The sequence below is a fragment of the Sporosarcina sp. FSL K6-2383 genome, assembly GCF_038618305.1.
Classification (GTDB): domain Bacteria; phylum Bacillota; class Bacilli; order Bacillales_A; family Planococcaceae; genus Sporosarcina.
The window spans coordinates 3,422,501-3,478,996 of record NZ_CP152017.1 but is presented as its reverse complement, the minus strand read 5'-3'; the positions used below and the strand labels follow the sequence as shown (position 1 = coordinate 3,478,996).

Here is a 56,496-nt window from a genome sequence, read left to right as displayed (position 1 = left end):
CCTTCTCAACTGCAGTTGTCTGTTCTTTCAACTCGACTGTTATCTCTAATAAGTAGCGATTGAGCAAGGATAGACTTTTCAATTCTTCATCGGAAGCAAACATATTGCCAATAATCAAATCATCAATGAGATCTGTTTGGAAAAGGTCTTTCGCTTGAACTTCAATGGCTAGACCACGATGTTCCTCAAGAGTAGGGAGACCTTCTTGTACAGGCCATGGTCCAAATGCCGCATCTTTTGAAGAAATCATGGCTGCTGTGCGTATACCATTTTCTTTATATTGTGCAGAGCATTTGAGGAAATGTTCTCTTGATAGTCCCGTATAACATCGTGGATAAAAATTATGGCAGCCGATGATCTGCTGTTTGTTAGGTTGATAGGAAAGAATTTGTTCCAGATATTTTGTTCCTTGGCTCATGTTTAATTCGATGGACAAGCCGTGTTCATTGAAGGACATGACACTTTCTTCTAATCCCGAAAAGCCTAAGTCAAGTCGTAACCCTGATAAGCCAAGTTCTTTAAAATAAGACAAATCTTTATAAGAAAGATTTTTATCTTCAAAAACGGTTGGGCTGACGTCAGCAATTACTTCAAAGCCAAGGTCATTTGCTTTTTTTAATAGCTGCTGTAGCTGTTGGACATCCTTATCATCACTAGCAGACATGAGACATGTAAAGACGCGTGAAAAGCCATAAGCACTAGCCTTTTCCATATAGTCAACGAACTCTTTTTCTGTAGCATGTTGTGGATAAATTGAAATGCCAAGATTTCTCATGTACACCACTCCTATTTAGTAAATTGCGGTAGGTATTTTTGGTTGGTTTCAAGTAAATCAAGTAGCAATAGCTTGGCCACTTTACTGGAAGGAACAAACGGATTAGTCGTTAAGGCAAGCATAGCTTTTACTGTATTGCCCGTAACGGCAGCTTCAATTGTTGATTGTTCAAAAGCTTTTACTTGTTGGATCAAGCCATTCATTTCTGCTGCTTCTTTATCTTCAATTAGCATTTCATCCATCATGTAATAATAGCAATGATGAGGACATGGTAATGCTTGTAGTGACTGTAAAAACTCTTTTTCCCAAGATGCATTATTTTAGAGAAAAGTGGAAAGGGAGAAATTATTGAATAAACTAAAATCCCCCAACTGCACTTAAACTAGTTTAGCTTATGGAATAGTGATTCACCTTCTCGTATAATGCTATAAACTCACCGGCAAGATCTTTAAATGTAATGGCATTCATCAGATGATCTTGTGCATGAATGAGTAGTAACGAAGTTTCCACCTTTTCGCCACGAATTTCAGATTGGATTAAAAAGGTTTGCACCTTATGTGCATTGCTAAGTTCATCATTTGCTTGTTCAAGTAGTCTATTTGCTTGCTCAATATCATTTTCTTTTGCAACTTGGATAGCCTCAAAAGCTGTACTTTTTGCATTGCCGCTATGGAGAATAATCTGCATGACTTGTTCTTCCATGTTCATCACTACTTCCTATTCAAGAGTATGGTTCATCATCTAGTTGAAATATATTCATTTACGCGACGTCTCTTTTTTGTGCTGCTAATTCCCCTTCAAGTTTCTTCAATTCTATTCGCTCTGCAATTTTAATAAATGGTAGATATATCAGGACTGAAATTACTAAGTTCACTGCAGCCAAAACAGCTCCCTGCCACGATCCAGTGGCTAAGAATCCGCCAATAACCGGTGGTGTCGTCCAGGGGATAAAGGCTATCGTTTTTGGAACAACCCCCGTTGCAATCATGATATAACTAAAAATTACTAGGATAACAGGCGTTAAAATAAATGGAATAATTAACAAAGGATTTAAAACCAACGGGAAACCAAATATAATAGGTTCATTAATATTGAATAAACTTGGTGCTGATCCCAGTCCGGAGACATTTCGATAATGCTTATGACGCCGCCCTGCTATGAACACCGCAATAATCAAACCAAGTGTAGCTCCCGTACCACCTAGATACATGAAAGCATCAAAGAATGATTTTGTAACAATATAAGGAATTTCTTCGCCTGCTGCAAATGCTGCTACATTCGCTTCAATAGAAGGTAAGTAAATCGCTTGCATAAGCGGTTCTAAAATATTTCCGCCATGAAGTCCGAAAAACCAAAGGATGTGGATGATTAATGCAACAAAAACGGCTGAACCTAGTGTGTTTGCCAATTTTGAAACAGGTGCTTGTAGTGCGTCGAAGAATGCTTGGTGAATATCAGGCATTCCGCCAACGAGCGTGAATACTTTAATGAGCCCGAATATACTTATTGTAATCATTGCAGGGAACAAAGCGGCAAACGATTTTGCAACTGCTGGTGGAACACTGGCAGGCATTTTCACGATCAAGCGTTTGTTACCGAGTAGTCTCGTGAAAATTTCAGTAGAAACAAGTGCAACAATCAGTGCGATAAATAGACCTTGTGCACCGGCCCAACCTAAAGGAATTCCTCCGTCTGTAGGAGACAATTGCGTAATTGTTATTAAAGAAGCGAGTGAGACCACACCGGATGACAGACCGTCTTTGTCATACGAGCGAGCAAGCTGATAGGCAACGGTGAAGGCAATTAGTAACGCTACAATGGCAAATGTACCATTCCAAACTGATCCACCGAATTGTTTCCATTCATCACCGCCAAAAATCATTTCCATGAAGTTTTGGTAAGCGTCAATTGGCAAGTTGTTGAAAAGTATAACCATTGAACCTAAAATCATTAATGGCATGATGGAGACAAAGCCGTCACGAACAGCGACCAGATGCCGTTGTGCCCCTATGCGGCCAGCAATTTCAATAAATTTATTCATACCTAGTTATCCCCCTTGTTTTTTAAAAAATGAATTAGGAAAACGGAATGCTTGATAGAATACTGCGATAATAAATGATAGAGATCAATAAATCGGTTAACTCACCGAATTCCCCCAATCTGATCTCTAAACCCCACTAAGATGAGGCGTTTCCATTACAGTAATGCAAGTGCTTTTGTTAGGACGGAATCACCGTTCAGCGTGCCGTAGTCAATACTATCGATGACTTCAACTGGAATGTTTTTTCCTTCAAGAGCTTTTTCGATTTTCTTTTTTAAGAATCGTACTTGTGGTCCTAACAGTAGAACATCAATTTCTTCGAAGTGTCTTTTGGCTTCCGACTCTGAAACAGCAAAGATTTTAATATCTTGATTTCTTGCATTTGCAGCGGATTCCATCTTTTTGACTAGTAAACTAGTCGACATTCCAGCTGAACAGACAAGCATGATCGTTGTCAATTTGTATTCCTCCTCCCTTTTTTATGTGGTTATTAATTCTATGAAAAAAACATAGAATTATGTTTTTCGTGTACACCTATATTATTTGCAAGAAGCATGCCACCTATTTCTTCGAAAACATTGGAATAGGGCCTCTTTTTCATGACACACTTCATTTTTCAACGATATTCATACTTAAATGCGATTATTTTTGACGAATATTTGATAGATATGCATGAGCTTGCTTTGCACAAAGATAATATCGCATCATACACAGCTTCATTTACATAGGCTATTTGAACGTATGTTTAGTCGAGTGATGCAGAATTCATAAATGATACTAAACAAAAACCTTGTAAAAAATAATCTTGAATTTGTGATATACATCACAGAATAATTGCGTGAATAACTTTATACTTACTCTATAAGCTGAACTAAAGAATACCTTTAATCCCGCTTAGGCTACCCCTTTAAGGCGCCTGCACACGGAACAACATGTATTCAATTGTTCAATTTATATATTACAATAATTAAAATTCTAGGAGGAATAGTTGATGAGTGAATATACAGCAATAGTAAAGGTTCCAGAATATCCGCCGCATCTTAAGCATAAAACCATTTTTGAAACATTTAATAAGTTAAATCCATCTGAGACAATGTTGATTGTCAATGACCATGATCCGATTCCTTTGCGTTTTCAGTTCGATTCGATGCATGAAGGGAAATACACATGGGAATATATTGAACAAGGTCCTGATACATTCCAGGTGAAAATTGAAAAACTATAACATGTCTGGAGTTGATTGGCGATGGCAAAAGTTAACGTTATCGATGACAAGACACTGAAAATTGAACTGTCCTTAGAGGATGCTGTTTCAATGGTGCAGCAAGCTGCTGGTGAAGTAGATAAGTTTGCGAGTGAAATCATTACGATTTTCGAAAAAATGCCGACTTTCAACTTTACGCATTATTGTTTTTATGCGTTCGAGGATACAGCAAAATTATTCGAAAACGTACTAGGCATCGACCCTAAGCAGTACAAAACATTCTCTTTGGATGCGCCCGATGCATTCTTCTACTCACTGTATGGTGGAATGGCAAGTTTATATGATGAAGCAAAAAAATCTGTATCTTAAGTGACTACTATTTGTAGGAGATGATTCATTGTGAATCAGCAAACGACGAAAATTGTAGAATTAGATGTGCGTCCTCACTTGAACAAAAAGCTGGAGCCTTTCCAGCTAATTATGGATACGGTGATGGAGATAGAGGCGGGAGATATTTTCGTACTCCACGCAACGTTCAAACCGACGCCATTATTAGGTGTGTTGAAGATGAAGGGCTTTGTGAATAAGGTTGAACGCAAAGAAAAAGACCATTGGGTTGTTTCTTTTGTCAATAAAAAATACAAACATCTATTGGATATAGAGGACTCTTCAACAGAGGACGAGCTGGTTTCTACAGCTCAGTTCTCTAGTGAGGAGACGGTTGCTCGAGAACCCAAAACGATTACACTCGATAATCGTGGACTAGAGCCTCCACAACCAATGATGCGTACATTAGCTGCTTTGGACCGCAGTCATCCGGGGGATCAAGTGAAGATTCACAATGATCGAGTGCCCGTTTTTTTGATTGAGGAATTGAATCGCCTTGGCTGTCCTTTTAGTGTAGATGAGCAGTCAGATGGTTCGGCAAAAGTAACTATCCATAAGGTGTAAGGGGGAGAGGACTATGTTTCGTCTCCCATTTTTCTTTATCATTACGGGGATAATTGGTTTCTTTTTGTTTCATGGTGTCTCCATCCTAACGCTGTTCGATTGGCTTCAACATGATTTACGAGGGCCAAGTGGTTGGTTTTATACACATTTATTTGTTCTTGGATGGGCTACGATGTTGGCGATGGGAGCCGTATATCAGCTGATTAATGTTATTTTACAGTCTACTATTTACAGTCAAAGGCTTGGCTATGCACACTATGTATTTTTCACAATTGGTCTTTCTGGCTTATTGTATGGTTTTGTATCGTTTAAGACGATATACATTGCTGGATTTGCAACACTCGCTTTTATAGGAATATTTCTTTTTGCAATTAATATCGGAGTTACCTTATGGAGAGCCCGCAAATGGGATGCCATTACGATTAGTGCGGCTTGTGCAGTTTTGTATTTAGTGCTAACAGGGCTTATCGGTATGTGGATGGGCGTTAATTTTTATACTGGAAATCGAACTGCCCTGCATGAGAGCCTATTGAAGGCGCATATTTGGCTTGGGACGCTCGGTTGGTTTGGTATGCTCATTACCGGTTTCAGCTATAAAATGCTACCGATGTTTTATTTGGCTCACCATTATCCGACTCGCTTGCAATGGGCAACTTTGATTACTTGGAACACTGCTATCGTATTTGGGGCGGTGTCTTTCTTGCTAGGCGGAGGTTTTTGGACAACATGGTTCGCGCTTCTTTTTGTGACGCTTGCTCTCGTTTTCTATAATATCCACTTACTTCAAATCAAAAAACATCGAGTGAAGCCAAATCCAGGTCACGGCATTCGATGGTCGGTTTATGCTGCGCAATTTCTTTTACTTTTTATAGGTGCATTGCTTATTTACACAGTTGTATTTCCAAACCAACTTTTGCACCCGAAAATGGTGCTTTTAGTAGGATGGGTTTATCTAGGTGGCTGGGTATCGTTTACAATCCTTTGTTATGTGTCGAAAATTATCCCGTTTTTATGGTGGACACACAAGTTTGGCAAGCTAGCAGGGAGACCGGGAACTCCATTAATGGCTGATTTATTGGATGATAAGAAAGTGCGTATGGGTGTTATTACTATCGCATTCTGTTTGTTCGTGTTATTCGCGGCTATTTTGATAGATAGCACGACGCTTACAGTCGTCGGTGGACTGGCTTTCTCGATTTCTTCCGTACTGTATATGATCTTAATTGGTCGTGTATTTAGTCGGTAAAAAACAAAGAAGGAATGAGCGAAATGGAAATGATTGAACGTATTCGTGAATTACTCAAGCTCGTTTACGACCCAGAGCTTGGGATTAGTATCATTGATTTAGGCCTCGTCTATGATATTCAATACGAGGCTAACAAAGTGTATGTCAAAATGACGTTAACGACACCTGGATGTCCGATGCACGACATGATTACAGGTGGTGTTGACTTTATATTGAAGGATCGTCTTGACATTTCCGATGTAGAGGTCGATGTTGTGTGGGAGCCGAAGTGGTCGCCGGATATGATTTCGGATGAAGGGAAAGAAACATTGAATTACTTTTAGTCCATGAGGAGTTGCGCATATGCAGATAGAACTTGAACAGGGGAATGTCCAACAGTATTTAGTAGAATCTGCTGTGATTGATTTTCGGCATCCGATCGTACAAAAGAAAATTGAGAAAATCAAAGCACAGGGGCACACACAATTTGAGCGGGCAGAAATCGCTTTTTGTTTTGTGAGGGATAGCATTCAACATTCGTTTGATAAAGAAAGTACTATTGTGACGATTACTGCATCAGACGCCTTATTGCATCAAGAAGGAATCTGCTTTGCAAAGGCCCATTTATTAGCGACACTTTTACGTGGGATGGATATTCCGACGGGATTTTGTTATCAGCGTGTGACGAAAAAGGGAACAGTGGAGTCCGGCTATGCGTTACATGGTCTAAATGCACTCTATTTGGAGGAAGTTGGACACTGGTTCCGTGTCGATCCACGTGGGAATAAAGCAGGCATACACTCTGAATTTAGTGTTCGTCCTGAAAAGCTGGCGTATCTGATTCGAACAAAGCTAGACGAAGTGGATTATCCGACTGTTTATAGCGAGCCGTTAGAGGAAGTGCTACTTGCAATGCAAAAGGCTACGAATTGCCAAGAACTATTTCAGAAACGACCTGACCGTATTTTATCGAAATGAATGATGTCAAGAAGGAAGTGTGAGTCAATGATTGAGCTTATTGCAACAGCTGAATCAGTAGAGCAAGGGAAGTCGTTAATCCGCATTGGTGTGGATACGTTGTACGTAGGAGAAGACGAATTCGGTTTACGTTTGCCGGGTTCTTTTTCGCGTGAGGAATTAAAGGAATTGACCTATTTTGCGCATCAACATCATAAGCGCATAGTTGTTGCTGTGAATGCTTTAATGCATAATGATCGGATTGAGAAAATTGTCCCGTATTTAACATTTTTGCAGTCTATTGGTGTGGACGCCATCACAGTTGGTGATCCGGGAGTTATTCATCTCATGAAAAAGCATGCCATAGAGCTTCCTTTCATCTATGATGCCCAAACGATGGTGACAAGTGCAAGGCAAGTGGATTTTTGGGCGAAGCGTGGGGCAATTGGTGCTGTACTGGCAAGGGAGCTACCTTTTGCAGAGCTACAAGCGATTCGGCAGCAAGTAACTGTACCGGTTGAAGTACTCGTTTATGGAGCGACCTGCATTCAACAATCAAAACGACCATTAGTAGAAAACTATTTCAATTTTACGAATCAGGATCATGTAAAGCAGCCTCTTTTTATTTCTGAACCTAAAAAAGAGGAAACGCATTACTCCATTTATGAAGATTGTAACGGCACACATATTTTCGCGACAGATGATGTGAATTTATTGCCACAGTTAGACAAACTGGTTGCTGCAGGTTTAACACAGTGGAAACTGGATGGTATTTTTACAAAAGGGCAATCGTTTGTGGACATTGCCAGTTTGTTTATAGAGGCGAGACAGTCATTTATAGAGCAACGTTGGACGGTGGATATACAGGAGCAGTTAAATAGTCGATTACTTGCATTACATCCAGCGGAAAGATCAGTAGATGAAGGATTCTTTTTGAAGGATCCGAGCGATGTCAAATAAGGAGGCGGAAAATCGTGGGAGTTACGACGAAAAGAGTGATTACTAAAAAGCCAGAAGTGTTAGCACCAGCTGGTACGCTTGAAAAACTAAAAACCGCTATCCGTTATGGGGCAGATGCTGTCTATATTGGTGGTAATGCCTATGGTTTGAGAAGTCGAGCAGGTAATTTTACATACGACGAGATGCGAGAAGGTGTCGCATTTGCGAATGAAGCCAATGCGAAGGTGTATGTAGCCGCTAATATGGTGGCTCATGAAGGCGATGTGGAAGGGGCAGGCGAGTTTTTCCGGATGCTTCGTGATATTGGAATTCGAGCAGTTATTGTGTCCGACCCCGCTTTAATAGAAATCTGTGCGATGGAAGCGCCGGGTTTACCGATTCATTTATCAACTCAAGCTTCGGCGACGAATTATGAAACGTTGAATTTTTGGCAATCAGAAGGCTTGGAACGTGTGGTGTTGGCAAGGGAAGTCGAGATGGATGAAGTTCGAGAAATACGCCAAAAAACGAATGTCGAGATTGAGGCCTTCATCCACGGGGCGATGTGTATTTCCTATTCAGGTCGTTGTACGCTGTCGAATCATATGTCAGAGCGTGATGCCAATCGTGGAGGGTGTACACAATCCTGTCGCTGGAAATATGGCTTATTCGATATGGAACAACCGGGGGAACAGCAATCATTGCTCGGCGGAGAGACACTTGAGGAATTTTCAATGAGTGCGGTAGATATGTCCATGATTCGTCATATTCCTGACCTAGTTGAAAGTGGTATAGACAGTTTTAAAATCGAAGGTCGTATGAAATCGATTCACTACGTATCAACGGTTTCGAATGTTTATCGCCGAGCAATCGATGCCTATTGTGATGATCCGGATAACTATGAATTTAAGCAAGAGTGGGAAGACGAGTTATGGAAAGTCGCACAGCGAGAGTTGGCAACTGGTTTTTATTATGGGACGCCGACAGAGCATGAGCAATTATTCGGTAAGCCACGTAAAATTCAAGCATATAGTTTCATTGGACAGGTATTAGCTTATGATGAAGAGACGCAAATTGCGACGATTCAGCAGCGCAATCATTTTGGACTTGGAGATGCTGTTGAGTTTTACGGTCCCGGATTTACACATGCTTACCAAACGATAGATGTTTTATGGAATGAGCAAGATGAACCGATTGAACGTGCGCCAAGTGCGATGATGATTGTGAAAACAAAAGTAACCGTTCCTGTTAAACCATTTGATATGATTCGTAAGAAAAAGTGAATATAAAAAATCAAATACTAGGGCTCTGTGTACAGTTACTTGGGGAGCTTTGGATTGGATGACTTCTATATGATTACCGTGATGTGTTTTATATGCCTGGATGCGACTTCGCCGCATTCAGGCATATTTTTTCGGTAATCGTATGGTGGTCGTTCATCCGGTACTCTCCCGAAATACTGGTACACGGGGCGCTAATGCTTTTGGGGATGAGGGAACTGAAGCTTTTCTATCTAGATAAAAGCTGCAAAAGATACAATTTTGGCAGCTCTCTTTTCTTTATCAACTAAAGAGGCAGAATACTGATATAGAGGTAATTGGAATACACCGAATCTTTTCGTTTATTTGGTTCGTATAATAAGTATAAGTTAATTGTTCTAAGACTAGGGAGGCGGGAGATTATGAAGCATATTGTAATTCTTGCTAAAGTAATTGTTGGAATTAGACCAAATCCATTTGGGTGGGATGGAGGATGGACTATTTTCAAGAAACCGTTGTCTGAAAAATTGGAAGTCAGTATTAGAAAAAGACTTAGGCAGGAAGGTATGGATTACGATGTATCAGTTGATACAACGTATGATACTTGTGAGACCATAATTAATAATGGGGCTAGTTTGATTTTAATATCCCCCTATATAAAGCATATTGTAGAAGTAAATAATTTGAATCCCAGGAGTTACTATCTATTAAACGAAAATGAATACAACGATGCTTATGTTGAAGAAATTATAGCCAATATAAAAAATCTGTAGGTAATTTTTATGTGTGAATGATTTGACTTAGATGGCTGACGGGACAGGTTAGTTGAAGAAGGAGTTTGTTTTCTAGTGATGAAATAACTTTTACACATAAAAGAGCTTAAAAGGGGAGTGAACCATTTATGTATGGCATGGAACCATTTTTTTGGACGAAGTTATTTCTTGTGCTAGCCATTTTTGTACTGTTGTCATTTTGTTTTAATGTTGTTATGAGAAAATTACTCAAAGTTAAGAAAAGGAAGTTCTTTTCTTATAACCACCTAAATGATAAACATAAAACGATCGATTTGACGGTTAGGGTTGCTGCTGTTGTCATGATGTTGATTGGATTTTCCATTGCCATCAAAATTGACCCTATGGAAAGAATTTGGTTTTTAGAGCCATACTTTTTTGTCTTTATTTTTATTTTTGCATCTGAAACAGTTAGAGCTTTTATGGAATGGAAATATTCATCAAATAAAAATGATTACATTTTCACAATTGCCCAAATGTTGTTCCACGCTATATTCTTACTTTCAATGTTTACAACTAACTTTTGGGGCTTGTTTGGATAGTTATGTCTTTATATCACGTCTGTTGATTAGCCATCTACTAGCTCCATAGTTATTCAACGAATGGGTGCTTTACTTCAATAAGGAGTAAAGCCCTAATTGAAGTAGCAGTTTAGTTCAACAAAATATATTTTATGAGATTATAAAGAATAAGATTTATTGTGTTTTTATGGAGGTTCTAAATGAAAATTCTATTAAGGGTTCTTTTAAGTGTGATGGGTATAATTCTTGGTTATGCAATAATTGATTACTATTTCGATGGAGTATTCAAATATATACTATGGGGTATAACGGGGACAGTATTTTACCTATACAACGATAAGAAAAATCGTGAATATAAGAAAACTAAGGAAAATAATTATTAAAGGGGCAGGTTAGTGCAAACTGATGAATCCTTTGAAACTTTATTGAAATTATTACTAAGCATTTTATCAGGGATGTCCAATATATAAGTTTCAACTCCGATTGGCTCTTTAATTTCCCACCTTTGTTTGATAAATATACCTCGTGTTGTTCAATATGGCTTTCTTGACCACAAGCTGAAACAAATAATATCTCAACAAGTATTAAAAGCATTCTCATATTCATTACAACGCGAGGGTAGGAGGAGAGAGAAATATGAAAACAACCAATTATTCAAGAATAGCAGAAAAATACGATAATAATCAGTATAGAGTTGATGAATTAAGATTTGATTATGATTTAAAAAATCATATTGAGAAAAACGCGAAGACTGAATATAACGTATTAGATTTATCTTGTGGAACTGGTCTATATCTTGAAAAACAAATTAACTATTTTGACGGAATTAATATTAATTGGTATGGACTTGACTTGTCTGACCAAATGTTAAAGAAGGCTAATGAAAAAGTAAAAAATGTAGAGTTTACTAATGCAAATGTAGAGGGAATGTCGTATGATTCAGAGATTTTTGACTTTATTTCTAATAATTACGCGTTTCATCATTACAGCAACAAGCAACAGGCATTAAATGAGATATACCGTGTATTACAAATAGGTGGTGTCTATAAATTACATAATATAGTGATTCACGATATGCCTAAATGGTGGGTTTATCACTACTTTCCAACAGCATACTATGAAGATTTAAAAAGGTTTTGGGATAAAGAGGTTATTTTTAACGAGCTTTCAACAAGGGGGTTAGAAGTAAACTTAAAAGTCGAATATAGAATGGAAAATGTAAGGGTAAGTGACTATATAGATTATGCTGAAAACAGAGATATTTCTGTGCTAACTTTGATTAGCGATAAAGACTATGAAGAAGGGTTAGAAAGAATGAAATATGATGTGAAAAATAATCCTGATAAAACAATTGTAAATGATTTTGCAGAAATGTTTTGTACTGCTAAAAAAAAATAGAGGGTTTTCTAACCAACGAATTCACATCTCGAAGAAAAGGTTCGTTATTTCACTAACCAGGTGCTTTACTTGAAGATCAGAGCTGCTTAGACGGCTCTATTTTCTTGTTCTACAAAAGGGGTAGGAGGGATATAATGAGACGTTTGATAAACTTATCAATTTTACTGTTATTTGTTATTTTTATGTCTGGTTGTACAGATGTTAAAGAAGAAAACAAAGGAATACAGGAAGAGGAACATGAGAAAGTGGATGATGACAATACTCCTATTGAAACACCATACCATTTTTCGTATAAAGGGCAGGAGTTTAAAATTATATCATTTTTCGATGAAGTGTTGGAATACGCAAGAATAATTAGTGAGAATCCTGCACTTGATAGAAAAGCTATCTATACAGAGCATGTTTTAGAACCATTTAAAGATAAATCCTCTCTTCACTATTTACAATTAGGAGTAACGGAGAATGACCCTCTTAGACCAACTTCTCGAGTAGATCAACTGGAAAAAAATACGAATGAACTACTTGAAAACCAGGAACAAATCAATCAATGGATTGAAGAAGCAATATTGGAATCAGCTAAGCTATTATCATCGGGTGCAAATACATCAATTTATCTACTTCCAGTTAATCCTGAAAACTCGTTTACGACGTATATTATGGATGGAGTGGCTGGCTATGCTTATTTTGGTAATAACGTTTTAATTATGATTGATCCAACTGCTTCAAAAGAAGTTATTAAATATGCCGTGGCTCACGAATATCATCATACCGTCAATATGACCTTAAACGGCGAACAAAGTGTATATAGCGTATTAGATACAATAATTACAGAAGGGAAAGCAGATTCTTTTGCTACTATTCTCTATCCTGAAATAAATCCTCCGTGGATAGAACCTCTAACAGAGGATGTGGAAGCCCGGGTTTTAGAGGAATTAAGTATAAATGGTAATTCTATAGATTATAAAATTTACAATCATTTTGTTTATGGTAATCCAGCTAAAGATATTCCGCGATGGTCGAATTACAAAATAGGTTATCAAATCACTGAAAGCTTCATCGAAAACACCCCTGATAGTTCAATATTGGAATGGACAAAAACGGATGCAGAGGAAGTCGTTAAGGGTAGTAAATATAGTAATTTGCTCCCGTAGGAGTTGATATGTTGTTAGGTAACAAATATTATAGTTTAGGTGTAATTATAAAGTTTTAACTATAATTTTTTTCGCTTTAGCATCATGTAATTAACTCTACGAACGCTAATCCCGTATGGGTTTTCGCCTTTTTTGATGGAACTTGTATAATTAAGGAAAATGATCGTTTTATTCCTTTGTCGAACGAGGTGCTTTAGTTTAACAATAACAGGACTTGCGTTTATGATTGATTCTCATATATGCAAGTCCTTTTGTTATGCTTTCACATGTCCATAGACAGTTCAACAGCGATGATAGAGTCGTGTGAGTTACTTGCATATTTTGAAACAAGATACACCGTCGAGATCGTTCTCGACAATATCTTTTTTATTACTTTTAATACTCTTTGGTTATTGCTAGGGGCATTTTGCATTCTGTAGTGAGAGCAAATTGCGCCCACTCTTGTGTAGATTTTGCTCTCACTGATGGTGCATGCTGCACAGCCTGATATTGCATCTTTGGGCAGTAAATGCAGTACCATTTTATCTTGTCCATTTTCGAATAGCTATACGAGACGATTGAAATAAGATAGATACTTTCTTCTGTTTTGTGGGTGGATCTTTTGTAGGTGTCCACTGACCAAAGTGGGAATTCATCGTTTTTCCAAAACCACTTATGCCCATCCCGAACTTTAGTCGAGATGAGCAAGTTCACATGTAGTTGTTGTAGAAAAATGGTCGCATTTAACACAACTTCCATTACAAGCGATGGAAGCAGTAAAATCAGTACTTTTTGATTGATTTATTCACTCCACACAAATTCTCCTCTTCCCATAATGGCTCCTACAGTAGTCGAATGCCCCTTTTCAACTAAAGTAAGACGTTTTTGCCTCGATGAACGATGGCTTCACATTATATATAGAGTTTCTAGTCGAAAAAGGATACAAAGTTATAAAAAGGTGAGTATGACATCGGGGAAGTGGTGTGCTGGCAGCGTGTGTTCTTTTTCTGGGGCTTGCTAAAAATAAGAAAAGAAACACTCTCTAAAAAGTACAACAGTGCCCGAAATTGTATCTTCGGGCACTTATAGTCCCTATAGAAAGTCATCTATTCTCTACTTCCCAAACAATCGCAATTTTCACTTGAATATTGTAGGTACGCGACAGGCAACTATTCGCAACAAGATGACCGAAAAAGGTGTGGCTAGGAATGACGAAGTCATTTCTAGCCATACTTGCTCCCACGGTAATCGTGTCGTGAATATCTAACCGAAAGCGAACCGGAAATAGTCCAGTGAAAATGAAGAATTTTCATGCCTTTATTCATCTATATTTCATATGAATAAATAGTTGTTCAACAAGATATGTCTTGGTGTAGTACAAATCTCCTGTCCTGTTGTGAATAGTGGTTTTTTGGCATGTCGAAATAGAGAGAAATAAGGGTTTTCAGGACTTTATATTTATGTTAAGATATAATCATAGAATGATTAGAATAGTCTGAAATACATAGTGGTTGGGGTGTCGGTGATGAGAAAACTAGGGAAAAAGAAAGTGAGTTTGTTAGCTGGTTTGGTCAGTGCTTGTTTGCTTCTACTTGTTGGATTTAATGAGCATCCGCCTAAGCAGGTAGAAATGACAGGAATGATTAGTGTTGCACATCGAGGGGCTTCTAGTTACGCACCTGAAAATACACAGGCTGCTTTTCAAAAAGGACTGGAGCTTGGGGCTGATTTTCTGGAGAGTGATGTCCATCTTTCCAAAGATGGAGAACTAGTTATTTTACATGATGAAAAAGTAGATCGAACGACGAATGGTACAGGTTTTGTCAAAGATTATACACTCGCTGAATTGAAAGAACTGGATGCGGGAATGTCATTTGATGCCTCTTTTAGCGGAGAAAAGATTATTACGCTTGATGAATTACTTGATGAGTTCTATGGTGAAATAGGGCTGTTAATAGAGATTAAGAAGCCTAAATTATACCCAGGTATTGAGGAAAAAGTAGTCGAATTATTAAAGAAGTATGAAGATGTAAGCGGTGTCATTGTGCAATCCTTTGATATTGAATCGATGAAGAAAATACATAGCTTACTTCCAGAATTACAAATTGCTGTTTTGATGAAGCCTTCTACACTATTGCCTACCTCTAAAAGATTAGAAGATTTAACATCATTTGCAACTTATATTAACTTCGATGTGTCGTATATTAATAAGCGAATGGTAGATCGTATACACGCCTATGGTGGAAAAGTGCTAGTGTGGTCGAAGAGAGATCAGCAGTTGATTTCGAAAGGATTTCAATATGGGGTAGATGGTATTATTACAGACTTTTCACAATGGCCAGTTGAAGAACCTACTTTTTTAGCTAGGCAATAATCAATTACGTCTCGGCGTAATTGCGTCCAGATTTTGAATCGAGCTTGAGGCGTACAGGATGTAGGTCATGCAGTCGTTGTGACAGGAGGTCGCGAACTTAGACTGCCATCCCTTGACTCCCCTCAAAATCTGTGACATCCTCCGGAGGATTATCTTCGTTCAGCTGGAGTTTGAACACTCGTTGAACAGGGGAAAGCAAACTACAATGATCTCGTCCCCTATAGAGGTGGAAGTTTCTTGCTGGATGAAGATTGATAATCAATCGAAAAGAAGTATTCCATGTGATAGGTGGAATACTTCTTTTTGGTGGTTCCTCACCTATGTGAAAAAATCATTGATAGTTAATTGATTGAAATCCGGGGCGTGATTTAATCATGGTATAATTGACAGTCACCCTTCATTCACGTAAATTTAAGGGTGGTAGAGTTGACTTGAACCTTCATTCAAAAGGATTTGAGCTCTGAATATTTTGTTTTTAGCAACGGACATTCACATAAAATAGATATTTCTAGTATGAGGAGGAAAAGATGATGGGAAAAGCAGAATTTTTGCCGGTTATCCTTGGATCTGATGATAATGCATATGGTATGGCGAGGGCCTTTCATGAACAATATGGCATCAAGAGTATTGTTGTTACAAAAGGGCATATTTTACCGACGATGCATAGTAAGATTATAGAAAAGAAAATTTATGAGAACTTAGATGAACCTGAAATATTTGTCCAAAGTATGTTGGACCTTCATAAAGAATTAAAAGATCGTGCGGACAAGCTACTTGTTGTGGCGAGTAATGAGAATTATGCAGAACTTGCGATTCGCAGTCGAGCAGCGCTCGAACCCTTTTATGTTCTACCATTTATAAGTGAAGAGCTGATGGATCAGGTTGTCTATAAAGAGCGCTTCTATGAAATGTGTGAAGAGCATGGACTCGATTACCCAGATACAGTTATTTTTAATAAAGGAATGGACCCTGAGATGGATCTACCATTCGACTTTCCGGTCGTTGTGAAACCATCAGATAGCATGACGTATTTCAATGCGCAGTTCGAAGGGAAAAAGAAGGCGTATGTGCTACATGATAAGGCGGCATTTACGGAAGCCATCCGCAATATTTATTCATCAAGCTATACGGACTCGCTTATTATTCAAGATTATATCCCAGGGAACGATACGGTCATGCGTGTATTGAATGCCTATGTTGACCAACATGGCAAAGTGCGTATGATGTGTCTTGGACGAGTTGTCCTCGAAGACTATACGCCGATTTTGATTGGGAATTATGTCGGTATTATTGGTGAAGAGAATGCAGAAATCTATGCACAATATAAAAAGTTCCTCGAAGCGATCAACTTCCGCGGCTATGCCAACATCGATTTGAAGTATGACAGACGCGATGGTAAATATAAAATTTTTGAATTGAATATTAGACAAGGTAGAAGTAGTTATTTTGTAACGACGAATGGCTATAATATGGCCAAATACCTCGTTGAGGATCGGGTCAATAATAGTGATTTATCGATTGAGTACGGCTCGAATAGCCGGCTATGGCATGGGGTGCCTAAGGATCTTCTTATTAACTATACGATGGATGAAGAACTGAAATCCCAAGTCATTGATCGGTTTGCTAAAGGGGAGGCCGCACGCACGCTGTATTACCCTGCGGATCTCAGTTTCATTCGTAAATTTAAATTGAATTCATTTTACAAAGATTACTACAAACGTTTTGAGAAGTATTTCAAATTAAAGGACTAAACATAGTACGGCATACAGTTAGTGATTGAAAAGGTTTGTAATTGGAGGTAAAGATTATGGCTTTGCTCGATAAATTGAATACGGCAGATGTGAGGAGGTACGATAAGTTTGTCCGCAGTTCTCCATATGGCTCTATGATGCAAGACCGATTATGGGCCGAGGTGAAGGATGATTGGGGAAATGAGCACGTCTACCTTGAACAGGATGGGGAAATTATCGCCGCGATGTCCATTCTTATAAAAAGATTACCAGGCGGCTTTTCTATGTTATATGCGACGAGAGGTCCGGTTTGTGATGTCACAGACTTGGCGCTTGTTCAGCGGCTTTTGAAGGAAGCGAACAGTGTTGCGAAGAAGCATAAAGCAATCATGCTGAAATTTGATCCTGAAATTGCGTATTCGGACGAGCTATATGATTTATATAAAAATGCAGGCTTTCAACTAACGTCAAAAGATGACGATCAAGAAAAACTCATTCAACCTCGTAAAAATATGATTCTCTTTTTGGATGATCATGATGAAGAAACAATCATGACAAAGTTTTCAAAAAAAGGGCGTAGTACGATTAGAGGTGCTATAAAAAAAGGTGTCCAAGTCCGTTATTCACGTAGTGATGAGGATATTGAATTATTTTATGAAACGTATCGAACGATGTCAGAGCGTAATAATATTACAACACGATCAGTGGAGTATTTCAAAAAAATCCGTGATAGGTACGAGGAGTCAAGAGTTTATATCGCCTATCATGAGGGCGATATTTTGGCAGGTGCGCTGACGATAAATTACCATGGGAAAATGTATTATTTGTATGCAGGTAGTACAAATGTCAAACGAAATTTGAATCCTAACCACATTATGAATTATGAAATGATAAAATGGGGTATTGAAATAGGAGCAAGTCAATACGATTTCGGTGGTTTTTTTGAAGAAGGGGACGGGTTGTATATTTTCAAGAAAAGCTTTTGTGATAAAGATGGCGCAACCGAGTATATCGGGGAGCTCGATAAAGTATACAAACCGTTCATGTATAACATCTTAGAAAAAGTCATTCCGCTGGTCAAGCGCTTGCGTAAGAAACCGAATCAGGGGTGACTGGCTAATGAAATCTAACAGTGAAGGTATTGACAAGCATATGGAAAAAAAAACGCTAGGAATTATCGGTGGTGTAGGTCCGCTTGCTACGATGTTAGTGGGTGAAATGATTGTTAGACTAACTGAGGCGGAAAGAGACCAAGACCATGTCGACATGATTATTACGAATAACCCACATATTCCCGATCGTACAGCCTTCATTTTAGGTGAAAGTGAAGAAGATCCAGTGCCAGTTATTTTATCAGATGCGAAGCGACTAGCCGTTGCTGGTGCTCAAATCCTTGTCATTCCATGCAATACGGCGCACTCTTTCTTCGGACAAATAGAGGAAGGTGCAACTCTTCCTTTGATTGACATGATAGGGGAGACGGCAGCAAGGGCTGCACAGGACGGAGCGAAGCGTATTGGTATTCTTGGGACAACTGGGACGATTACTACAGGCGTCTATCAGTCAGCGTGTGAGCGCTATGGCATGACGCCTATCATCCCAGATGCCCATATCCAGTCAGTGGTCATGTCCCTCATTTATGATGATGTGAAGGCTGGGAAACCAGCTGATCATGAGAAATGGATGATTATTAAAGGTGCGATGGCAGAAGCAGGCTGCGATAAGGTCATTCTTGGTTGCACAGAATTATCGGTCGTCAGGCAGGAGCTAGGACTGGGAGATGAATACATTGATTCGCTGTTAGTTCTTGCAGAAACCGCGATTGAAAGATGCGGTCATACCGTTAAAAAGTAAATGTATATCCGAAGGCGAAATGTTTGCCTATTATGATACACTGAGAAGACTAGAGTGAAGGTGGAGATAAGTATGTCCTTCTTGGAAAACATGGATGATGCATTCAAGAATAAATGGAAGTTCGAGCACGAAATGCCGATTCAAACAAAACTGATTCCAGAAATGCTGGCGGGTAAAGATATCGTCGCGGAATCACCGACAGGCTCTGGGAAGACGTTAGCTTTTGTCTTGCCTATTTTACAAGTAGTCGATGGCAATAAAAAACAAACCCAGGCATTGATTATGACGCCATCACAGGAGTTGTCGATGCAAATTGTCAATGTCATTAGAGAATGGGTGCAAGGAACACCAATTACTGTTACTCAGCTTATTGGCGGTGCTAATATGCAGCGTCAAATCGAGAAATTGAAGAAGAAACCAACAATTGTTGTTGGAACGCCAGGTCGTTTGGCGGAGCTTGTAAAAGTGAAGAAATTGAAAATGTATGATATACGTCATATTGTATTAGATGAGGGAGACCAGCTTCTATCTCGCGATCATCGAGTTATTGTAAAAAACATGATTGACGCAGCGCATCCAGACAGACAAGTCATTGCAGTATCTGCGACAATTACTGAGGAAATTGAAGTAGTTGCCAGCAAGTTTATGAATGATCCTATTCGCATTCAGGTTGGTGCTGAAGAAATGCCGAAATCAGGTAAAGTTGTTCATTCATTTGTTAAGACAGATATACGAGACAAGACAGATGTTTTACGGGGAATTTCTCATTTAAAAGGAATTCGTGCTTTAGCTTTTATTAATAATGTCGATCAGCTTCGGATGAAAGAAATGAAGCTCAAATATAATGAGGCACCGATTGCAGTCTTACATTCAGAAATGAAGAAATTTGAGCGACAGCAAACGCTGGAAAGCTTCCGTAAAGGGGAGTTACGTGTGCTAATCGCAACAGATCTTGCAGCGCGTGGATTAGATATCGAAGGACTGACGCATGTTATCCATGTAGACGTGCCGCACACGATTGAACAATACTTGCATCGATCTGGACGAACAGGACGTGCAGGAGAAGACGGAGAAGTGCTAACGCTGTTGTCCTATGCAGAGGAGCGCGATTACCGTAAGCTGACAAAAGGTATTAAAACGGTCCAAAAAGTATGGTATAAAGGCCAACTGACAGAAGGTAACTCGAAAACGGTTGGGAATAGTAAGAAAAAATGACATGTCTGTTGATTAAACATTTACTTGCATAAATCGCAGGTAAGCAAAGGCTTGAAAACTATCTTATCCCCAGCTCATTTTCGGTTCGCTTTCGACGAACTGTTCAAGACATAATTACCGAGGAGCAAGCATGACTAGAAACGACGAAGTCGTTTCTAGTCATGCTTTTTCGGTCATCTTATTATGAACAGTTTCCTGTCACGTACCTACAATGTTCAAGCGGAAAATGAAAATGCAGTGGCTTGAAAAGAATAGAATTGATGACTTTCTATAGAGAGTGTAAGCGCCCGAAGATGCAATTTCGGGCACTCTGGATCATTGTATAAGGTGTTCCTACTTTACTTTTTAGCAAAACCGATAAGAAAGTGACGCTACCTAAAATAACAGAGGGAAATACTATGGTAAAATTATCTGTCGCCAAAATTGTATCTTTGGCGGCCTTCTCAAATTAAGAAGCCCTCTATTCCTTCGTCCTCAAAAGCATTAGCACTTTGTGTACCGGAGTTTTTGGAGAGCGACGGATGAACGACCACCATACGATTACCGAAAAGAATGTATAGGGATACGGCGGAGTCGCGTCCCTATAAATGAAAATAGCACGGGAATTGTATAGAAGTCGTTCCATCCAAAGCGAACCAAAAGCTATTGGACTTAGAGTGACTAATAGTTGATTAAGTTATTTTTTTTAGTTAATCAACAAACGTGAAAAAGTAATGACGAAAAGGGCTATTCTAGAATCTACCCGGATTCTAGAATAGCCCTTTATTATTGATTCAGTTGGTATTTACTGAATCAATTTAAATCTTTGTCAAAATAATTGGCTCGCCTTTTGTAACGATAACCGTATGTTCAATTTGTGCAACGAGCGAATTATCAGGTGTAATGAATGTCCAGCCATCTCCTGATTCGATAATATGCTCAGCTTTTTGTGAGATGAAAGGCTCGACTGCAAGGACCATGCCATCTTTCAAAAGAGTCTTATCGGAAGGATCGTAGTAATTCAAAATATGCTGTGGTTCTTCATGCAAAGATTTACCAATGCCGTGGCCCGTTAAGTTTTTAATAACGGCTAGCCCGTGATTTTTCGCCTCACGTTCGACCGCTTTACCAATCCGGTTCAAACTAGAACCTGCCTTCACCTTCGTCATCGCAAGCTCGAATGCACTTGCGGCAACATCGCAGAGCAGTTGTTTTTTGTCGTCTGGTGTTCCAGCAACAAAAGAAATGCCAGTATCAGCAAAATAGCCGCCATAAGAGCCAGAAACGTCGATATTAACAAGGTCTCCATCTTGAATAACACGAGAGCCTGGAATACCATGTGCTACTTCATTGTTGACGCTAATGCATGTGTACCCTGGGAAATCATATTGGTCAATTGGTGCAGAAATTGCTCCTTTTTCTTCAAAGAGACGCCCCGCGAGCTCATCAATTTCTTTAGTTGTTTTACCAGGGACCGTTGCTGCTTTTAACGCTTCACGGATTTCGGCAACAATTTTACCGATTATTTTTAGCGCCTCAATATCCTGTTCAGTTTTTGCAATCATTTCGTACAAATCCTTTCTACCGTTCAATTTTTCTATACATACTATATCATATTATAACGCAGAAAAAAGCCTGCAAACTTTAAAGTAATTGCAGGCAGGTAAATTATTTTTTTGAAATAGTTGCATTGGAAGTTTTCTTATTTGCCATTATTTTTCGTACAATTGGGTAAGCGATGGGGGCTATTTTAATGGCTGTCTTAATTAATTTTCCGATTTTCAAATGAATTCTCTCCTAAAAATATATTTTGTATTCCGTTCCCGCATTTCAAATATGATAAACCTTATTTTAATACCTTCACGCCTTGAACAATATTCCAAATGACGATGATGACAAAGAGAAGTCCATAAATTAGCATGAAAATAAACGGGGTTAATTGCCAAAAACTAAAACTGAAATTATCGCCAGACATTCCGCTTATTTGATTTGTTAAAGAAAACATAGAGAAAGAAAAAATAACAAATCCCGCAATGAGTAATAGGGTCGGGACGAGATGGGAGATGAGTGAGCGTTTTGCATGATACTTAATTTCCCGGTTATCTGATATGAAATAAATGATAACAGGTAGAAGTAATGGAGCAAAAAAAACGCTGAAATAGCATAAAGAAGCTAATAGTTTATTGTTTTGCAAGAGTATCCCCTCCGTTATATGTTAACTATATAGGTTATTTGTTATTCTTGTTAATTATCTTGCTTAAAGATTGACCATCTTATACAATGAAAGAGTTAATTGAATAACTTGAACCACAAGGGGTGCCTTTTTGGCTGAGATTGGACAATTTGTCCTAACCCTTCGAACCTGTAAGATTATTCTTGCGTAGGGATGTGGATGGCAACCATCATATTGTGATGTCCCATTCTATCCGGGATGTCTTTTTTTATGCCCGGAATCCTACACCAACTAGTAGGAGGAGGAAGTCATTTGGATCGTAAACGTCTACAATTTTTACTCGAAGTAGCTATTTTAGGAGCTATATCATTTGTACTTGATAAGATTGGATTTTCAATGCCTCAGGGAGGTTCGGTCACATTATCTATGCTGCCAATTGTTGTCATGGCATTTCGTTGGGGCATTGTTGGGGGAATGCTGACGGGATTTGTCTCGGGGATTTTGCAACTGATTATGGGTGGCTATGTTTTTAATGCCATTCAGGCAGCACTCGATTATTTTGTCGCGTATGCACTTGTTGGTGTCGCGGCAGTTACGCTTGGTTGGCTGTTAAGTGGCAAAGCAAAAGGTAATAAAGGTACGATGGTCATGGCGATTGTTGTAGGTACGGTGATTGGCGGGCTTCTTCGATTTCTTATCCATTACATCGGCGGTATTGTATTCTTTGCGTCATATGCACCTGAGGGACAGCCGGTTTGGCTTTATTCGCTCGTATATAATGCAAGTTATATGATTCCTTCCATCATTTTATCAGCACTTGTAGCTTCATTATTATTTATGTCGGCACCACGTTTGCTACAACGTACATGAAAAATCGCCGTTCTTCCAAAAAGGAGGAACGGCGATTTTTCTATTTGACGGATGTTAATTGTTTTCTTTTGAAAAAAATCACGACAGCAATGGCTGCTGTTAGAAAAAGCGCTGCAGCTGAAACGAATAATTCATTGACGCCGTTTTTTACTGCAATTCCTATAAACGCCCATATGAATACACTGCTTAGAGCTATATCCGCATGGTGGTATAGGAAATGGAGTGCAATGGCTGTAGCGAAGGTCAAATAGATGACCGTCCATAGCGGATCGCTGAGTCCCCAGCCTGACCATTCATGTAGTGTAAGGACATAACTGATGTTGGCAATAGTCGCGATGAAAATCAAGCCAAGGTTAATGGCAATCGGAATTCTACCAAACAATTGGTTGTCTTTTTTAGGGTAAGTGAAATATAGGGCTAGTAATGTAGCGAGTAACAAAGCCATGAAAACAATTGTCCAATTAAAGAAACCGTAATGCCACAGCAGGAGCCAGACAATATTAAACAGACAGCTAATCGTAAACAGGATAGCTCGACCGTTTTGTAGTGATTGGCTAACGGTAGCGTTGTTGTGTTTAAAGCCGTATAGCCAAAAGGCAAGTAGCATATAAATAATAGCCGACAATGCGAAGACATATCCCGCGGGCATGAAAAGAACGGGTAACCTACTTGCGATGGCTACTGTTGTACTGCCGTTCAAAGGTATACTATTTGCTGCTACATTGACAAGGACGATGGCAATGAGCGAAAGGGTCATGATCATAATTCTATACATATTAAAATCCTCCTATTGAATAGTATACATAGGAAAGGTAGAACCTGCGAAGGAAAGTGTGAAGTTTCCGTCACAAATTAATTTCAATCAGTAGGATTTCCGGGTATTCCCAGTCGTGTAATTGATTAATTTCGCATGCCTTCGTTTCATGTTATACTATAAGGAGCTTTTTTACGAAAATTTAGAACAGCAAAAGGGTGAGTGGGTAGTGATTTTGCTTGAAGGGAAAACGTGCTATTTACGAATATTAACAGAGGAAGATGCAAAACTATTCACTGAATTACTAAGTGCTAATAAAGACTATTGGTCTGTTTTTGAACCCCGTCACGAAGCAAGCTATTTTACTGTCGCTGTTCAAAAAGAGAAAATTAGAGAGTCGATTTATCAAATGCGGGATAGAAGAGAATACAACTTCGGTATATTTGATTCAGATACGAGCAGGCTAGTTGGGCATATCTCTCTTTACAGTATTAAAAGACTGCCTTTTTCAAGTGGTTTCGTCGGCTATTCTATTGATGAGCGAGAAATAGGGCGAGGGATAGGGACAGAGGCGGTTAGTCTCGTTACAAATTTTGCATTTGGGAAGTTAGCCTTGCATCGAGTTGAGGCATTTGTTTCACCACGTAATATCGGATCTATGAAGGTTTTGGAAAAGGCGGGCTATCTCCAAGAAGGACTCATGCGGAAATTGCTATATATAAATGGTGTTTGGGAAGATCATTATATGTATGCAATAGTAGAGGATGATTTTTGAAGGGGTAAGAGTATTTTGCGGAAATGGGCAATGAAAATCAAGAGCTGGTACCTGTGAAAAGGTACTAGCTCTTGTCTCGTTTAGGCGGAGTACTTCCGCATTTGTATATTTCCCGGGAAATAAGTCGATTAGTTTTGTGCAGCAAAAGCGTAGCCATCGACAATTATATCAAGTTTCCCTGTGTCAGGATGAGCAACAAGCCCGTGAACAGGTACTGTTGTATCCATCAAGGGGTGGTTTCGAACGATATCCACACTCATTCTGACACTTTCTGTCACATCGCTAAAGCCATGAAGCCAGTCTTTCATGTCAATACCCGAATATTGTAAGGTTTTGAAAAGGTTTTTATCAATCCCACGATCGACCATTTTGTCGATAATTTGATTTGTGTCGATAGAGCTCATCCCACAATCATGATGCGCAACAATGAATACTTCATCTGCTTGTAAATCGTAAATCGCTACAAGTAAACTCCGCATAATCCCGCCAAAAGGATGATTAACAATCGCGCCAGCACTTTTAATAATCTTGGCATCACCATTTTTTAAGTTCATCGCTTTAGGTAACAATTCAGTCAGCCGTGTATCCATGCAAGTTAAAATAACAATACGCTTGTCAGGAAACTTGGTTGTTGCATATTCTTCATATTTTTTTTCAGTGACGAATGTTTCATTGAACTCCAAAATCGTAGAGAGAATAGTCATAGTAACCTCCAATGGTTTCGATTAGTTTTATAATACAGCTGTATATGTAAAAAGAAAAGAGTTGCCGGACGGCAACTCTTAAAATTTATTTTCTGGTTTTGGATCAATCGTTGATGAATCGGCAGCAATAAAAGCTGTTTGGAGACTTCTCATTATAAATAATGCTGAAATACCAAGACAGACCATGAAACCGATAACTGTTGTGAACATTAAGCCCATGTATAAGACCCCTCTCTGTAATGATAGTTAGCCTCAACTTTCATTATACAGTATAAGAGTCTATTTTTTAAGTGGTAAATTAAAATAGATGATGAATTAATTGTGAAGTTTTTAGAATCCCCAATTCCCAGAACGGAATACAGGCTCCGTAGTTCCATCATCGAATACACCATCAATATCCATTTCTTCAGAACCAACCATGAAGTCAACATGTGTAATACTTTGGTTCAAGCCATGCTGAACAAGCTCTTCACGAGACATTTTCTTACCGCCCTCAATACAAAATGCATAAGCACTTCCAAGCGCAAAGTGATTTGATGCATTTTCGTCGAACAAAGTATTGTAAAACAGAAGTTCGGATTGTGAGATAGGAGAAGCGTGTGGAACGAGTGCAACTTCACCTAGATGTTTTGCACCTTCATCCGTGTCAATCAAACGCTTTAATACTTCTTCACCTTGCTCAGCTGTTACCTCAGTGACACGGCCATTTTTAAATGTGATTTTGAAGTTATCAATAATGTTGCCGCCATAGCTTAATGGTTTTGTACTAGATACATAGCCATTAACACCCGTTTTCAACGGAACAGTGAAAACTTCCTCTGTAGGCATATTTGCCATGAAAGTATGTCCTTTTTCGTTGACGCTACCTGCACCACACCATAAGTGACCTTCAGGTAATTCGACCGTTAAATCAGTGCCTGGTGCTGTGTAATGTAATTTACGGAAGCGTTTATTATTCAAATAATCCACTTTTGCATGTAAGTTGTTGTCATGTTCCACCCATGCTTGAACAGGATTGTCTTGGTCTGCACGGACTGCTTTGAAAATCGCGTTCCATAGCGCATCCACTTGTTCACCTGCTGGAAGTTCGGGGAATACTTTTGCTGCCCACGCATCGGATGGTGCTGCAATTACTGTCCAGCTAATTTTGTCAGACTGGACATATTGACGGTACTTATCGAGTGCTTGTCCAGCAGCTTTTTGGAAATCTGCGATGCGTGAAGCTTCGATACCTTTTAAAAGATCTGGACTTTGCGAAACGATGCTCATGAAGGCTGCGCCTTTTTCTGCAAGTTGCTCGCGTTCCATCACTTTCCACTCAGGGAATTCAGCAAAAGAATCAGCAGGTGCTTTTTCATAACGTAAACGAGAAACAACGTCATCCACCCAGTCTACAAAAACTTGGCGTGCCCCTGCTTCATATGCTTTTTCAGTAATGACACGAACGAATTGTACCGCGTCAATTGAAGCCGTGATATATAAATATTGGTTTGGTTGAATATTGACCCCTACATTGACCGCAAGCTCAGCGTAGCGAGACAATTGTTGTTCAAAAGTTGACATGAATAATTACTCCCTTCCTTATCACTTCTAATAATACCAAGATACCTAGCTGACCTGCAACGTTGAAATTATTTGTCGAAGTGTGACACATTCCTAAGTAAAGTTAAATTTCTTACATTTATTCTGTCAGTCATCCTAAAGAACTTGAGAAAGATGCCGAAATAAGAAGAAGAATGGAATTTTTGGAGGTTCAATAATATGGATTTAACGACGGTTTTTGGGCTTATAATTGGGTTTGTCGCTTTATTTGTTGGGATGATACTAAAGGGTGTTACACCGGATAGCTTGCTGAACGTAGCGGCTATTCTCATTATCGTTTTCGGGACAATTGCATCTGTTGTTATCGCTTTCCCAATGAATGAGATTAAGCGCGTACCAAAACTTTTCGGCATCATCTTTAAGGAAAAAAAACTGGCGTCTGATTCTGATATTATTCGCATGTTTTCTAGCTGGGCTGATGTTGCGCGACGTGAAGGGCTATTATCACTTGAGGCCAAAACGGACAATATCGAAGACCCATTTTTGAAAAATGGTCTAGGTTTAGCGATTGACGGACAAAATGCTGATTATATTCGTGACGTCCTAAGTGAAGAAGTAGATGCGATGGAAGATCGTCATGCGGCTGGAGCTCTTATTTTCTCACAGGCAGGTACATACGCGCCGACACTTGGAGTTCTAGGGGCGGTAGTTGGACTTATCGCGGCGCTGAAAAACCTAAATGACATCGATGTATTAGGAACAGCTATTTCTGCGGCATTTGTCGCTACATTACTTGGTATTTTTACCGGATACGTTCTATGGCATCCATTTGCTAATAAGTTGAAGCGTAAATCGGCCGAGGAAGTTCGCCAGAAAATGATGATGATTGAAGGGATTCTCTCTGTGCTTGAGGGGGAAGCACCACGTGTGATTGAGCAGAAACTATCATCTTATCTATCTGTTGAAGAACGACGCAAACTAGCCGCTAAAAATGAAGAGAGTAAGAAGGAGGCGAGCCAGTTTGCCGAGGAGACGTAAGAAGAAAAAAGAAGCTCATCATGTTGATGAATCATGGCTGTTGCCATATGCCGACCTTCTGACTCTTCTTTTCGCGCTTTTCGTCGTACTATTTGCATCCAGTACAATAGACGAATCGAAATTCAATCAGATTTCATCGGTTTTTAATCAAATATTTGATGGTGGACACGGTATGATGGAAAACGCAGCGCCTACACCTGTCCCGGTACCAAAAGAATCTATGGGTGCAAATACAGAAAACTCATCTTATTTAGAAGATCAAAGATCACTAGGTGAAATTCAGGAAAGCCTGGATGAGTATATCGCGGTGAATGAGTTGGAAAATCAATTTGAAACAAGGCTGACAGAAGAAGGGCTACTCATTACAATTAGAGATAGTATTCTCTTTAGTCCAGGTAAGGCTACAATCCGAGAAGAATATAAATCGATTGCCGGAGATCTTACCGAATTGCTTATCTTTGACCCGCCACGCCAAATTGTCGTTGGGGGACACACGGATAATGTTCCGATGTATAATGCTGAATTTCAATCGAACTGGGAACTAAGTGCGATACGTGCAGTGAACTTTTTAGAAATACTTGTAGGCAATGAAAATATTGATCCACTGCTCTTTAGTACGAAGGCATATGGCGATAACTTGCCAATTGCATCGAATGATACAGCAGAGGGACGAGATCAGAACCGTAGGGTAGAAGTGCTTATTCAACCACTTGTTCTGAAAGATGGTTCGGCATTTGAATAAATAATCGTCTATCATAAAAAAAGATTCACCGTAGGAGTTTCCTACGGTGAATCTTTTTTTTATACTAATTCTTTGAATGAATACTATTGTCTCATTGCACCGAGCTCTGCGACGATAGCCTGCATTTCGTTTGGTGTTACGGTCTCTCGTTTCATAACCATCTCGTACATATAGTGTAAATCTTCATATTGAGATGTACTGAAATTCTCCGCTTTCATTGCATCTACGTTAACCATGCGAAGTTTTTCTTTAATTTGTTCAATCATATACATGACGTTTTCTGGTGTTGGTTGAGATAAATCCATGAGTGTTGCCCACCTTTCATTTGCTAGGGGTTAATCATTTCATTAATCCAACTAAGTGTCAACATCAATTGCGCCTCGGCGTAATTGCGAATCGAACAGCGAAGGGTTCGATTTGCCGTATTTCTGCGTACTTTGCAGAAATTAAGGCATCCGTGGGACGTCGCAAACTTAAGTTTCCTTTCCCACTTCCTCAAAATCCCTGACATCCGCCGGCCGACAAAAACGCCACGTCCTGTGGCATTGTCGGCACTAGTACGTCCTGTACGTCGGAGGCTTAACTTGAATCAGCAAATGTATTTGCTGATTCAAGTTAAAGTTATGCTGCTCTTTTTGCTTCTTTTTTCGCGGCTTCCTCTTCTTTCATTTTTGCTTGGAAGCGTTTTGTTTCATAAATAATTACACCAGACAAGCCCAGGAGTCCGATTAAGTTTGGAATGGCCATAAGACCGTTCATAACATCAGCGAATGACCATAAAATGTCGAGTGTCGCTGTCGCCCCTACGAAGATAAACAAAACAAATGCAACGCGGTAAAGGATTACGAATTTCTGATTAGGCACCAAGTATTGGAAGCATTTCTCGCCGTAATAGCTCCAACCTAAAATAGTGGAACTGGCAAAGAAAATCAGTCCGATTGCGACGATGATTGGTCCAGCACCTCCGAGGAAAGTACCGAATGCTGCTGCTGTCAGATCACCACCTGAAATTGTAGTATCTTTCCATTGGCCGGACATAACAATTGTGAGACCTGTAATTGAACAGATAATAAGTGTATCGAAAAATACCTGTGTCATTGAAATAAGTGCTTGACGTCCAGGCATATCTGTTTTCGCAGCCGCTGCAGCGATTGGTGCGGACCCGAGACCCGCCTCATTAGAGAATAGACCACGAGCAACCCCAAAGCGTATAACCGTACCGATTGCACCACCTGCAAGGGCTTGTCCGCTGAATGCGTCTGAGAAAATAAGTCCAAATGCAGCAGGAACAAGATCAAAATTCAGGATAACGACAATCGCACCTGCGATGAAATAGAAAAGTGCCATAATAGGAACGAAAAATGCTGTCACTCTTCCGATTGATTTAATGCCACCAAGGATAACTAACGCTCCGAAAATGAGAAGCCCAAGACCTGTAGCCCAGTGTGGAACATCGAAAGTAAGCTTCATGACGTCCGCAACCGCTTTTGCTTGTGTCCCGTTACCAATACCGAATGCAGCAATCGCACCGAAAAGCGCGAAAAGGACACCGAGCCATTTTTGTTTTAATCCATGTTCAAGATAATACATCGGTCCGCCAGCCATTTGACCTTGAGAATCTTTTACACGGTATTTAACCGCTAAAATGGCTTCCCCATACTTTGTTGCCATCCCGAAAAATCCAGCTAGCCACATCCAGAAGACCGCCCCTGGTCCCCCCATGACAACGGCAGTCGCAACCCCAACGATATTTCCAACCCCAACGGTTGCTGCCATAGCGGTCATTAGTGCCTGGAATTGTGAAATATCACCGTCTGCCTTTTTATCATGATTTTTTGAAAAAACTTGTTTTAATGAATACGGTAAAAGACGTACTTGAATAAATGCGAGTCTAGCTGTTAAGAAAATTCCAGTTCCAACGAGCAGAATAAGAAGTGGCGGTCCCCAAATAATTCCACCAATCTTGTCTAAAAAAGTTTGTAATCCATCCATTCCCTTACCCCCTTTTAGAATAACGAGCACTTTCAACTGTAACGCCCATTCTATTTTTTAGTTAACACCCCCTTTCGATGAATTAATTAATAAATACATCTATTGTTAATACTCCGAAATTTCACGACATACGTCAAGCCTTTTTTTATAAAATATCTAGATTGTTTGTTTTTCTTTGCTACAGGGTATAATGAGATATGCGAATTAGTTGAAAATGGAGGGTTTAGCATGAGTAGTAGTAAATTGGGTAAATTTATTATTTTTGGTGCTCTTATTGGTGCTATTGCAAGTATGTTTGACCGAATCACGCGCGAAGAGACGACAAAAAAGTCGAAGAAAATTGCTTCTGATATTAGTTTTTATTCAAAAAATCCGGATGTTTTGAAACTTAAACTACAGGAAAAAACAGAGAAGTATCAAACGCTTTATGAACAGTTGGCAGGAGATGCTTCATACATCAAGGCGCAAGTCGAAGAGTTGAAAGTATTGACGCCGCAAGTGAAGGAATTGGTAATGGATACAAAGGATGCGTTTGTTGAGTCAAAGGATGAATACAAATCAATTGTCAGTGAAAGCTTGGAATAACTAAGATCAATTGCGCCTTGGCGTAATTGCGTTGGGATTTTGAATTGTGCATAGCACAATTTACTCCCTTCAAAATCCCTAATATCCGCCGGAGGCTTAACTTGATTCAGCAGAAGTGGGGGACTTCTGTAGCTGACGCTTCGCTTTCAGTACAAATACATTTGCTGAATCAAGTTAAATAGTCGATATTGAAAGGAGTGAAAGCGCTGTGTTTGAAAAAAAACGTTTAACTCCTGAAGTGAATAATAAAGAAAAAGTTAGCAAGGTAAGACAAAGGATTGATAGTTTAATGGGCGAAACTAAGCTCCTAAAATTTTATGATGATGTCGTAGAAGGTGACCTTGACAAGTTTGATGTCACAACGACTGAAGGATTTTGGAAGGAATTGTTCATTCGGATAAAGAAAGTAGATGTGACTGGATTAGCTTCTCAAATGGCTTTCTTCTTCCTATTGTCCTTGTTTCCATTACTCATCTTCCTTATTACACTGTTGCCATTTTTAAATATTGATGTTGCACAGATCTTTATATATATTCGAGAGTATGCACCGACAAGTGTTGCTATGCTAATTGAGGATACGCTAGCAGAAGTGCTAGCAAATAGAAATGGTGGTTTACTGTCGATTGGGGCATTCGCAACAATTTGGTCGGCGTCTAAAGGTATGAATGCTCTTACGAAGGCATTAAATTTGTCTTATGACACGGCTGAGACACGATCCTCCATCCTTACACGTGCGATGTCGCTAGTTTTTACAGTCCTGCTCATTTCTACTCTTCTGATTGCTCTTGTTTTACCGTTATTCGGTCGGCAAATCGGTATTTTAGCATTTTCAGTTTTCGGATTGGAGGAAGGTTTTCTTGCTATATGGAAAAGCCTACGCTGGAGTATCCCACCCGTTCTTATTTCAATTGTGTTTGTAACGATTTACTGGTTAGTTCCGAATGTAAAGCTACGGTGGAAAAGTGTACTTCCAGGTGCGTTATTTGCGACAATTGGATGGATTTGTACTACTCTTCTATTCACATTTTATGTCGATAACTTTGAAAGCTACTCAAATACGTATGGAAGTATTGGGACGATTATTGTTCTCATGATGTGGTTGTATTTCTCGGGTATTATTTTAATGCTCGGTGGACAGTTGAATGCCGTGATGTTAGAGAGGGAAACGATAAAATCATTGGAAGGAAAATAAGTGTAACCTATGAGAAATGCCCTGTATTCGGAATATACTCCGGTACAGGGCATTTTACTTTGAGATTTTAGCTAAATACTTTTTCTTTAAATTGTGCTAGTTTCTCAAGTGATGTTTTATCGACATCGGCGTGTAAGCTGTTGCCATGTGAATCCATTGTGACGACTGCAGTGAAATCTTCGACGCGTAGATGCCACATCGCTTCAGGGATTCCAAATTGTAGTAAGTCTACACCTTCAACCTCTTTAATGCAGTCGGCATAATATTGTGCTGCTCCGCCGATTGCGTTTAGATAGACGCCACCGTGTTCTTCAAGGGCAGCGAGTGTTTTAGGACCCATACCGCCTTTACCGATAACTGCTCGAATACCAAACTTCTTCATAATATCACCTTGATAAGGCTCTTCACGAATGGAGGTTGTTGGACCAGCAGCTTTAATTTCATAGCTGCCATCGTCTTTTTTCAAGACGACAGGGCCGCAATGGTAAATAATATGTCCGTCCAAATCGACAGGTGCATCATTTTCAGAAAGATGCTTATGAATCGCATCACGGCCTGTAAACATACGCCCTGAAATTTTAACAACGTCGCCTACTTTTAAATCACGAATTTGTTCTTCAGAAATAGGTGCAGTTAGCTCTACTGTACGCATAGCTTGTTGTTCTTCCGGCTCGTTATCCTGTGTGAAAGCGATTTTTTCGCCATCATTATAATGCCAATTTGTAATTTCGCCAGACACAGCATCAATATCGACAGCCATCCGACGATACGCCCAGCAGTTATACGCTACGGAAACGAAGAAGCTAGCAGGAATACGATTCATGACGCCCACTTTGCAGCCAAGAAGTGTCACTTCACCACCGAAGCCCATTGTGCCGATGCCAAGTTTGTTTGCTGATTCTAAAATATAAGCCTCTAGCCCAGCCAATTGATCATTTGGATTTACATCGTCAACCGCACGAAATAGCTGTTCTTTAGCAAGGTCATAGCCGGAAGCGCGATCCCCGCCAATTCCAACGCCGATGAAGCCTGCCGAGCAGCCTTGTCCTTGCGCTTGGTAGACGGAGTGTAAAACACATTTACGAATGCCGTCGAGGTCGCGACCAGCACGCCCAAGCCCTTCAAGCTCAGTTGGCAGGCTATACTGGATGTTTTTATTCTCACAGCCGCCACCCTTTAGGATGAGCTTTACTTCTATATGGTTTTGTTCCCATTGTTCAAATTTCACAACAGGGACGCCTTCACCAAGATTATCGCCGCTGTTGTCGCCAGTTAAGGAGTCAACGGAGTTCGGGCGGAGTTTCGTATCCTTTGTCGCTTGAACAATGGCACGCTTAATAGCTGCTTTGATTTCAAGCTGGTTCACGCCGACAGGAGTTTTGATTTTAAATGTAGGCATGCCCGTGTCCTGACAGATAGGTGACATTTTCTCATCCGCCATATTGATATTTTGAGCAATCGTATCCAAGCTCATCGCCGCGCGTGTGCCTGCGTCTTCTTGTTGTCTTGCTGCAAGAATTTTTCGGCGCACATCCTTCGGAAGATTTGTCGATGTTTCACAAATGAGATCATACATGCTTTTTTCGATTTGTTCTATGTACATACTCAAGCCCCCCTCCCTATATAATTAGTTAGTTGATTTTATCTTTTCGACTTGTTCTTCAAGGTCGTCAATCATGCCGATTAGGCGATCAATTTCTTGCAAATCTGCTGTTTCAGGTTCAATTGTATCAAGTGTTTCTAAGAATTGATGGAAGCGTGTTTTTAACCCATCAACTTGGTTATGATCTTGTGCGTTATCCAATACGTACACCTCTTTTCATTACTATAATCGTAAACGAAAAAAAGGTTTTTTTCAACAGGCTCCAATAACTACGCAAAGATGAAAAAAAGGCATAAGAATTTATTGAATAAAAAACTTAACAGAATCTTTACAATTAAAAATCTTTATGCTATGATATGTGTAATCAAATGAAAGGGAGGGCGTAGAGTAAAGACAAATCGAATCCTGTTAAGAAGGAGGGGATCCGTAAGTGTCCACCGGCTATATGCCGAGAGACGACTACGACTTATGTTAATGGAAAATGATAATGAAGGTTCAATTCATATGTAAAGGCCCAGCCGTAATCTGACAATCAGATATGGACTGGGTCTTTACGATTTTTTTAAAAGATGATGTTATGTAAAATTGCGCTGATTTACTGTTCTCCTATGCTAGAATCATACAATGGTCATTAAAATAGGGAGCGTAAAAAAATATGAATACTTTTTCGCAAGTAGAGAGGAAACGTTTTTGGATTCTTGTCATCATCGTATCCATCTCTGGATTCTCACAAGGAATGCTATTGCCGCTTATTTCAGCTATTTTTGAACGCGATGGTGTATCGAGTGCATTGAATGGATTGAATGCAACGGGACTATACATAGGAACGCTTCTGGTATCTCCATTTATGGAGGCACCGTTACGTCGGTTTGGTTATAAGCCAATTATTATCGGTGGTGGGATACTCGTCTTTTGCTCATTGTTGTTATTTCCATTATGGAAAAGTGTTGTGTTTTGGTACATATTAAGACTTCTAATAGGCATAGGGGATCATGCTTTGCATTTCTCCACACAGACGTGGATTACGAGTTTTTCCCCTCAGCAACGATTGGGGCGTAATATTGCCATTTACGGTTTGTCATTTGGGACTGGCTTTGCGGTAGGGCCGCTATTCGTGCCACTTATCAATGTGTTTGAAGGATTACCATTTATCGTCTCTGGTGTACTTTGCATGCTGGCATGGTCACTTGTTTTCAGACTGAAAAATGAATTCCCGGATGTTATTAAAGGGAAGGCAGTTGAAGAACGGTTTTTTACAAGATTCAAAGCAACAATTGCCGTTGCATGGTTGGCATTTCTCGGTCCATTCGGCTATGGTTTTCTTGAATCATCTCTCAATGCGATGTATCCGGTCTATGCGCTAAGAAGTGGGATTGATCTGACATCGGTATCGTTGATTCTAGTGTCATTTTCATTGGGTGGAATGGTTTCGCAATTGCCTCTTGGGATGTTGTCGGACAAAATTGGCAGGCGCCCCGTCTTTTTGATGGCATTTGGCGGTGGGGCGGCATCGTTCTTTGCGGCAAGTACAGTGGGGACGTCCTCGATTGCGGTCATGTCAATGTTTTTCATAGCTGGTCTTTTTGTTGGCTCGATTTTTTCGCTAGGTATTTCGTATATGTCTGAATTGACACCGAAGCATCTCTTGCCAACAGGGAATTTACTATGCGGTATCTTTTTTAGTATTGGAAGCTTGACGGGTCCGTTTCTCGGTGGGATCTTCCTTGAATTTGAAGCCAGCTTCAGTTACTTGCTACTCATTTCAATTTTCTTGGGCACTTTGTTCGTATTGGCGCTATTGGGGAAAATGAAAGCGATCGCCTAACAGGCACTCGGAGCTCTAAGATAAGAAAAAGCGTCCACATTGGACGCTTTTTCTTATCTTAAAATCGAGTGAATGTTTTCATATTCCAGCACAAGATCATCGAGTGAATGGAAGGCGTAGCCAGCCTTTTTAGCGTCGCGGATAAAGTCAGGCAATGCTTGCGCATTATCAGGAGAAACAGTATGCATTAAAATGACGGCGCCCGGATGGAGCTGGGTCATCAATTCATTGTATGCAAAATCACGTCCCCTCGGCTTGTCTGCATACCAGTCGATAAAAGCGACCGACCAGAAAATATGGCGGTAGCCAAGCTCATTTCCTTTGGCAAGTACATTGTCATTAAATACACCAGCAGGCGGCCGCGTATATACTGTCCGTTTTATTCCAGTTAGTTCATTCAATAATTTATCGAATTTCTTCCAATCTTCTTCCATCCCTTGCCCAGATAGTGTAGTTAGGTTTGGGTGACCATAAGTATGATTCCCAATGCCATGACCTTCCTCAATCATTCGTTTGACAAGTGGTGTGGCACTTTTTAAATAATGTCCCGTGAGAAAAAAGGTTGCGGGAGCCTCTTCCTTTTTCAGTGTATCTAAAATACTTTCTGTATAGCCATTTTCGTAGCCGTTATCAAAGGTTAAATAGACAATTTTTTCATCAGGCTTTCCTTTGTAAATAGCACCATATTTTTCGAGCATTGAATCGAGTGCGGCGCCAGCGCTGGGTGGAATGCCATCTGTCGCCTTTTTAAATCCCCAATGAAATTCTTCTGCTTTCGTAGAAAAAGGATTCAATACAAATCCGGCTACTACTATGAAAGCTGCCAGTATAATTCCAGGGCCATGCTGTTTAATCATAAAAAACGCACCTTCCTTTTTTGGTAGGATGTGCGCAAGATGAAAAGTTATACGTTTTCTTTTAGGATATTCCGTAATGCAGCCTCGAGCTTAGGGAATTTGAATTCAAATCCATTATCGAGTAATTTTTTAGGTAAGACATGTTGCCCTTCTAAAACAAGTGCGCTTTTCTTGCCGAGCACTAGCTTCATGACAAATCCAGGAACGGGAAACCAATGTGGACGGTGTAAAACGGATCCAATTGTTTTGCCGAAATCATCCATTCGCTGTGGGAACGGCGAAGCCGTATTAACTGGTCCTTGTACGTTTTTGTTCGTAATGGAGAAGGCGATTGCACGCACAACATCATCTACATGGATCCAGGATAGCCACTGTTTACCAGATCCGACTTTACCGCCTGCAAATAGTCTGTAGGGCAACACCATAGGTGGTAGTGCGCCGCCACCTTTACCGAGAACGACACCGAAACGCATGAAAACAGACCGGATTCCTTCAGCTTCTACTAATGTAGCTTTCTTTTCCCAATCCGCCACAGTTTGTGCGAGGAAATCGTTTGCAATGGTGGTGGCATCTTCTGTATAAATGATTTCTTCTGAAGCTGGATAGATACCGATTGCACTTGCGTTGACGAGGACGGAAGGTTTAATTGGTAAAGTAGAGATGATCCGCAATAACTCGTCTGTAGCAATCATGCGACTGTCGTGAATTTGGCGTCGGTGTTCAGCATTCCAACGTCCTGCATTGATGGATACACCTGCAAGGTTGACAAAGGCATCTGCTGAGCCAATTGCTATTTCTGGTGTAGCCCCCTCTTGGAGCCATTGTACGTAGCTGATGTTGTTGGTTCCTTTTTTCTCTTTCCTCGATAAAATAATAATGTCATGCCCTTCATTCAAAAGGAAAGTCGTCAACTTTTGACCGATAAAGCCAGAACCACCTGCAATAACAATCTTCATATTTTCAACACCTCCATGTAGTAATCTATACCCTATTAAGCTGAACTTGAACGGTAGAACATGTATACTTGTAAAGAGTAGGAGGTTCTGTAAAAATGCCTGTCATTACGAAGATAACACAACAGAAAAAAGATCACGAACGATACAATATTTTCCTCGACGAAAAATACGCCTATAGTGTCCACGAATCGGTGCTTGTAAAATTTGGGTTGACCAAAGGAATGGTGCTGGAAGACTGGTCCATAGATGATATGGTGTATGAGGATGAAATACGTAAAGCATTTAACCGAGCTCTTCATTATCTAGGCTTCAAAATGCGTAGTGAGTTTGAAGTGAAGAAAAAGTTGTTGGATCTTGAGTATGGAGAAGCGATTGTTCGGGAAGCGATTGTGAAATTGAAGGAACTGGGTTTCTTGAATGATGAAGCCTATTCAGAAGCTCTTTTGCAAACGCAAAAAAATTCATCGAGTAAAGGTCCGAGGGCTATTCAACAGGAGATGCATAAGAAAGGTATTGGGAAGGAGTTGCAAGAAAAAGTACTGGATTCTTATTCAGAAGATGAACAGTTACAAATTGCAACGAAGCTGGCGGAAAAGGCGGCGAAGGCTAACCGTTCTGTGGCTCCCATACAATTGAAACAAAAAATACAAAATGCCTTGTTAAGTAAAGGCTACTCATTTGATATTATTAACCAAGCGCTTAATAATATAGACTTCGAGCGGGGAGACGACGAATGGGCAGAGATTACGGAGTCGGTCGGAGAAAAAGCATGGCGGCGCCATCAATCAAAGTTCAAAGGGCGCGATCTACATAACCGTGTGAAGCAAGCGATGTATCAAAAAGGAATCCCGTTTGATAAAATTGATGCGTTTATTGATAAAAAGGAGAATGAAGAAGATGGAGAATGAAAAAAAGTATAGCCAGATGTCAGAGCATGAATTACGCACAGAAATCGGTACGATCATGGAGAAGGCGCGAAAGGCTGAACAGCTTGGCATGGTTAACGAGTATGCGGTGTATCAACGTAAAGCAGTTATGGCACAATCGTATTTAATTGATCCGAAGACGATTGTGAAGGATGAAATTTATCGTATTGATGGTGATGAGGGTGTCTTTTTCCATGTCGATTATTTGAAAGGTCGCTTTGCTTGGGGCTATCGTTTAGGTGGCGAGCGTGCAATGGAGGCATTGCCAATTGCGATGTTGAAGACGGTTAAAGAAGGAAAATAAAAAAGGCCATGTTTTACCATAGCCCATTTATTTAAGAATTCGGTGCAAAATTCAACTTTTTTTGTAGTTTGTCCTCTGAGAAAATCCAACCCGTATAGGAGTTAACGATGTTGAGATTTTTATCGACATGTGCAACTGCGACAAATGGATAATAGCCTTTGCTGCGGTAGCGCAAATCTATAAGGCGAACTTCACATAAGTCACCAATACTTGTGACTGACCAACGATAAATCGGAGAGAACGATGTGAATGCCTCGATATTTTTGTCACTCATAGCTACGTCGACTTCAGGCGACTTTGGCATAGCTACTCGTTCAAAACGGTCATAGATATTAACGGACCGGCCGTAAGCTCGTCCAACATAATGACATTCCTCTGAGGACGCGGCGATTCGCCATTGGAAAAATCGCATCGTAGGGGCAATAATAATATCTTTCGCATCGGGTACAGTATTTTGAACAGCTTTTTTCACTGCGGATTTAATAGCAAAGCGCAGCAAATAATAAAAGAAAATAACTACGTAGGTCGTCAAAATGGTATAGACAGGATTAGCTCCTAGTCCCCAAATGATAAGGGCAATACCGTGTAAAGCGAAAATGATGGGATCAAATGTATTGATGACCCCGATAGCAACCCATTTGTTTGAGAAGGGTCGCAATGCCTGTGTTCCGTATGAATTAAAAATATCAACGAAAACATGCAAGAAAACGGCAAGAAACGTCCAAGCCCATAAGTGGATGAAGCTAGCTTCAGGTACTACAAGGGATAACAGTATAGTGATGATAAGCGGCCATAACAATACAGCCGGGATAGAGTGTGTAATCCCACGATGATTGCGAATATAGACCGCGTTATTTCTTAATTTCAAGACGGTATCGACATCTGGTATAAGTGATCCGACGATGACGCCAGCAACGACGGCACTCATCGTAGCAGTATCGGTTGAAACGACAGGATCCGCCAAAGCTAGACCGCCAAGAGCTATGCCCATGACAATATGTGTTCCGGTATCCAAGTGATCACTCCTTTAGCTTAAGATTTTCGGAGTCGAAAAGTATTTTTCATTTAAGTATATACCCTTTTTTGATTAACAGTAAGCATATGTGATAAGGAGCAAAACATGCAAATAATAATGAAAAAAGACGAATTTCGCGAAGCGCTTCTTTCCTGGTATCATCGTGAAAAGAGGGATTTACCTTGGCGCCATACGTCAAACCCTTATTATATATGGGTTTCTGAGGTCATGCTACAACAAACGAGAGTCGATACAGTAATTCCTTATTATGAGCGATTTATCGACAGCTTTCCGACAATGGAAATACTTGCAGCGGCAGAGGAAAATGATTTGCTGAAAATGTGGGAAGGACTCGGCTATTACTCACGGGCAAGAAATTTGCAGATGGGTGTTCGTGAAGTGGTCGAAAATTATGGCGGTGAAGTGCCAGATACACGTCAAGAGATTTCAACGTTAAAAGGTGTCGGACCCTATACAGCTGGAGCTGTATTAAGCATTGCTTATGGCGTTCCAGAACATGCTGTCGATGGTAATGTCATGCGAGTGATGTCTCGACTTCTTTTAATTGAGGAGGATATTGCGATACCGCGCACGAAAAAGATTTTTGAAACGGTTGTGATGGATTTAATCGATCAAAAAGATCCTTCTTCATTCAATCAAGGGTTAATGGAGCTTGGCGCGACAATTTGTACGCCTAAACCAAAATGTTTACTCTGCCCAGTCCGGGATTTTTGTGGTGCATTTTATGAGGGAAGACAGGAGGAATTGCCTGTTAAGACGAAGAAAAAAACGATGAAAATAATCCCAGTTGCATCATTTGCGATACAGAATAAACAAGGAGAGTGGCTGTTAAGGCAAAGGCCTGCAAAAGGCTTGCTAGCAGGATTATGGGAATTTCCAATGATTGAACGATTGGATGGTATGGCACCACAAGAAAAAGTATGCCAACAACTTGGTGTTGAATTAGAAAATGTTGTTGAATTACTGGCGTTTAAACACATCTTTTCCCATATAACATGGGAGATGACAAGCTATAAGGCACAAATGAAAGTGACGGATTCACTCCCGTCGGGCTATATGTTTTTTTCAGCGGAGGAAGTAGAGGCGTTGCCGAAACCAGTGCCTGTGTTAAAAATATGGGAAGAAATTAAATCGGAGGAATAGATGAATGACAACTCAAAAAGTAGCAATGGTAACAGGAAGTTCTAGAGGATTAGGTAAGGCGTTGGCGATTGAGCTAGCGAGGCAAGGGTATGACATCGTTGTGAATTATGCACGCAGTCGCTCGGCGGCAGAGGAAACAGTTAAAGAAATCGAAGCATTAGGTAGAAAAGCAATTATGATCCGTGCTAATGTCGGAGATGTTGCTAAGTTACGCATCATGTTTGAACAAGTGAAAGAGGAGTTCGGACGTTTAGATGTGTTTATATCGAATGCGGCATCTGGCGTATTGCGCCCTGTGATGGAGCTCGAGGAATCACACTGGGATTGGACGATGAATATTAACGCAAAAGCGATGTTGTTCGGTGCACAGGAAGCAGCTAAGCTAATGGATAAAGGCGGCAAAATTATCGGCGTTAGTTCACTAGGCTCCATTCGCTACCTTGAAAATTATACGACAGTAGGCGTTTCGAAAGCGGCAATCGAATCCATTACACGTTATCTTGCGGTTGAACTTGCACCTTTAGGTATTGCTGTGAATACGGTGTCTGGGGGAGCGCTTGATACAGAAGCATTGAAGCATTTTCCAAATCGTGAGGAAATGTTAGAAGATGCACGTAAAAACACGCCGGCAGGTCGCATGGTTGAAGTCGAGGATATGGTGAAAACAGCAATGTTCCTTATTTCAGATGGAGCGGATATGATTCGTGGACAGACAATTATCGTCGATGGTGGTCGCTCTATTTTATTGTAAAATTTTCTAGTGGATAAAAAAGCGTTTTGTGCACATGTTAGTGTGTACGGAGGTGAAAATCCATGACAAACAATAACAACCCTGGCCAAACGAATGCGAACAAAGTGAAGAAGCAAAATCAGCTATCACAACAAAATCAATCATTTACACCGATGGCTGAAGAGTTTGGTTCTGAAACAGATGTGAACGAGGTTCGTCAACAAAACCAGCAATCTGAAGCAAAGAAGAAAAATGCTTCCGGTCCGCGCGCGAATCGATTCGAAAACGGCACTAAATAAGTGGATGGACATCACCGACCGATGGGGGTATTACGCTCCCATCGGTTTTTCTTTATACCTCAGAAAAGAAAAAGGATTATAAGATTTCAAATTTTGCTGTTCTGTTGGTATAATGATGAAACGAAGAAAGCTTAGAAATTTTCCGGCAACTAAAGGGTGGGTATAATCATGGCGATTGCTACAGAAGGAGAAACGATACAAGTACATAGTTACAAACATAACGGTAGCATTCATCGTGTTTGGCAAGAGACAGTTGTATTAAAAGGAACACGGAATATTGTCATAGGGGCAAATGAACGGACGCTTGTTACAGAGGCGGACGGTCGCACTTGGTTGACGCGCGAACCTTCAATTTGTTACTTCCATGCGGAACATTGGTTCAATATTATTTGTATGCTAAGAGAAGATGGGGTTTATTATTATGTCAATATGAGTTCGCCGTTCATCTACGATAACAAATCATTGAAGTATATTGATTATGACCTTGATGTGAAAGTGTTCCCTGACATGAGCTATATGATTCTCGATGAAGACGAATATGCCGATCATAAGAAAAAGATGGAATATCCTGAAATCATCGATCAGATTATGCAAAAGAATTTAACGACGTTGCTAGGCTGGATTAAGCAGCGCAGAGGACCGTTCGCTCCGGATTTCATCGATGTTTGGACATCACGGTATGCATTTTACAAACAGATTAAGAACAGTAAATGAAGAGCCAGGCCGTGATTATTTACGGCAGGCTCTTTTGCTTGGCTTAGTGAATCAACATGAGGAGGTATAACAACAAATGGGTGAAAGCATTAAGCGATATATGAAGTTCGTCAAGCCATACAATTGGCTCATTCTTTTTACGATTATACTTGGCGTTATTAAGTTCGCAATTCCGCTATTTATGCCCTTATTAATTAAAATTATTATTGACGATATAATTGATTCAGATATATTATCGAAGGCGGAAATGACGCAACAGCTCTTTTATTGGCTTGGTGGGACAGCATTATTATTCTTCATCGTCCGGCCGCCGGTTGAATATTATCGGCAATATTTTGCACAGTATGTCAGCAACAAAATTTTGTACGATATTCGTCAGGTATTATATGGGCATTTGCAAAAGCTGAGCTTGAACTATTACTCCAATACGCGGGCAGGGGAAGTTATTTCCCGGGTCATCAATGATGTAGAGCAGACAAAAAACTTTGTCATGATTGGACTGATGAATGTTTGGCTCGATTTAGCGACCATTCTCATCGCAATTGCAATTATGTTAACGTTGGATATTCCGCTAACGATTGTCACACTTCTAGCATTTCCGTTCTACGCCTACAGTGTGAAGCATTTTTTCGGCAAGCTACGCGAACTGACAAGAAAACGATCTCAAGCCTTAGCGAATGTGCAAAGTTATTTGCATGAACGCGTTTCAGGCGTCAGTGTTATAAAAAGTTTTGCATTAGAGGATAAGGAACAAAAGAATTTCGATGAGGTAAACGGTCAGTTTCTTGATAAGGCTATTGATCATACGAAATGGAATGCGAAAGCCTTTGCTGTCGTCAATACCATTACGGATGTCGCCCCTTTACTTGTGCTTGCCTATGCAGGTTATCAAGTCATAAATGGATCCTTATCGCTCGGAACGATGGTGGCATTCATTGCTTATATCGATAGACTGTATAGCCCGCTTCGTAGGCTTGTCAATTCATCGACATCGTTGACCCAATCATTCGCTTCGATGGACCGCGTATTTGATTTGATGGAAGAGAAATATGACATTACTGATAAAGAAAACGCGATTGAGCTGCCTGCAATGAGTGGAAAAATCGAGTTCGACAAAGTTTGTTTTTCTTATGAGCAGGATGGACAAGTTGTGTTGAATAATATTGACTTCACTGTGAATCCTGGAGAAACAGTAGCGTTTGTAGGGATGAGTGGCGGCGGAAAGTCGACCGTTATCAGTTTAATTCCACGTTTTTATGATGTCACGGGTGGAGCAGTTCGAATAGATGGCCATGATCTACGTGATGTGACCGTGAAATCACTGCGCGATCAGATAGGTATCGTGCTACAGGACAGTATTCTGTTCAGTGATTCTGTAAAAAGTAATATATTGATGGGGAATCCCGATGCATCAGATGAGGAAGTCATTATAGCTGCAAAAGCGGCGAATGCGCATGACTTCATCGAATCGTTACCTCTTGGTTATGACACAAAAGTCGGAGAGCGCGGCGTGAAATTATCAGGTGGGCAAAAACAACGCATTGCCATTGCCCGTGTCTTTTTGAAAAATCCACCACTACTCGTGTTGGATGAAGCAACATCAGCACTCGACCTCGAAAGCGAAGCACTTATTCAAGAGTCGCTAGAAAGGTTGGCAAGTGATCGAACAACACTTGTCGTAGCCCATCGTTTGTCGACCATTACACATGCCGATAAGATTTTAGTCATTGATGCAGGTGAGCTGAAGGAAATGGGTACACACGAGGAATTAATGGTTAACAAAGGGATTTACTACGGATTGTTCCAAGTACAGATGCTTGATAAATAATAATATGTTGGCACACCGCTAAAAGTAAGGACTTTAGGGCGGTGTGCCTTTTTCATGACAAGAATATATGAAAATAGTATTGCATTTGTTTAAAATAATCGTATAATAGTGATAACTTTAAAATTCTGAAAGTAATAGATTAGGAAAAGGTGATCTGATGAGTGAGAGGAAAGTAGTCCTCGAAGTGAAAGATTTACAGACGACCTTTTTTACTGATTCGGGAGAAATACCGGCTGTAGATCATATCGACTTTCACGTGAGAGAAGGGGAAGTACTAGGTATAGTCGGAGAATCTGGCTGCGGTAAAAGTGTTACGTCTCTTTCTATTATGGGACTTGTCCCAAAGCCGCCAGGTAAAATTGTTGGTGGGGAGATTCTTTTTGAGGGCAAGGATTTACTGGAGATGTCGGAAAGGCAGATGAGACATATTCGTGGCAATGATATTGCTATGATATTCCAAGAGCCGATGACGTCATTAAATCCATTGTACACAATAGGAAATCAAATGATCGAGGCTATTTTGATTCATGAAAAGGGCTGGGGTAAAAAGAAGGCAGAAACTCGAGCAATTGACATGTTGAAGCTTGTCGGATTACCTCGTGCAGAGGGGATTATGAAAGACTATCCTCACCAATTGTCAGGCGGTATGCGGCAAAGGGTGATGATTGCAATGGCACTCGTCTGTGATCCGAAGGTACTGATAGCGGATGAACCGACGACTGCACTTGATGTAACGATTCAAGCACAAATTTTAAAGCTGATGAGGGAACTGAATACGAGATTGAATACAGCTGTACTTCTTATCACACATGATTTGGGCGTTGTGGCAGAGACGTGTGAGCGTGTTATCGTGATGTACGCTGGGCAAATTATTGAAGAAGCACCTGCTAAGCAGATCTTCGATGATCCGCAGCACCCATATACAAAAGGACTTATTCAATCAGTTCCAGATATGCGCTATAAAAAGGATCGACTTTATTCCATTCCAGGAAGTGTTCCTAAACCGGGTTCAATTCGACAGGGATGTCGATTTGCGGCGAGATGCGAATTTGCATTTGATCGTTGTCAGAAAGAGAATCCAGAGCTATATAAGACGTCGGATGGGCACGAGACGCGATGCTTCTTATACGCTGGAGAAGGGGTGGGAATGAATGACGACAAAGCCCTTATTGAAAGTTGAAGGCTTAAAAAAGTATTTCCCCATTAAAAAAGGCCTACTTGGTAAAACAGTTGGGCATGTCAAAGCAGTAGATGATGTATCGTTTTATGTCAATGAAGGTGAAACACTCGGAATCGTTGGAGAATCAGGCTGTGGTAAATCAACGACAGGTCGGATGCTCATGCGACTACTGGAACCGACTGAGGGGACAGTGGAGTTTGATGGTAAAGATTTAACATCTTTATCGGCAGATGAAATGCGCAAGACGAGACGTGAAATACAAATGGTATTCCAAGATCCTTATGCATCACTAAATCCGCGTCATACGATTGAGAAAATCTTGGAAGAGCCGCTGATTGTTCACGGGATAAGTAATTCGAAAGAGCGCAGAAAGAAAGTACATGAATTTCTGGAAATTGTAGGATTAAGTGCTTACCATGCAAAGCGATATCCGCATCAATTTAGTGGAGGACAAAGGCAACGTATCGGCATTGCTCGAGCGTTAATGACGAATCCCAAATTAATCATTGCGGATGAACCCGTTTCGGCATTGGACGTTTCTATCCAAGCACAGGTGTTAAATCTGATGCAGGATTTGCAAAAAGATTTTAAGCTTACTTATATTTTTATCGCACATGATTTAGGCGTTGTCCGTCATATAAGCGATCGTGTCGGTGTTATGTATTTGGGGAAAATGGTGGAAATTGCGGAAAGTGAGCAATTGTATATGGAAGCGCTTCATCCTTATACGCAAGCGCTATTATCCGCTGTACCTGTGCCAGATCCTGACTTCGAAAAAGAGCAGGTTATTCTTGAAGGGGATATTCCCAATCCGGCAAATCCACCATCAGGGTGTACATTCCATACGCGTTGTCCATTTAAAATGGATGTCTGTACGCAAGTTGTACCACAATTAGTTGAACATTCTTCGGGTCATTCTGTCGCTTGTCACCTTTATAGTGAACATAGCGGCAATGATATAAAACAGAAACAGATGGAGGGGTCAGTATGAATAAAAGGAAGTTTTGGTTATTTGGCTTGATGATGCTACTGGTACTTTCGGCAGCACTTGCAGCCTGTGGATCAGGTGACGACGAGAAGGATGAAGGTACAGGTAAGGAAGAAGAAGGTACAAAGAGTGAAGAGAAAGCAACGGATGACAAAGACGTCAAGGATACATTGGTATTCGGACGCGGTGGAGACTCTACTTCTCTTGATCCATCCCGTGTTACTGAAGGGGAATCCTTCAAGGTTACAGTTAACCTTTATGAAACACTGTTGAACTTTGGAGAAGAAGATACAACAATTCAACCGGGTCTAGCTTCTGAGTGGGTAACAAGTGAAGACGGTTTGACGTATACATTCACTCTACGTGAAGGCGTTAAATTCCATGATGGAACTGACTTCAATGCAGAAGCGGTTGTTAAAAACTTTGACCGCTGGGCAAATGGAGACGCAGATAAATTCCCTTACTACTACTCAATGTTCGGTGGTTTCAAGGATGATCCAGAACGCGTTATTGATTCAGTAACTGCTGATGGCGATAACACAGTTGTGATTACATTGACACGTCAACAAGCACCATTCTTAAAAAACATTGCAATGAGTATGTTTGCCATTGCAAGTCCAACAGCGTTTGAAGAAGGCGATGACAAATTTGAAAGAAACCCAGTTGGAACAGGTCCTTTCAAATTTGTTGACTGGAAGCCGAATGAAACAATTACAATCGAGAAATTCGATGATTATTGGCAAGAGGGACTACCAAAACTTCAAAAAATTATTTTCCGTTCAATTCCTGACAACACTGCACGTTTGAATGCATTGATGAATGGGGATATCGAACTTGCAGATGGTATTAACCCATCTGATGGTAAAGCAATCGAAGGAAACGCTGACCTACAGTTGTTTGAACGTCCATCTATGAACGTTGGTTACCTAGGTTTAACAGTTACACGTCCTCCTTTCGACAAGAAAGAAGTACGTCAAGCGATTAACCATGCGATTGACAAACAATCTATCGTCGATGCATTCTTTGAAGGGCGTGCAAATATTGCGAAAAACCCAATGCCGCCATCAATTTCAGGCTATAACGATGATATCGAAGGATACGACTATAATCCTGAAAAAGCAAAAGAACTTCTTGCACAAGCTGGATTAGCAGATGGTTTTGAGATGGAACTATGGGCAATGCCTGTACCACGTCCATACATGCCAGACGGTAAAAAAGTAGCTGAAGTTATTCAGAAAAACCTTGCAGATGTTGGCATCACGGCGACTATTGTGTCACATGAGTGGGCAACTTACTTGGATCTTGCAAGTAAAGGAGACGCAGATGCGTTCATGCTTGGTTGGACTGGTGATAACGGAGATGCAGATAACTTCCTATACGTTCTTCTAGATGAAGATAATATCGGAAGCAATAACTATACGTACTATCAAAATGATGAAATGCACGAGTTGTTTATTCAAGCACAAACTGAAACAGATGAAGCGAAACGTAATGAGCTTTACAAAAAAGCACAGGAAATTATCCATGAGGAAGCTCCATGGGTACCGTTAGCTCACTCGACTCCACTTCTAGGTGGCGCTAGTGATCTATCAGGATTCCTTCCGCATCCAACTGGATCGGATCTACTATCAAGCGTAGAATTTAAGTAATCTGTTTTTAGTAATAGAAGGAAAGGGAGAGGTCTGCAAGATTTCTCCCTTTTTTAACTTGACTCTTGATTGAAGTCTTCGGTGCAATTGATAAAAGTAACAGTTAATACATAGTAGAGATAAAGTGTTGGAGGGGGAAAGTTTATGCTCAGCTATATTGGGAAAAGGTTGCTGCAGCTCATTCCTGTCCTACTTGGGATGACGTTCATCGTATTCATGATCATCCGGGCCATTCCGGGTAATCCCGCACAGATCATTCTTGGCCAACAGGCAAGTAAAGAGGCTGTTGAGGCATTGACGATTAAGCTTGGACTCGATAATCCATGGTATATTCAGTACTTTCATTATTTAGGAGATCTATTTAAAGGTGATCTTGGCGAATCGATGAGAACGCGGGCACCTGTAGCGGATGAAATTTGGCCTTATTTTGCAGCTACTTTTGAACTGGCGCTTTTTGCTATTATTATCGCTATTGTTATCGGTATTAATGCGGGTATTATTTCGGCATGGTTCCAAAATTCATGGTTTGATTATACGGCCATGATTTTAGCGCTTGTTGGAGTATCGATGCCCATTTTCTGGCTGGGTTTAATGGGTCAATGGGTATTTGCGTTAGAGCTTCACTGGCTACCGACGACTGGACGGGAGGAAGTACGAGACCCCGTAAGTGCCATAACGAATCTTTATGTGCTTGATAGCCTTATTCAAGGGCGTTTTGACCAGTTATGGCAAGTCATTCGTCACCTTATTTTACCGGGGCTAGCGCTTGCGACAATTCCGATGGCGATTATTGCGCGGATGACACGCTCGAGTATGCTTGAGGTTATGCGGGCTGATTATGTACGTACAGCTCGTGCAAAAGGACAAAAAATGTTTTGGGTTGTATATAAACATGCGTTGAAAAATGCGATTATTCCTGTACTAACGATTATTGGATTACAAATGGGGATGCTGCTCGGCGGAGCGATTTTAACAGAATCGATTTTCGCTTGGCCTGGTATTGGGCGTTACATTTACGAAGCCATCGGTGCAAGGGACTATCCAGTCATTCAATCAGGCATACTCATCGTCGCATTCTTCTTCGTCATGATTAACCTGGTTGTCGACCTGTTGTATGGTCTCATCGATCCAAGGATTAAATATGACTGAGGAAGGGGGAAGCATTTATGTCTGAATTAGTGCCAAAAGTGAATGATAAAGTGGAAATTGAAAAAGTAGCAGGACCTGGGCGTGAAGCATGGAGAAGTTTCAGTAAGAACAAAGTTGCTGTGGTCGGTGCTGGAATTGTAATTTTCTTCGTGCTACTTGCGATTTTCGGTCCATGGATTGCGAAAGAAGGTATTAACGATCAAGTTCTAGCTGATCGGCTTCTCCCTCCTTCCAGTGAATACTGGCTCGGAACGGATGATCTTGGTCGAGATATCTTATCTCGAATTATCTACGGCGCGCGTATTTCTTTATCGGTTGGCTTCTTCTCGGTCATTGGATCAGTCGTTATTGGAAGTATACTTGGAATTCTTGCGGGGTACTATGGTCGTTGGGTAGATATAGTGATTTCAAGGCTGTTTGATATTATGCTTGCATTTCCTTCTATTCTATTAGCGATTGCAATTGTTTCTGTACTCGGCCCAAGCTTACAAAATGCACTTATCGCAATTGCGATTATAAATGTGCCGAACTTTGGACGGCTCATTCGTTCAAAAGTATTGAGTATTAAAGAAGATGAGTATATTATGGCAGCGAAGGCGATTGGGATGAAGGATGTAAGGATTCTATATTCCCACATTTTGCCGAACTCGATGGCACCCGTCATTGTTCAAGGCACGCTTGCCATTGCAACGGCAATTCTAGAAACGGCTGCTCTTGGTTTCCTAGGTTTAGGAGCTCAGGCACCGCAACCGGAATGGGGAACAATACTCGCCGACTCGAAAAACTATTTACAGTCCGCTCCATGGACAATGATTTTCCCAGGACTCGCGATTATGTTCACCGTCCTTGGCTTTAACCTAATGGGTGACGGCTTACGTGATGCGCTAGATCCTCGGATGAAGAATTAAAAAACAGCCTTGAAGTCAATGACTTCAAGGCTGTTTTTGGTTTTTATACTATTATTTAGTAGATCTCTTCTTCTAATTTCATATTCATTTCGTTATTATGATATTTTTGGAATGAGACAATAAGCATGTCCAGATGCTCCAATTGCTCCTCATAATTTAAAATGGATGATAGAACATGCAGAAGATGGTAAGTAGAAAACTCCTCTTCTTCCTTTGTAATCCCGATCTCCTTCGCGAATATCTCCATTACTTCATGGCGCTGTATATAGTCGTCGTTTTGGCTAGCGCTCTCCTTATCAACCTTCAACTTACCAACAAATTTTAAATGGAGTTGTTCATGATAAGTGAGTAAAGTGTCCAAGCGTTCCTGAACCATCATTCGGAAATGCTCTGGTAGTTTAATCAACTCATTTTCAAATTGATGCAATCTTTTCAAGACATCATAACTGCTTTTTGAAGTAGCGACCATTTGTCTATAAATCACTAGCTTTCTCGCCTTGGTACGTGAATTCTTTTTGAAGTAGCTCCGTTCTTCTTTAAATAGAAGGTAAAATTCTTCGACTTGTGTCAGACGCTCTGCTAACTTTTTAAGTGACTTCTTTGTCGCGATATGTTCAGAGGCTTGTCTACCAGCAAGCCGGGTCCAACGAATAATCTCATCTTGTGCTAAATGGATAGACTCGAACAGTTTCGTTTCATATTTCGGTGGCATAAATAGCAAATTGACAACGAAAGCCGCTAAAACTCCGATAAGAATGGTTAAAAATCGTAGTAATGCAAATGATAAAAACTCATCGCCTTTGATTTCCATAATGGCGATCATGACGACAAGCGCCAGTGAAATTGATTTTTCCAGTCCCAGTTTAATCATGATTAAGATGATGATAACTGCCGCAAGGCCAATAACGACTAGCTGATGACCAAATAGAAGTACAAAAGTAACGGCAGTAACTGCGCCAATGAGATTTCCTTGAATCTGTTCGATAATTGTCAAATAAGATCTATAGATTGTCGGTTGAATGGCAAAGATAGCTGCGATCCCTGCAAATAAGGGATTTGGCAACTGTAACAGCTCTGCTAGGAACAATGCGAATACAATCGCAATGCCCGTTTTAAAAATGCGGGCACCAAGTTTCATAGGAATATTCCTTTCTGCTAAGGCCATTTTTCGCTACTGTACCTTAAAGTGGTAGCGTGGTCAACCGTTCAGTAGTGTTGCCAGTTCTTTAAAGGATTTATCGACTGCAACGAGTGTATCTTTAATGTCTTGTTCTGTATGGGCAGTTGTTAAAAACCATGCTTCATACTTCGATGGTGCAAGATTAATGCCATTTTTGAGCATCAGTTTAAAGAATTTTGCAAAGACCTCACCATCTGTTGCCTCAGCTTGCTCGTAGTTTTCTACTTTTACATCTGTGAAAAATAGTGTCAAAGCTCCGCCCAAACGATTTGTTGTTAGCGTAATGGCGTGCTCTTTTGCTGACGCTAATATACCGGTTTCAAGAATGGTACCAAGACGATCCATTTCTTCGTAAACGCCAGGTGTTTGAAGGACTTCCAAACAAGCGATACCCGCAAGCATGGAAGCAGGATTCCCAGCCATTGTTCCAGCCTGATAAGCAGGTCCTAGTGGAGCAACTTGTTCCATAATTTCTTTTTTACCACCATAAGCACCGATTGGCAATCCGCCACCGATAATTTTACCAAAAGCAGTTAAGTCGGGAGTAAGTCCAAGTAAATCTTGTGCACCACCATAATGGAAGCGGAATGCCGTAATTACTTCATCATATACAATCAAAGCACCTTTTTTGGCAGCGAGTTCATGCACAAGTGGTAGGAATCCTTCATTAGGTTCAACAATCCCGAAGTTTCCAACGATTGGCTCGACTAGGACACAAGCGATTTCATCTCCCCATTTTGCCATTGCTTCCTTATAAGCCTCTGGATTATTGAATGGAATTGTGATTACTTCTTCAGCAATCGATTTTGGAACGCCAGCGGAATCAGGCGTTCCAAGAGTCGCAGGACCAGAACCAGCAGCGACGAGTACAAGGTCAGAGTGGCCATGGTAGCAGCCTGCGAATTTCATGATTTTAGTTCTGCCGGTATATGCGCGTGAAACACGGATTGTTGTCATAACAGCTTCAGTTCCTGAGTTAACGAAACGAACTTTAGCCATACCTGGCATTGCTTCCTTCAACATTTTTGCGAATTTTACTTCATGGCGTGTAGGTGTGCCATATAGAATTCCTGTTTTAGCTGCATTCACAATGGCTTCAGTAATATGCGGATGTGCGTGCCCCGTAATAATCGGACCATATGCTGCCAAGTAATCAATGTATTGATTGCCGTCGACATCCCAGAAATAAGCGCCTTCTGCACGTTCCATTACTGTAGGTGCTCCGCCACCGACTGCTTTGTAGCCGCGTGATGGACTGTTCACTCCTCCTACGATATGCTCGCATGCTTCATTATAAATTTGTTCTGAATTTGATCTGTTCATAAATAATTCCTCCGTTCAATTGATCACCCTTCTATTGTAAACAAAATAGAGCGTATACGCCAAAGAAATTGAAACTATAGAGGATGTTCGATAGGATTAAGAAAAGAACATATAGGAGGAATAGACGATGACGACACTTGAAGGGTTGCATGCACCTGAATTTTCATTGCCAAATGAAAAGGGAGAGGTAGTTTCATTAAAAGAGTTTGCTGGTAAAAAATATGTAGTTCTTTATTTTTATCCGAAAGATGCTACGCCAGGCTGTACAATGCAGGCTTGTGATTTCCGTGATGCCTATGAGGATTTTAGTAAACTCAATGCAGTAGTGCTTGGGGTGAGTCCAGATAGTGAGGCTTCGCATGGCAAGTTTATTGGGAAACATGGGCTGCCTTTTTCTCTTCTTGTCGATGAAAATCATGAAGTTGCAGAACTATATGATGTCTGGAAGTTGAAGAAGAACTTTGGTAAGGAGTATATGGGCATTGAGCGTTCGACGTTTTTGATTGATCCGACAGGGACGGTTGTTAAGGAATGGCGTAAAGTGAAAGTTGCGGGACATATAGAAGAAGCGTTTGCGACGTTGGAGCAGTTAGTGAAATCTTGAGGTAGCTAGGGGGATGTATGATGGAAGTATTGTTCACGTTTGAGATTAAAGAACATCAGAAAGAACGCTTGTTGACGAAGTTTCCTGAAGTTTCTTTTCGTTATGGCAAAACTCCGGAAGTACAGTTAATTGAGAAAGCTAATGCAATTGTTACGTATGGCGAGGATATAGATGTGACCCTACTCAACCAGGCAAAATCCCTTGAATGGCTGATGGTCGCCTCTGCTGGTGTTGAAAAAATGCCGCTTGCTGAAATTTCGAAGAGGCAGCTAGTGATGTCAAACGTTCGTGGTATTCATAAAACGCCGATGGCTGAATCCGTGTTGGCACATATTCTAGCACTGAAGCGGTCGCTCCCTCTCATTTACCAACGGCAACAGGAGAGGGAATGGAGTCGGAAAGTCGGTTCAACTGAATTGAAAGGATCGACGGCGCTTATTCTGGGTCCTGGCGCAATCGGCTCGGAAATTGGTAGACTGCTTCAGGCATTTGGAGTTGAAACAATTGGTTGCAACCGTTCGGGAAGAGCATGTGAGTCGATGGATGAAATGATTACTTTTGATAGCTTAGTTTCTAGACTACCCGAAGTTGATTATATTATTTCAGTATTGCCAAGTACGCCGGAGACGAAAGGGCTTCTTACTAAAGAACATTTTGAAGCGATGAAAGAGACAGCTGTTTTCCTGAATTTTGGTCGTGGTGACTTAGTTGATGAAGCCCTTCTTATAGAAGTATTGAAAAATGAAGTCATTGGACATGCGGTGCTCGACGTATTTGAAACGGAACCGTTAGCTCAAGAAAATGAATTATGGTCCCTCTCGAATTGTACGGTTTCACCACATGTATCTAGTCTGTCAGGGAAGTATGTTGACAGAGCCCTTGTAGTTATAGAAGAAAATTTGGAAAAGTGGTTAAGTGGCGAGCGAGATCTTCGGAATTTGATTGACCTAGAGGATGGATATTGACTTTGTAAAAGAGGAGAAATAGACCTACCTAATCGCTTTAGTTGACATATGCACCCTAATTTAAGTAAACTAATTATAATAATTATAAAGAGATAATCTTTATGGATTGGGGTGCATGTATGATGTCTGAAGCGAGATTGAAGGATGCCTTAGACGCATTGAAAAAAAATGGTGTAAGAATTACTCCGCAACGACATGCGATATTAGAGTATCTTATCTCTTCTGAATTACATCCGACGGCTGATGAAATATATAAATCACTGGAAAGCGATTTTCCTAACATGAGTGTTGCAACAGTTTATAATAATCTTCGTGTATTTCGAAATGCGGGGCTCGTGAAAGAATTGACTTATGGGGATGCTTCGAGTCGATTTGATTTTGTGACAAATGATCATTACCATATTATTTGCAACGAGTGTGGAACGATTGTTGATTTCCACCATCCTGGACTTGAAGAAGTTGAACGTCTTGCCTCCCATGTTACAGGATTTGAAGTGAACTCGCATCGTCTTGAAGTATATGGGACATGTCCTGAATGTGCTACGCGTGTTGCGAGCGCCAATTAAAAAAACGTCTGATCTACTTCGTTAAGAAGTTAGATCAGACGTTTTTTATTTTGTGTCATCTGCCTGTTTAGCTGTTCGTTTTTGGGGACGGTTATAAGCTACATCAAATTCTTTGCCTTCTAATGAAGCATCAAGTGTCAAAGGCTCACGACAATGCCCGCACATATCAACACGTCCAAGCATTTTCGTATGCTTGCCACAACTTGGGCATTGAATTTGAATAGCTCGTGTTGATAACGTACCGATCCATGCGTAAACTATAGTACTCGCAATGATGGAGAGAAAGCCGAGTGTCATGAAAATGAGCATGACGATCTCGTTTGATCTGAAGAAAATTCCGATGTACATAATGACGACCCCAATGAATATTAAAGCAAGAGCAAACGAACGTATACGGTTTATCTTATTTTTATATGGTTTCATCTAGCGTTCCTCCTTGATAGATCCTTAATTACTATAGCATATATTTCGCTTTTTACGATATTTATCCGACTTTCAAATAAAGGAGATTTACGACTCCTTGTCGAAAGGAAATGACAGGGAGGTGTGGTAGTGGAACAAGTACTTAGGCCGATTTATCAGGAACGGGCAAGCTTTCCAGAGACGTTAGGCGTCATTTTGGTAGAAAAAAGAGGGAAAGGGGATCCGATTACGGATACATTCGATGCGATCCTCTTAATCATTACCGCTGACGAAGAGATCCCTATCTTTACGAAACATTATACGGATGGAAACGGGAAAGCTGCAATGCATATTATTAGTGAAAAACAATTACGCAAGTGGTTACTCCTTGGATCGAAACGAAAAGTGGTTGATTGGTTATTCTACGGTAAGGTCTTCTACGATCGCAATGAATTTGTGGAACAATTACGGACGGAGTTACAGGAGTATCCTTTTTACGGGCAAAAGATGAAGATGGGGTTAGAATTTTCAAAGCTTGTGCGAGGCTATATGGAAGGAAAGACTTTTTTCGAGCAAGGAAACTATATGGATGCCTATCATCATGTAGTCAAATCGCTTCATCATCTTGCCAGACTCGCCATTATTGAAAAT

The 56,496-nt window shown here is 40.4% G+C and carries 63 protein-coding genes and 1 riboswitch (2 of these 64 only partly in view); of the genes, 40 read left to right on the top strand and 23 right to left on the bottom strand.

Annotation, left to right across the window (positions count from 1 at the left end):
* The 5 genes from MKZ10_RS17630 to MKZ10_RS17610 all read right to left on the bottom strand — a co-directional run.
* Nucleotides 1-775, bottom strand: the 5' portion of a protein-coding gene (locus tag MKZ10_RS17630; protein ID WP_342506380.1) for a MupG family TIM beta-alpha barrel fold protein. The gene continues 305 nt to the left of window position 1, outside the view; 775 of the gene's 1,080 nt are visible here — the first part of the coding sequence; it begins with the start codon at nucleotides 773-775; its stop codon lies off the left edge, out of view.
* Between the two features lie 11 nt (nucleotides 776-786).
* Complete coding sequence (locus MKZ10_RS17625) at nucleotides 787-1,008, bottom strand: hypothetical protein (RefSeq protein WP_342506379.1); 222 nt, start codon at nucleotides 1,006-1,008, stop codon at nucleotides 787-789.
* A 154-nt stretch (nucleotides 1,009-1,162) separates the two neighbouring features.
* Nucleotides 1,163-1,483, bottom strand: coding sequence for a PTS lactose/cellobiose transporter subunit IIA (locus tag MKZ10_RS17620; RefSeq protein ID WP_342506377.1), 321 nt, complete (start codon nucleotides 1,481-1,483; stop codon nucleotides 1,163-1,165).
* A 52-nt stretch (nucleotides 1,484-1,535) separates the two neighbouring features.
* Nucleotides 1,536-2,816: a PTS sugar transporter subunit IIC gene (locus tag MKZ10_RS17615; RefSeq protein WP_342506376.1), complete on the bottom strand. Its 1,281-nt coding sequence runs from the start codon at nucleotides 2,814-2,816 to the stop codon at nucleotides 1,536-1,538.
* Between the two features lie 155 nt (nucleotides 2,817-2,971).
* Nucleotides 2,972-3,274, bottom strand: a complete 303-nt coding sequence (locus tag MKZ10_RS17610; protein WP_342506375.1) for a PTS sugar transporter subunit IIB — start codon at nucleotides 3,272-3,274, stop codon at nucleotides 2,972-2,974.
* Nucleotides 3,275-3,807: 533 nt separating this feature from the next.
* On the opposite strand from MKZ10_RS17610, the gene MKZ10_RS17605 reads away from it, so the two are divergent.
* From MKZ10_RS17605 to MKZ10_RS17550, 12 genes are all read left to right on the top strand, one after another.
* Complete coding sequence (locus MKZ10_RS17605) at nucleotides 3,808-4,041, top strand: DUF2249 domain-containing protein (protein WP_203248585.1); 234 nt, start codon at nucleotides 3,808-3,810, stop codon at nucleotides 4,039-4,041.
* Between the two features lie 21 nt (nucleotides 4,042-4,062).
* Nucleotides 4,063-4,389 carry a hypothetical protein gene (locus tag MKZ10_RS17600; RefSeq protein ID WP_203248586.1) on the top strand — a complete coding sequence of 109 codons (327 nt, stop codon included), beginning with the start codon at nucleotides 4,063-4,065 and terminating at the stop codon, nucleotides 4,387-4,389.
* 30 nt (nucleotides 4,390-4,419) lie between these two features.
* Nucleotides 4,420-4,971: a DUF2249 domain-containing protein gene (locus tag MKZ10_RS17595; RefSeq protein ID WP_342506372.1), complete on the top strand. Its 552-nt coding sequence runs from the start codon at nucleotides 4,420-4,422 to the stop codon at nucleotides 4,969-4,971.
* Between the two features lie 13 nt (nucleotides 4,972-4,984).
* Entirely contained in the window at nucleotides 4,985-6,217 is a 1,233-nt protein-coding gene (locus tag MKZ10_RS17590; protein WP_342506371.1) for a hypothetical protein, read from the top strand.
* Nucleotides 6,218-6,231: 14 nt separating this feature from the next.
* Nucleotides 6,232-6,540, top strand: coding sequence for a metal-sulfur cluster assembly factor (locus MKZ10_RS17585; RefSeq protein WP_342506369.1), 309 nt, complete (start codon nucleotides 6,232-6,234; stop codon nucleotides 6,538-6,540).
* A gap of 19 nt (nucleotides 6,541-6,559) precedes the next feature.
* Nucleotides 6,560-7,174, top strand: a complete 615-nt coding sequence (locus MKZ10_RS17580) for a transglutaminase family protein (protein ID WP_342506367.1) — start codon at nucleotides 6,560-6,562, stop codon at nucleotides 7,172-7,174.
* Between the two features lie 27 nt (nucleotides 7,175-7,201).
* Complete coding sequence (locus MKZ10_RS17575) at nucleotides 7,202-8,113, top strand: peptidase U32 family protein (protein WP_342506366.1); 912 nt, start codon at nucleotides 7,202-7,204, stop codon at nucleotides 8,111-8,113.
* 14 nt (nucleotides 8,114-8,127) lie between these two features.
* Nucleotides 8,128-9,375, top strand: a complete 1,248-nt coding sequence (locus tag MKZ10_RS17570; protein WP_342506364.1) for a U32 family peptidase — start codon at nucleotides 8,128-8,130, stop codon at nucleotides 9,373-9,375.
* A 398-nt stretch (nucleotides 9,376-9,773) separates the two neighbouring features.
* Nucleotides 9,774-10,124, top strand: a complete 351-nt coding sequence (locus MKZ10_RS17565) for a hypothetical protein (protein ID WP_342506362.1) — start codon at nucleotides 9,774-9,776, stop codon at nucleotides 10,122-10,124.
* A gap of 128 nt (nucleotides 10,125-10,252) precedes the next feature.
* The gene (locus MKZ10_RS17560; RefSeq protein ID WP_342506360.1) at nucleotides 10,253-10,684 is read left to right on the top strand and encodes a DUF4181 domain-containing protein; all 432 of its coding nucleotides are present in this window, start codon (nucleotides 10,253-10,255) and stop codon (nucleotides 10,682-10,684) included.
* A 615-nt stretch (nucleotides 10,685-11,299) separates the two neighbouring features.
* Nucleotides 11,300-12,061, top strand: a complete 762-nt coding sequence (locus MKZ10_RS17555; protein ID WP_342506358.1) for a class I SAM-dependent methyltransferase — start codon at nucleotides 11,300-11,302, stop codon at nucleotides 12,059-12,061.
* A 134-nt stretch (nucleotides 12,062-12,195) separates the two neighbouring features.
* Nucleotides 12,196-13,212 (top strand): DUF2268 domain-containing putative Zn-dependent protease, encoded by a 1,017-nt coding sequence (locus tag MKZ10_RS17550; protein WP_342506356.1) that lies wholly within the window; start codon nucleotides 12,196-12,198, stop codon nucleotides 13,210-13,212.
* Between the two features lie 1,081 nt (nucleotides 13,213-14,293).
* On the opposite strand, the gene MKZ10_RS17545 is transcribed toward MKZ10_RS17550, so the two are convergent.
* The gene (locus MKZ10_RS17545) at nucleotides 14,294-14,422 is read right to left on the bottom strand and encodes a hypothetical protein (RefSeq protein WP_342506354.1); all 129 of its coding nucleotides are present in this window, start codon (nucleotides 14,420-14,422) and stop codon (nucleotides 14,294-14,296) included.
* A gap of 294 nt (nucleotides 14,423-14,716) precedes the next feature.
* Here MKZ10_RS17545 and MKZ10_RS17540 point away from each other — a divergent pair, with 294 nt between their 5' ends.
* The 5 genes from MKZ10_RS17540 to MKZ10_RS17520 all read left to right on the top strand — a co-directional run bounded on the left by MKZ10_RS17540 (nucleotide 14,717) and on the right by MKZ10_RS17520 (nucleotide 20,364).
* Nucleotides 14,717-15,565 (top strand): glycerophosphodiester phosphodiesterase family protein, encoded by an 849-nt coding sequence (locus MKZ10_RS17540; protein WP_342506352.1) that lies wholly within the window; start codon nucleotides 14,717-14,719, stop codon nucleotides 15,563-15,565.
* 527 nt (nucleotides 15,566-16,092) lie between these two features.
* Complete coding sequence (locus MKZ10_RS17535; RefSeq protein ID WP_342506350.1) at nucleotides 16,093-17,316, top strand: ATP-grasp domain-containing protein; 1,224 nt, start codon at nucleotides 16,093-16,095, stop codon at nucleotides 17,314-17,316.
* A gap of 56 nt (nucleotides 17,317-17,372) precedes the next feature.
* A complete protein-coding gene (locus tag MKZ10_RS17530; RefSeq protein WP_342506347.1) occupies nucleotides 17,373-18,407 on the top strand; it encodes a peptidoglycan bridge formation glycyltransferase FemA/FemB family protein in 1,035 nt (344 codons plus the stop codon).
* 7 nt (nucleotides 18,408-18,414) lie between these two features.
* Nucleotides 18,415-19,149: an amino acid racemase gene (locus tag MKZ10_RS17525; protein WP_342506345.1), complete on the top strand. Its 735-nt coding sequence runs from the start codon at nucleotides 18,415-18,417 to the stop codon at nucleotides 19,147-19,149.
* A 72-nt stretch (nucleotides 19,150-19,221) separates the two neighbouring features.
* A complete protein-coding gene (locus MKZ10_RS17520) occupies nucleotides 19,222-20,364 on the top strand; it encodes a DEAD/DEAH box helicase (protein ID WP_342506342.1) in 1,143 nt (380 codons plus the stop codon).
* A gap of 797 nt (nucleotides 20,365-21,161) precedes the next feature.
* Here the strand turns inward: MKZ10_RS17520 and map are convergent.
* The 3 genes from map to MKZ10_RS17505 form a co-directional block, all read right to left on the bottom strand.
* Nucleotides 21,162-21,908, bottom strand: a complete 747-nt coding sequence (gene map / locus MKZ10_RS17515; protein ID WP_342506341.1) for a type I methionyl aminopeptidase — start codon at nucleotides 21,906-21,908, stop codon at nucleotides 21,162-21,164.
* A gap of 103 nt (nucleotides 21,909-22,011) precedes the next feature.
* A complete protein-coding gene (locus MKZ10_RS17510) occupies nucleotides 22,012-22,128 on the bottom strand; it encodes a hypothetical protein (protein ID WP_342506339.1) in 117 nt (38 codons plus the stop codon).
* Nucleotides 22,129-22,189: 61 nt separating this feature from the next.
* A complete protein-coding gene (locus MKZ10_RS17505; protein ID WP_342506337.1) occupies nucleotides 22,190-22,537 on the bottom strand; it encodes a hypothetical protein in 348 nt (115 codons plus the stop codon).
* A gap of 108 nt (nucleotides 22,538-22,645) precedes the next feature.
* Nucleotides 22,646-22,747: riboswitch (TPP riboswitch) on the top strand.
* 81 nt (nucleotides 22,748-22,828) lie between these two features.
* Between MKZ10_RS17505 and thiT the strand changes: the two genes are divergently transcribed.
* Nucleotides 22,829-23,386: an energy-coupled thiamine transporter ThiT gene (thiT, locus tag MKZ10_RS17500; protein ID WP_342506335.1), complete on the top strand. Its 558-nt coding sequence runs from the start codon at nucleotides 22,829-22,831 to the stop codon at nucleotides 23,384-23,386.
* A gap of 40 nt (nucleotides 23,387-23,426) precedes the next feature.
* Here the strand turns inward: thiT and MKZ10_RS17495 are convergent, their stop codons facing one another.
* Nucleotides 23,427-24,161 carry a tryptophan-rich sensory protein gene (locus MKZ10_RS17495; protein WP_342506334.1) on the bottom strand — a complete coding sequence of 245 codons (735 nt, stop codon included), beginning with the start codon at nucleotides 24,159-24,161 and terminating at the stop codon, nucleotides 23,427-23,429.
* A 208-nt stretch (nucleotides 24,162-24,369) separates the two neighbouring features.
* Here MKZ10_RS17495 and MKZ10_RS17490 point away from each other — a divergent pair, with 208 nt between their 5' ends.
* On the top strand, nucleotides 24,370-24,915 hold the full coding sequence (locus MKZ10_RS17490) for a GNAT family protein (protein ID WP_342506331.1): 546 nt from the start codon (nucleotides 24,370-24,372) through the stop codon (nucleotides 24,913-24,915).
* 128 nt (nucleotides 24,916-25,043) lie between these two features.
* Here MKZ10_RS17490 and MKZ10_RS17485 read toward each other — a convergent pair whose 3' ends face one another.
* The 3 genes from MKZ10_RS17485 to MKZ10_RS17475 all read right to left on the bottom strand — a co-directional run bounded on the left by MKZ10_RS17485 (nucleotide 25,044) and on the right by MKZ10_RS17475 (nucleotide 27,182).
* Nucleotides 25,044-25,619 (bottom strand): carbonic anhydrase, encoded by a 576-nt coding sequence (locus tag MKZ10_RS17485; RefSeq protein ID WP_342506329.1) that lies wholly within the window; start codon nucleotides 25,617-25,619, stop codon nucleotides 25,044-25,046.
* A 78-nt stretch (nucleotides 25,620-25,697) separates the two neighbouring features.
* The gene (locus tag MKZ10_RS17480) at nucleotides 25,698-25,838 is read right to left on the bottom strand and encodes a hypothetical protein (RefSeq protein ID WP_342506327.1); all 141 of its coding nucleotides are present in this window, start codon (nucleotides 25,836-25,838) and stop codon (nucleotides 25,698-25,700) included.
* A 111-nt stretch (nucleotides 25,839-25,949) separates the two neighbouring features.
* Complete coding sequence (locus MKZ10_RS17475) at nucleotides 25,950-27,182, bottom strand: aminopeptidase (protein ID WP_342506325.1); 1,233 nt, start codon at nucleotides 27,180-27,182, stop codon at nucleotides 25,950-25,952.
* A gap of 198 nt (nucleotides 27,183-27,380) precedes the next feature.
* Between MKZ10_RS17475 and motA the strand changes: the two genes are divergently transcribed.
* Both motA and motB read left to right on the top strand, forming a co-directional pair.
* Nucleotides 27,381-28,199: a flagellar motor stator protein MotA gene (gene motA / locus MKZ10_RS17470; RefSeq protein ID WP_342506323.1), complete on the top strand. Its 819-nt coding sequence runs from the start codon at nucleotides 27,381-27,383 to the stop codon at nucleotides 28,197-28,199.
* A complete protein-coding gene (motB, locus tag MKZ10_RS17465) occupies nucleotides 28,183-28,941 on the top strand; it encodes a flagellar motor protein MotB (protein ID WP_342506321.1) in 759 nt (252 codons plus the stop codon). Before motA ends, motB begins: the two co-directional genes overlap by 17 nt.
* 83 nt (nucleotides 28,942-29,024) lie before the next feature.
* Here the strand turns inward: motB and MKZ10_RS17460 are convergent, their stop codons facing one another.
* A complete protein-coding gene (locus tag MKZ10_RS17460) occupies nucleotides 29,025-29,246 on the bottom strand; it encodes a DUF1128 domain-containing protein (RefSeq protein WP_203248606.1) in 222 nt (73 codons plus the stop codon).
* Nucleotides 29,247-29,562: 316 nt separating this feature from the next.
* Complete coding sequence (locus tag MKZ10_RS17455) at nucleotides 29,563-30,933, bottom strand: sodium:alanine symporter family protein (protein ID WP_342506319.1); 1,371 nt, start codon at nucleotides 30,931-30,933, stop codon at nucleotides 29,563-29,565.
* A 228-nt stretch (nucleotides 30,934-31,161) separates the two neighbouring features.
* On the opposite strand from MKZ10_RS17455, the gene MKZ10_RS17450 reads away from it, so the two are divergent.
* Both MKZ10_RS17450 and MKZ10_RS17445 read left to right on the top strand, forming a co-directional pair.
* Complete coding sequence (locus tag MKZ10_RS17450) at nucleotides 31,162-31,518, top strand: YtxH domain-containing protein (RefSeq protein ID WP_342506317.1); 357 nt, start codon at nucleotides 31,162-31,164, stop codon at nucleotides 31,516-31,518.
* 208 nt (nucleotides 31,519-31,726) lie between these two features.
* Nucleotides 31,727-32,710 (top strand): YihY/virulence factor BrkB family protein, encoded by a 984-nt coding sequence (locus MKZ10_RS17445; RefSeq protein ID WP_342506315.1) that lies wholly within the window; start codon nucleotides 31,727-31,729, stop codon nucleotides 32,708-32,710.
* A gap of 67 nt (nucleotides 32,711-32,777) precedes the next feature.
* On the opposite strand, the gene MKZ10_RS17440 is transcribed toward MKZ10_RS17445, so the two are convergent.
* Together MKZ10_RS17440 and MKZ10_RS17435 are read right to left on the bottom strand one after the other, a co-directional pair.
* A complete protein-coding gene (locus tag MKZ10_RS17440; protein ID WP_212391779.1) occupies nucleotides 32,778-34,313 on the bottom strand; it encodes a fumarate hydratase in 1,536 nt (511 codons plus the stop codon).
* Nucleotides 34,314-34,337: 24 nt separating this feature from the next.
* Complete coding sequence (locus tag MKZ10_RS17435; RefSeq protein ID WP_322555720.1) at nucleotides 34,338-34,523, bottom strand: SE1561 family protein; 186 nt, start codon at nucleotides 34,521-34,523, stop codon at nucleotides 34,338-34,340.
* A 445-nt stretch (nucleotides 34,524-34,968) separates the two neighbouring features.
* On the opposite strand from MKZ10_RS17435, the gene MKZ10_RS17430 reads away from it, so the two are divergent.
* Complete coding sequence (locus MKZ10_RS17430; protein ID WP_203248615.1) at nucleotides 34,969-36,138, top strand: MFS transporter; 1,170 nt, start codon at nucleotides 34,969-34,971, stop codon at nucleotides 36,136-36,138.
* 53 nt (nucleotides 36,139-36,191) lie between these two features.
* Here MKZ10_RS17430 and MKZ10_RS17425 read toward each other — a convergent pair whose 3' ends face one another.
* Nucleotides 36,192-36,995, bottom strand: a complete 804-nt coding sequence (locus tag MKZ10_RS17425; RefSeq protein ID WP_203248617.1) for a polysaccharide deacetylase family protein — start codon at nucleotides 36,993-36,995, stop codon at nucleotides 36,192-36,194.
* Nucleotides 36,996-37,042: 47 nt separating this feature from the next.
* Entirely contained in the window at nucleotides 37,043-37,951 is a 909-nt protein-coding gene (locus MKZ10_RS17420; protein WP_342506308.1) for a TIGR01777 family oxidoreductase, read from the bottom strand.
* 95 nt (nucleotides 37,952-38,046) lie between these two features.
* Between MKZ10_RS17420 and recX the strand changes: the two genes are divergently transcribed.
* Together recX and MKZ10_RS17410 are read left to right on the top strand one after the other, a co-directional pair.
* Nucleotides 38,047-38,859, top strand: coding sequence for a recombination regulator RecX (gene recX / locus MKZ10_RS17415; protein WP_203248619.1), 813 nt, complete (start codon nucleotides 38,047-38,049; stop codon nucleotides 38,857-38,859).
* Nucleotides 38,849-39,181 carry a YfhH family protein gene (locus MKZ10_RS17410; protein WP_342506304.1) on the top strand — a complete coding sequence of 111 codons (333 nt, stop codon included), beginning with the start codon at nucleotides 38,849-38,851 and terminating at the stop codon, nucleotides 39,179-39,181. Before recX ends, MKZ10_RS17410 begins: the two co-directional genes overlap by 11 nt.
* Before the next feature lie 31 nt (nucleotides 39,182-39,212).
* On the opposite strand, the gene MKZ10_RS17405 is transcribed toward MKZ10_RS17410, so the two are convergent.
* Nucleotides 39,213-40,196 carry a metal-dependent hydrolase gene (locus tag MKZ10_RS17405; RefSeq protein WP_342506302.1) on the bottom strand — a complete coding sequence of 328 codons (984 nt, stop codon included), beginning with the start codon at nucleotides 40,194-40,196 and terminating at the stop codon, nucleotides 39,213-39,215.
* Between the two features lie 105 nt (nucleotides 40,197-40,301).
* Here MKZ10_RS17405 and mutY point away from each other — a divergent pair, with 105 nt between their 5' ends.
* The 10 genes from mutY to nikC all read left to right on the top strand — a co-directional run bounded on the left by mutY (nucleotide 40,302) and on the right by nikC (nucleotide 50,805).
* Nucleotides 40,302-41,360 (top strand): A/G-specific adenine glycosylase, encoded by a 1,059-nt coding sequence (gene mutY, locus MKZ10_RS17400; protein ID WP_342506301.1) that lies wholly within the window; start codon nucleotides 40,302-40,304, stop codon nucleotides 41,358-41,360.
* A gap of 4 nt (nucleotides 41,361-41,364) precedes the next feature.
* On the top strand, nucleotides 41,365-42,111 hold the full coding sequence (gene fabL, locus MKZ10_RS17395) for an enoyl-[acyl-carrier-protein] reductase FabL (RefSeq protein WP_342506299.1): 747 nt from the start codon (nucleotides 41,365-41,367) through the stop codon (nucleotides 42,109-42,111).
* 62 nt (nucleotides 42,112-42,173) lie between these two features.
* Entirely contained in the window at nucleotides 42,174-42,389 is a 216-nt protein-coding gene (locus MKZ10_RS17390) for a gamma-type small acid-soluble spore protein (protein ID WP_342506297.1), read from the top strand.
* A gap of 168 nt (nucleotides 42,390-42,557) precedes the next feature.
* Nucleotides 42,558-43,103, top strand: coding sequence for a DUF402 domain-containing protein (locus tag MKZ10_RS17385; protein ID WP_342506295.1), 546 nt, complete (start codon nucleotides 42,558-42,560; stop codon nucleotides 43,101-43,103).
* A gap of 76 nt (nucleotides 43,104-43,179) precedes the next feature.
* On the top strand, nucleotides 43,180-44,931 hold the full coding sequence (locus MKZ10_RS17380) for an ABC transporter ATP-binding protein (protein ID WP_342506293.1): 1,752 nt from the start codon (nucleotides 43,180-43,182) through the stop codon (nucleotides 44,929-44,931).
* A 157-nt stretch (nucleotides 44,932-45,088) separates the two neighbouring features.
* Entirely contained in the window at nucleotides 45,089-46,111 is a 1,023-nt protein-coding gene (locus tag MKZ10_RS17375) for an ABC transporter ATP-binding protein (protein ID WP_342506291.1), read from the top strand.
* On the top strand, nucleotides 46,083-47,102 hold the full coding sequence (locus tag MKZ10_RS17370; protein ID WP_342506289.1) for a dipeptide ABC transporter ATP-binding protein: 1,020 nt from the start codon (nucleotides 46,083-46,085) through the stop codon (nucleotides 47,100-47,102). The genes MKZ10_RS17375 and MKZ10_RS17370 overlap by 29 nt, the downstream gene beginning before the upstream one ends.
* Complete coding sequence (locus MKZ10_RS17365) at nucleotides 47,099-48,748, top strand: ABC transporter substrate-binding protein (RefSeq protein ID WP_342506287.1); 1,650 nt, start codon at nucleotides 47,099-47,101, stop codon at nucleotides 48,746-48,748. The genes MKZ10_RS17370 and MKZ10_RS17365 overlap by 4 nt, the downstream gene beginning before the upstream one ends.
* 144 nt (nucleotides 48,749-48,892) lie before the next feature.
* A complete protein-coding gene (locus MKZ10_RS17360) occupies nucleotides 48,893-49,897 on the top strand; it encodes an ABC transporter permease (protein WP_203248630.1) in 1,005 nt (334 codons plus the stop codon).
* A 17-nt stretch (nucleotides 49,898-49,914) separates the two neighbouring features.
* Entirely contained in the window at nucleotides 49,915-50,805 is an 891-nt protein-coding gene (nikC, locus tag MKZ10_RS17355; RefSeq protein ID WP_203248631.1) for a nickel transporter permease, read from the top strand.
* A 55-nt stretch (nucleotides 50,806-50,860) separates the two neighbouring features.
* Here nikC and MKZ10_RS17350 read toward each other — a convergent pair whose 3' ends face one another.
* On the bottom strand, nucleotides 50,861-51,943 hold the full coding sequence (locus MKZ10_RS17350) for an aromatic acid exporter family protein (protein ID WP_203249326.1): 1,083 nt from the start codon (nucleotides 51,941-51,943) through the stop codon (nucleotides 50,861-50,863).
* A 60-nt stretch (nucleotides 51,944-52,003) separates the two neighbouring features.
* Nucleotides 52,004-53,308, bottom strand: coding sequence for a glutamate-1-semialdehyde 2,1-aminomutase (locus MKZ10_RS17345; RefSeq protein ID WP_203249325.1), 1,305 nt, complete (start codon nucleotides 53,306-53,308; stop codon nucleotides 52,004-52,006).
* 127 nt (nucleotides 53,309-53,435) lie between these two features.
* Between MKZ10_RS17345 and bcp the strand changes: the two genes are divergently transcribed.
* From bcp to perR, 3 genes are all read left to right on the top strand, one after another.
* Nucleotides 53,436-53,912 (top strand): thioredoxin-dependent thiol peroxidase, encoded by a 477-nt coding sequence (gene bcp / locus MKZ10_RS17340; RefSeq protein ID WP_342506282.1) that lies wholly within the window; start codon nucleotides 53,436-53,438, stop codon nucleotides 53,910-53,912.
* 20 nt (nucleotides 53,913-53,932) lie between these two features.
* Nucleotides 53,933-54,877 carry a D-2-hydroxyacid dehydrogenase gene (locus tag MKZ10_RS17335; protein WP_203249323.1) on the top strand — a complete coding sequence of 315 codons (945 nt, stop codon included), beginning with the start codon at nucleotides 53,933-53,935 and terminating at the stop codon, nucleotides 54,875-54,877.
* A 122-nt stretch (nucleotides 54,878-54,999) separates the two neighbouring features.
* On the top strand, nucleotides 55,000-55,443 hold the full coding sequence (gene perR / locus MKZ10_RS17330; RefSeq protein WP_203249322.1) for a Fur family transcriptional regulator: 444 nt from the start codon (nucleotides 55,000-55,002) through the stop codon (nucleotides 55,441-55,443).
* Nucleotides 55,444-55,488: 45 nt separating this feature from the next.
* Here the strand turns inward: perR and MKZ10_RS17325 are convergent, their stop codons facing one another.
* Nucleotides 55,489-55,866 (bottom strand): YgzB family protein, encoded by a 378-nt coding sequence (locus MKZ10_RS17325; protein ID WP_203249321.1) that lies wholly within the window; start codon nucleotides 55,864-55,866, stop codon nucleotides 55,489-55,491.
* 129 nt (nucleotides 55,867-55,995) lie between these two features.
* On the opposite strand from MKZ10_RS17325, the gene MKZ10_RS17320 reads away from it, so the two are divergent.
* Nucleotides 55,996-56,496, top strand: partial view of a nucleotidyltransferase-like protein gene (locus MKZ10_RS17320; protein WP_203249320.1) — the 5' portion only. Its footprint extends 363 nt past the window's final position; the window shows 501 of its 864 coding nt (coding positions 1-501); its start codon is at nucleotides 55,996-55,998; the stop codon falls past the right edge of the window.

What these genes read in the sequence shown, in the direction of transcription:
- MKZ10_RS17580 (WP_342506367.1), top strand. Translation starts at nt 6,560, where the DNA reads ATGCAGATAGAACTTGAACAGGGGAATGTCCAACAGTATTTAGTAGAA.
- MKZ10_RS17540 (WP_342506352.1), top strand. Translation starts at nt 14,717, where the DNA reads ATGAGAAAACTAGGGAAAAAGAAAGTGAGTTTGTTAGCTGGTTTGGTC.
- MKZ10_RS17425 (WP_203248617.1), bottom strand. Translation starts at nt 36,995, where the DNA reads ATGATTAAACAGCATGGCCCTGGAATTATACTGGCAGCTTTCATAGTA.
- map (WP_342506341.1), bottom strand. Translation starts at nt 21,908, where the DNA reads ATGATTGCAAAAACTGAACAGGATATTGAGGCGCTAAAAATAATCGGT.
- MKZ10_RS17550 (WP_342506356.1), top strand. Translation starts at nt 12,196, where the DNA reads ATGAGACGTTTGATAAACTTATCAATTTTACTGTTATTTGTTATTTTT.
- MKZ10_RS17605 (WP_203248585.1), top strand. Translation starts at nt 3,808, where the DNA reads ATGAGTGAATATACAGCAATAGTAAAGGTTCCAGAATATCCGCCGCAT.
- MKZ10_RS17450 (WP_342506317.1), top strand. Translation starts at nt 31,162, where the DNA reads ATGAGTAGTAGTAAATTGGGTAAATTTATTATTTTTGGTGCTCTTATT.
- MKZ10_RS17345 (WP_203249325.1), bottom strand. Translation starts at nt 53,308, where the DNA reads ATGAACAGATCAAATTCAGAACAAATTTATAATGAAGCATGCGAGCAT.
- MKZ10_RS17585 (WP_342506369.1), top strand. Translation starts at nt 6,232, where the DNA reads ATGAGCGAAATGGAAATGATTGAACGTATTCGTGAATTACTCAAGCTC.
- nikC (WP_203248631.1), top strand. Translation starts at nt 49,915, where the DNA reads ATGTCTGAATTAGTGCCAAAAGTGAATGATAAAGTGGAAATTGAAAAA.
- MKZ10_RS17375 (WP_342506291.1), top strand. Translation starts at nt 45,089, where the DNA reads ATGAGTGAGAGGAAAGTAGTCCTCGAAGTGAAAGATTTACAGACGACC.
- MKZ10_RS17480 (WP_342506327.1), bottom strand. Translation starts at nt 25,838, where the DNA reads ATGGGCTTAATGTTCACAACAGTTATCGGTTTCATGGTCTGTCTTGGT.
- MKZ10_RS17385 (WP_342506295.1), top strand. Translation starts at nt 42,558, where the DNA reads ATGGCGATTGCTACAGAAGGAGAAACGATACAAGTACATAGTTACAAA.
- MKZ10_RS17560 (WP_342506360.1), top strand. Translation starts at nt 10,253, where the DNA reads ATGTATGGCATGGAACCATTTTTTTGGACGAAGTTATTTCTTGTGCTA.
- MKZ10_RS17615 (WP_342506376.1), bottom strand. Translation starts at nt 2,816, where the DNA reads ATGAATAAATTTATTGAAATTGCTGGCCGCATAGGGGCACAACGGCAT.
- MKZ10_RS17565 (WP_342506362.1), top strand. Translation starts at nt 9,774, where the DNA reads ATGAAGCATATTGTAATTCTTGCTAAAGTAATTGTTGGAATTAGACCA.
- MKZ10_RS17360 (WP_203248630.1), top strand. Translation starts at nt 48,893, where the DNA reads ATGCTCAGCTATATTGGGAAAAGGTTGCTGCAGCTCATTCCTGTCCTA.
- MKZ10_RS17485 (WP_342506329.1), bottom strand. Translation starts at nt 25,619, where the DNA reads ATGACTATTCTCTCTACGATTTTGGAGTTCAATGAAACATTCGTCACT.
- fabL (WP_342506299.1), top strand. Translation starts at nt 41,365, where the DNA reads ATGACAACTCAAAAAGTAGCAATGGTAACAGGAAGTTCTAGAGGATTA.
- MKZ10_RS17390 (WP_342506297.1), top strand. Translation starts at nt 42,174, where the DNA reads ATGACAAACAATAACAACCCTGGCCAAACGAATGCGAACAAAGTGAAG.
- MKZ10_RS17620 (WP_342506377.1), bottom strand. Translation starts at nt 1,483, where the DNA reads ATGAACATGGAAGAACAAGTCATGCAGATTATTCTCCATAGCGGCAAT.
- MKZ10_RS17410 (WP_342506304.1), top strand. Translation starts at nt 38,849, where the DNA reads ATGGAGAATGAAAAAAAGTATAGCCAGATGTCAGAGCATGAATTACGC.
- MKZ10_RS17525 (WP_342506345.1), top strand. Translation starts at nt 18,415, where the DNA reads ATGAAATCTAACAGTGAAGGTATTGACAAGCATATGGAAAAAAAAACG.
- motA (WP_342506323.1), top strand. Translation starts at nt 27,381, where the DNA reads ATGGATTTAACGACGGTTTTTGGGCTTATAATTGGGTTTGTCGCTTTA.
- perR (WP_203249322.1), top strand. Translation starts at nt 55,000, where the DNA reads ATGTCTGAAGCGAGATTGAAGGATGCCTTAGACGCATTGAAAAAAAAT.
- MKZ10_RS17530 (WP_342506347.1), top strand. Translation starts at nt 17,373, where the DNA reads ATGGCTTTGCTCGATAAATTGAATACGGCAGATGTGAGGAGGTACGAT.
- MKZ10_RS17520 (WP_342506342.1), top strand. Translation starts at nt 19,222, where the DNA reads ATGTCCTTCTTGGAAAACATGGATGATGCATTCAAGAATAAATGGAAG.
- MKZ10_RS17555 (WP_342506358.1), top strand. Translation starts at nt 11,300, where the DNA reads ATGAAAACAACCAATTATTCAAGAATAGCAGAAAAATACGATAATAAT.
- MKZ10_RS17365 (WP_342506287.1), top strand. Translation starts at nt 47,099, where the DNA reads ATGAATAAAAGGAAGTTTTGGTTATTTGGCTTGATGATGCTACTGGTA.
- MKZ10_RS17600 (WP_203248586.1), top strand. Translation starts at nt 4,063, where the DNA reads ATGGCAAAAGTTAACGTTATCGATGACAAGACACTGAAAATTGAACTG.
- MKZ10_RS17370 (WP_342506289.1), top strand. Translation starts at nt 46,083, where the DNA reads ATGACGACAAAGCCCTTATTGAAAGTTGAAGGCTTAAAAAAGTATTTC.
- MKZ10_RS17430 (WP_203248615.1), top strand. Translation starts at nt 34,969, where the DNA reads ATGAATACTTTTTCGCAAGTAGAGAGGAAACGTTTTTGGATTCTTGTC.
- MKZ10_RS17380 (WP_342506293.1), top strand. Translation starts at nt 43,180, where the DNA reads ATGGGTGAAAGCATTAAGCGATATATGAAGTTCGTCAAGCCATACAAT.
- MKZ10_RS17590 (WP_342506371.1), top strand. Translation starts at nt 4,985, where the DNA reads ATGTTTCGTCTCCCATTTTTCTTTATCATTACGGGGATAATTGGTTTC.
- recX (WP_203248619.1), top strand. Translation starts at nt 38,047, where the DNA reads ATGCCTGTCATTACGAAGATAACACAACAGAAAAAAGATCACGAACGA.
- MKZ10_RS17350 (WP_203249326.1), bottom strand. Translation starts at nt 51,943, where the DNA reads ATGAAACTTGGTGCCCGCATTTTTAAAACGGGCATTGCGATTGTATTC.
- MKZ10_RS17625 (WP_342506379.1), bottom strand. Translation starts at nt 1,008, where the DNA reads ATGCTAATTGAAGATAAAGAAGCAGCAGAAATGAATGGCTTGATCCAA.
- mutY (WP_342506301.1), top strand. Translation starts at nt 40,302, where the DNA reads ATGCAAATAATAATGAAAAAAGACGAATTTCGCGAAGCGCTTCTTTCC.
- bcp (WP_342506282.1), top strand. Translation starts at nt 53,436, where the DNA reads ATGACGACACTTGAAGGGTTGCATGCACCTGAATTTTCATTGCCAAAT.
- MKZ10_RS17335 (WP_203249323.1), top strand. Translation starts at nt 53,933, where the DNA reads ATGGAAGTATTGTTCACGTTTGAGATTAAAGAACATCAGAAAGAACGC.
- MKZ10_RS17545 (WP_342506354.1), bottom strand. Translation starts at nt 14,422, where the DNA reads ATGGCTAGAAATGACTTCGTCATTCCTAGCCACACCTTTTTCGGTCAT.
- MKZ10_RS17535 (WP_342506350.1), top strand. Translation starts at nt 16,093, where the DNA reads ATGATGGGAAAAGCAGAATTTTTGCCGGTTATCCTTGGATCTGATGAT.
- MKZ10_RS17455 (WP_342506319.1), bottom strand. Translation starts at nt 30,933, where the DNA reads ATGGATGGATTACAAACTTTTTTAGACAAGATTGGTGGAATTATTTGG.
- MKZ10_RS17495 (WP_342506334.1), bottom strand. Translation starts at nt 24,161, where the DNA reads ATGTATAGAATTATGATCATGACCCTTTCGCTCATTGCCATCGTCCTT.
- MKZ10_RS17325 (WP_203249321.1), bottom strand. Translation starts at nt 55,866, where the DNA reads ATGAAACCATATAAAAATAAGATAAACCGTATACGTTCGTTTGCTCTT.
- MKZ10_RS17575 (WP_342506366.1), top strand. Translation starts at nt 7,202, where the DNA reads ATGATTGAGCTTATTGCAACAGCTGAATCAGTAGAGCAAGGGAAGTCG.
- MKZ10_RS17440 (WP_212391779.1), bottom strand. Translation starts at nt 34,313, where the DNA reads ATGTACATAGAACAAATCGAAAAAAGCATGTATGATCTCATTTGTGAA.
- MKZ10_RS17420 (WP_342506308.1), bottom strand. Translation starts at nt 37,951, where the DNA reads ATGAAGATTGTTATTGCAGGTGGTTCTGGCTTTATCGGTCAAAAGTTG.
- MKZ10_RS17460 (WP_203248606.1), bottom strand. Translation starts at nt 29,246, where the DNA reads ATGGATTTATCTCAACCAACACCAGAAAACGTCATGTATATGATTGAA.
- MKZ10_RS17475 (WP_342506325.1), bottom strand. Translation starts at nt 27,182, where the DNA reads ATGTCAACTTTTGAACAACAATTGTCTCGCTACGCTGAGCTTGCGGTC.